50 protein-coding genes and 3 tRNA genes (1 of these 53 only partly in view) are annotated in these 57,671 nt (G+C 29.9%); 30 read left to right on the top strand and 23 right to left on the bottom strand.

Annotated elements, in window-relative coordinates; all coding sequences use genetic code 11:
- Positions 1-143 precede the first annotated feature (143 nt).
- The 5 genes from BLS00_RS04435 to BLS00_RS04415 all read left to right on the top strand — a co-directional run bounded on the left by BLS00_RS04435 (position 144) and on the right by BLS00_RS04415 (position 5,220).
- Positions 144-1,829 carry a methyl-accepting chemotaxis protein gene (locus BLS00_RS04435; RefSeq protein ID WP_167848917.1) on the top strand — a complete coding sequence of 562 codons (1,686 nt, stop codon included), beginning with the start codon at positions 144-146 and terminating at the stop codon, positions 1,827-1,829.
- Positions 1,830-1,947: 118 nt separating this feature from the next.
- The gene (locus BLS00_RS04430; protein WP_091403155.1) at positions 1,948-2,820 is read left to right on the top strand and encodes an ABC transporter ATP-binding protein; all 873 of its coding nucleotides are present in this window, start codon (positions 1,948-1,950) and stop codon (positions 2,818-2,820) included.
- Positions 2,817-3,623: an ABC transporter permease subunit gene (locus tag BLS00_RS04425; protein WP_091403153.1), complete on the top strand. Its 807-nt coding sequence runs from the start codon at positions 2,817-2,819 to the stop codon at positions 3,621-3,623. Before BLS00_RS04430 ends, BLS00_RS04425 begins: the two co-directional genes overlap by 4 nt.
- A gap of 126 nt (positions 3,624-3,749) precedes the next feature.
- Positions 3,750-4,334: a DNA-3-methyladenine glycosylase gene (locus tag BLS00_RS04420; protein ID WP_091403152.1), complete on the top strand. Its 585-nt coding sequence runs from the start codon at positions 3,750-3,752 to the stop codon at positions 4,332-4,334.
- A gap of 16 nt (positions 4,335-4,350) precedes the next feature.
- On the top strand, positions 4,351-5,220 hold the full coding sequence (locus BLS00_RS04415; protein WP_091403150.1) for a VIT1/CCC1 transporter family protein: 870 nt from the start codon (positions 4,351-4,353) through the stop codon (positions 5,218-5,220).
- Positions 5,221-5,255: 35 nt separating this feature from the next.
- Here the strand turns inward: BLS00_RS04415 and BLS00_RS04410 are convergent, their stop codons facing one another.
- The 3 genes from BLS00_RS04410 to BLS00_RS04400 all read right to left on the bottom strand — a co-directional run bounded on the left by BLS00_RS04410 (position 5,256) and on the right by BLS00_RS04400 (position 10,265).
- Entirely contained in the window at positions 5,256-7,214 is a 1,959-nt protein-coding gene (locus BLS00_RS04410) for a methyl-accepting chemotaxis protein (protein ID WP_091403149.1), read from the bottom strand.
- Positions 7,215-7,230: 16 nt separating this feature from the next.
- On the bottom strand, positions 7,231-8,844 hold the full coding sequence (locus BLS00_RS04405; protein ID WP_167848916.1) for a sensor domain-containing diguanylate cyclase: 1,614 nt from the start codon (positions 8,842-8,844) through the stop codon (positions 7,231-7,233).
- A gap of 131 nt (positions 8,845-8,975) precedes the next feature.
- Positions 8,976-10,265 carry an HD-GYP domain-containing protein gene (locus tag BLS00_RS04400; protein WP_218119791.1) on the bottom strand — a complete coding sequence of 430 codons (1,290 nt, stop codon included), beginning with the start codon at positions 10,263-10,265 and terminating at the stop codon, positions 8,976-8,978.
- A 180-nt stretch (positions 10,266-10,445) separates the two neighbouring features.
- On the opposite strand from BLS00_RS04400, the gene BLS00_RS04395 reads away from it, so the two are divergent.
- Complete coding sequence (locus BLS00_RS04395; protein ID WP_091403144.1) at positions 10,446-11,315, top strand: pyridoxamine kinase; 870 nt, start codon at positions 10,446-10,448, stop codon at positions 11,313-11,315.
- Between the two features lie 15 nt (positions 11,316-11,330).
- On the opposite strand, the gene BLS00_RS04390 is transcribed toward BLS00_RS04395, so the two are convergent.
- The 5 genes from BLS00_RS04390 to BLS00_RS04370 form a co-directional block, all read right to left on the bottom strand.
- Positions 11,331-11,663, bottom strand: a complete 333-nt coding sequence (locus tag BLS00_RS04390) for a hypothetical protein (RefSeq protein ID WP_091403143.1) — start codon at positions 11,661-11,663, stop codon at positions 11,331-11,333.
- A gap of 177 nt (positions 11,664-11,840) precedes the next feature.
- Positions 11,841-12,419 (bottom strand): hypothetical protein, encoded by a 579-nt coding sequence (locus tag BLS00_RS04385; RefSeq protein ID WP_091403142.1) that lies wholly within the window; start codon positions 12,417-12,419, stop codon positions 11,841-11,843.
- Between the two features lie 193 nt (positions 12,420-12,612).
- On the bottom strand, positions 12,613-14,052 hold the full coding sequence (locus BLS00_RS04380; protein WP_091403140.1) for a S41 family peptidase: 1,440 nt from the start codon (positions 14,050-14,052) through the stop codon (positions 12,613-12,615).
- Between the two features lie 21 nt (positions 14,053-14,073).
- Positions 14,074-14,859 (bottom strand): ECF transporter S component, encoded by a 786-nt coding sequence (locus BLS00_RS04375; protein WP_205742378.1) that lies wholly within the window; start codon positions 14,857-14,859, stop codon positions 14,074-14,076.
- Between the two features lie 6 nt (positions 14,860-14,865).
- Entirely contained in the window at positions 14,866-16,512 is a 1,647-nt protein-coding gene (locus tag BLS00_RS04370; protein WP_091403138.1) for a sensor domain-containing diguanylate cyclase, read from the bottom strand.
- Positions 16,513-16,642: 130 nt separating this feature from the next.
- On the opposite strand from BLS00_RS04370, the gene BLS00_RS04365 reads away from it, so the two are divergent.
- The 9 genes from BLS00_RS04365 to BLS00_RS04325 all read left to right on the top strand — a co-directional run bounded on the left by BLS00_RS04365 (position 16,643) and on the right by BLS00_RS04325 (position 25,036).
- Complete coding sequence (locus tag BLS00_RS04365) at positions 16,643-17,308, top strand: hypothetical protein (protein WP_091403137.1); 666 nt, start codon at positions 16,643-16,645, stop codon at positions 17,306-17,308.
- A 227-nt stretch (positions 17,309-17,535) separates the two neighbouring features.
- A complete protein-coding gene (locus BLS00_RS04360; RefSeq protein ID WP_091403136.1) occupies positions 17,536-18,267 on the top strand; it encodes an MBL fold metallo-hydrolase in 732 nt (243 codons plus the stop codon).
- A 14-nt stretch (positions 18,268-18,281) separates the two neighbouring features.
- On the top strand, positions 18,282-19,793 hold the full coding sequence (locus BLS00_RS04355; protein WP_091403134.1) for an ABC transporter substrate-binding protein: 1,512 nt from the start codon (positions 18,282-18,284) through the stop codon (positions 19,791-19,793).
- A 12-nt stretch (positions 19,794-19,805) separates the two neighbouring features.
- Entirely contained in the window at positions 19,806-20,747 is a 942-nt protein-coding gene (locus tag BLS00_RS04350; protein ID WP_091403132.1) for an ABC transporter permease, read from the top strand.
- Between the two features lie 12 nt (positions 20,748-20,759).
- Entirely contained in the window at positions 20,760-21,563 is an 804-nt protein-coding gene (locus tag BLS00_RS04345) for an ABC transporter permease (protein ID WP_091403130.1), read from the top strand.
- A 9-nt stretch (positions 21,564-21,572) separates the two neighbouring features.
- Positions 21,573-22,535 carry an ABC transporter ATP-binding protein gene (locus BLS00_RS04340; protein ID WP_091403129.1) on the top strand — a complete coding sequence of 321 codons (963 nt, stop codon included), beginning with the start codon at positions 21,573-21,575 and terminating at the stop codon, positions 22,533-22,535.
- A gap of 12 nt (positions 22,536-22,547) precedes the next feature.
- A complete protein-coding gene (locus tag BLS00_RS04335; RefSeq protein ID WP_091403128.1) occupies positions 22,548-23,528 on the top strand; it encodes an ABC transporter ATP-binding protein in 981 nt (326 codons plus the stop codon).
- The gene (locus BLS00_RS04330) at positions 23,525-24,331 is read left to right on the top strand and encodes a metallophosphoesterase (RefSeq protein ID WP_176759839.1); all 807 of its coding nucleotides are present in this window, start codon (positions 23,525-23,527) and stop codon (positions 24,329-24,331) included. The genes BLS00_RS04335 and BLS00_RS04330 overlap by 4 nt, the downstream gene beginning before the upstream one ends.
- Positions 24,332-24,397: 66 nt before the next feature.
- Positions 24,398-25,036: an HAD family hydrolase gene (locus BLS00_RS04325; protein WP_167848914.1), complete on the top strand. Its 639-nt coding sequence runs from the start codon at positions 24,398-24,400 to the stop codon at positions 25,034-25,036.
- Positions 25,037-25,123: 87 nt separating this feature from the next.
- Here the strand turns inward: BLS00_RS04325 and BLS00_RS04320 are convergent, their stop codons facing one another.
- The 4 genes from BLS00_RS04320 to BLS00_RS04305 form a co-directional block, all read right to left on the bottom strand.
- Positions 25,124-27,079: an alpha/beta hydrolase family protein gene (locus BLS00_RS04320; protein ID WP_091403123.1), complete on the bottom strand. Its 1,956-nt coding sequence runs from the start codon at positions 27,077-27,079 to the stop codon at positions 25,124-25,126.
- A gap of 133 nt (positions 27,080-27,212) precedes the next feature.
- Positions 27,213-27,289: transfer RNA gene (locus BLS00_RS04315), tRNA-Met, on the bottom strand.
- Between the two features lie 27 nt (positions 27,290-27,316).
- Positions 27,317-27,393, bottom strand: a tRNA-Met gene (locus tag BLS00_RS04310).
- A gap of 29 nt (positions 27,394-27,422) precedes the next feature.
- A tRNA-Leu gene (locus BLS00_RS04305) sits at positions 27,423-27,510 on the bottom strand.
- Between the two features lie 662 nt (positions 27,511-28,172).
- Here BLS00_RS04305 and BLS00_RS04300 point away from each other — a divergent pair.
- Positions 28,173-30,596: a TolB family protein gene (locus BLS00_RS04300; RefSeq protein WP_091403122.1), complete on the top strand. Its 2,424-nt coding sequence runs from the start codon at positions 28,173-28,175 to the stop codon at positions 30,594-30,596.
- Positions 30,597-30,619: 23 nt separating this feature from the next.
- Here the strand turns inward: BLS00_RS04300 and BLS00_RS04295 are convergent, their stop codons facing one another.
- Genes BLS00_RS04295 through BLS00_RS04275 form a run of 5 tightly spaced genes read right to left on the bottom strand, consistent with a single transcriptional unit; the run spans position 30,620 to position 35,668 of the window.
- The gene (locus BLS00_RS04295) at positions 30,620-33,034 is read right to left on the bottom strand and encodes an efflux RND transporter permease subunit (RefSeq protein ID WP_091403120.1); all 2,415 of its coding nucleotides are present in this window, start codon (positions 33,032-33,034) and stop codon (positions 30,620-30,622) included.
- Positions 33,031-33,426, bottom strand: coding sequence for a hypothetical protein (locus tag BLS00_RS04290; protein WP_091403118.1), 396 nt, complete (start codon positions 33,424-33,426; stop codon positions 33,031-33,033). The genes BLS00_RS04295 and BLS00_RS04290 overlap by 4 nt, the downstream gene beginning before the upstream one ends.
- A 1-nt stretch (position 33,427) precedes the next feature.
- Positions 33,428-34,075: a hypothetical protein gene (locus BLS00_RS04285; RefSeq protein ID WP_143012943.1), complete on the bottom strand. Its 648-nt coding sequence runs from the start codon at positions 34,073-34,075 to the stop codon at positions 33,428-33,430.
- Positions 34,076-34,113: 38 nt separating this feature from the next.
- The gene (locus BLS00_RS04280) at positions 34,114-35,394 is read right to left on the bottom strand and encodes a S41 family peptidase (protein ID WP_091403115.1); all 1,281 of its coding nucleotides are present in this window, start codon (positions 35,392-35,394) and stop codon (positions 34,114-34,116) included.
- Positions 35,395-35,410: 16 nt separating this feature from the next.
- Positions 35,411-35,668, bottom strand: a complete 258-nt coding sequence (locus BLS00_RS04275) for a metal-sensitive transcriptional regulator (RefSeq protein WP_091403114.1) — start codon at positions 35,666-35,668, stop codon at positions 35,411-35,413.
- A gap of 256 nt (positions 35,669-35,924) precedes the next feature.
- Here BLS00_RS04275 and ftsH point away from each other — a divergent pair, with 256 nt between their 5' ends.
- Positions 35,925-37,805 (top strand): ATP-dependent zinc metalloprotease FtsH, encoded by a 1,881-nt coding sequence (gene ftsH, locus BLS00_RS04270; RefSeq protein ID WP_091403112.1) that lies wholly within the window; start codon positions 35,925-35,927, stop codon positions 37,803-37,805.
- A gap of 53 nt (positions 37,806-37,858) precedes the next feature.
- Here ftsH and BLS00_RS04265 read toward each other — a convergent pair whose 3' ends face one another.
- Positions 37,859-38,272, bottom strand: coding sequence for a GNAT family N-acetyltransferase (locus BLS00_RS04265; protein WP_375338213.1), 414 nt, complete (start codon positions 38,270-38,272; stop codon positions 37,859-37,861).
- A gap of 600 nt (positions 38,273-38,872) precedes the next feature.
- On the opposite strand from BLS00_RS04265, the gene galE reads away from it, so the two are divergent.
- From galE to BLS00_RS04215, 10 genes are all read left to right on the top strand, one after another.
- The gene (gene galE, locus BLS00_RS04260) at positions 38,873-39,880 is read left to right on the top strand and encodes a UDP-glucose 4-epimerase GalE (protein ID WP_091403111.1); all 1,008 of its coding nucleotides are present in this window, start codon (positions 38,873-38,875) and stop codon (positions 39,878-39,880) included.
- 288 nt (positions 39,881-40,168) lie between these two features.
- The gene (locus BLS00_RS04255; protein ID WP_091403109.1) at positions 40,169-42,739 is read left to right on the top strand and encodes a hypothetical protein; all 2,571 of its coding nucleotides are present in this window, start codon (positions 40,169-40,171) and stop codon (positions 42,737-42,739) included.
- 18 nt (positions 42,740-42,757) lie between these two features.
- Entirely contained in the window at positions 42,758-45,139 is a 2,382-nt protein-coding gene (locus BLS00_RS04250; RefSeq protein WP_091403107.1) for a S8 family peptidase, read from the top strand.
- 67 nt (positions 45,140-45,206) lie between these two features.
- On the top strand, positions 45,207-45,764 hold the full coding sequence (locus BLS00_RS04245; protein ID WP_176759838.1) for a protease complex subunit PrcB family protein: 558 nt from the start codon (positions 45,207-45,209) through the stop codon (positions 45,762-45,764).
- A gap of 124 nt (positions 45,765-45,888) precedes the next feature.
- Positions 45,889-46,398 (top strand): MotA/TolQ/ExbB proton channel family protein, encoded by a 510-nt coding sequence (locus BLS00_RS04240; RefSeq protein ID WP_091403103.1) that lies wholly within the window; start codon positions 45,889-45,891, stop codon positions 46,396-46,398.
- A complete protein-coding gene (locus tag BLS00_RS04235) occupies positions 46,376-47,101 on the top strand; it encodes a hypothetical protein (protein ID WP_091403101.1) in 726 nt (241 codons plus the stop codon). The genes BLS00_RS04240 and BLS00_RS04235 overlap by 23 nt, the downstream gene beginning before the upstream one ends.
- A 67-nt stretch (positions 47,102-47,168) precedes the next feature.
- Positions 47,169-47,450 (top strand): hypothetical protein, encoded by a 282-nt coding sequence (locus BLS00_RS04230; protein WP_143012942.1) that lies wholly within the window; start codon positions 47,169-47,171, stop codon positions 47,448-47,450.
- Positions 47,451-47,538: 88 nt separating this feature from the next.
- Positions 47,539-47,907: a GntR family transcriptional regulator gene (locus BLS00_RS04225; protein ID WP_091403098.1), complete on the top strand. Its 369-nt coding sequence runs from the start codon at positions 47,539-47,541 to the stop codon at positions 47,905-47,907.
- A gap of 59 nt (positions 47,908-47,966) precedes the next feature.
- A complete protein-coding gene (locus BLS00_RS04220) occupies positions 47,967-48,716 on the top strand; it encodes an ABC transporter ATP-binding protein (protein ID WP_091403348.1) in 750 nt (249 codons plus the stop codon).
- Entirely contained in the window at positions 48,679-50,367 is a 1,689-nt protein-coding gene (locus tag BLS00_RS04215; protein WP_091403097.1) for a putative ABC transporter permease subunit, read from the top strand. The genes BLS00_RS04220 and BLS00_RS04215 overlap by 38 nt, the downstream gene beginning before the upstream one ends.
- A gap of 64 nt (positions 50,368-50,431) precedes the next feature.
- Here the strand turns inward: BLS00_RS04215 and pcp are convergent, their stop codons facing one another.
- Positions 50,432-51,073: a pyroglutamyl-peptidase I gene (gene pcp, locus BLS00_RS04210; protein ID WP_091403095.1), complete on the bottom strand. Its 642-nt coding sequence runs from the start codon at positions 51,071-51,073 to the stop codon at positions 50,432-50,434.
- Positions 51,074-51,242: 169 nt separating this feature from the next.
- Between pcp and BLS00_RS04205 the strand changes: the two genes are divergently transcribed.
- Positions 51,243-51,638, top strand: coding sequence for a hypothetical protein (locus tag BLS00_RS04205; protein WP_091403094.1), 396 nt, complete (start codon positions 51,243-51,245; stop codon positions 51,636-51,638).
- 36 nt (positions 51,639-51,674) lie between these two features.
- Here the strand turns inward: BLS00_RS04205 and BLS00_RS04200 are convergent, their stop codons facing one another.
- Genes BLS00_RS04200 through BLS00_RS04185 form a run of 4 tightly spaced genes read right to left on the bottom strand, consistent with a single transcriptional unit; the run spans position 51,675 to position 55,963 of the window.
- Entirely contained in the window at positions 51,675-52,469 is a 795-nt protein-coding gene (locus BLS00_RS04200; RefSeq protein WP_375338212.1) for a carbohydrate ABC transporter permease, read from the bottom strand.
- Between the two features lie 38 nt (positions 52,470-52,507).
- Entirely contained in the window at positions 52,508-53,437 is a 930-nt protein-coding gene (locus BLS00_RS04195) for a carbohydrate ABC transporter permease (protein WP_091403092.1), read from the bottom strand.
- 60 nt (positions 53,438-53,497) lie between these two features.
- Positions 53,498-54,742 carry an ABC transporter substrate-binding protein gene (locus BLS00_RS04190; RefSeq protein WP_091403091.1) on the bottom strand — a complete coding sequence of 415 codons (1,245 nt, stop codon included), beginning with the start codon at positions 54,740-54,742 and terminating at the stop codon, positions 53,498-53,500.
- Between the two features lie 33 nt (positions 54,743-54,775).
- Complete coding sequence (locus tag BLS00_RS04185) at positions 54,776-55,963, bottom strand: ROK family transcriptional regulator (RefSeq protein WP_091403089.1); 1,188 nt, start codon at positions 55,961-55,963, stop codon at positions 54,776-54,778.
- Between the two features lie 319 nt (positions 55,964-56,282).
- Between BLS00_RS04185 and BLS00_RS04180 the strand changes: the two genes are divergently transcribed.
- Positions 56,283-57,212, top strand: a complete 930-nt coding sequence (locus BLS00_RS04180; RefSeq protein ID WP_091403087.1) for an inorganic phosphate transporter — start codon at positions 56,283-56,285, stop codon at positions 57,210-57,212.
- On the top strand, positions 57,209-57,671 hold the 5' portion of the coding sequence (locus tag BLS00_RS04175) for a TIGR00153 family protein (RefSeq protein ID WP_091403086.1). It continues 182 nt past the right edge of the window; only the first 463 of its 645 coding nucleotides appear in the window; it begins with the start codon at positions 57,209-57,211; its stop codon lies off the right edge, out of view. Before BLS00_RS04180 ends, BLS00_RS04175 begins: the two co-directional genes overlap by 4 nt.

Genomic DNA, 57,671 nt, shown 5'->3' with positions numbered 1-57,671 from the left:
AAATCCCCCTTGATAAATTTTTTGTCAATATAATTATATCAATTTATAATCAAAAATAAAATAACCAGTTCAAAAAATTGACTTTTTCTTTCATATAATATATGATAAAGTTGAATATTATTATAAAATTAAGGGGGGACCATATGAATCTGAAAATAGGACAAAAACTTATACTTTTTTTTGTAGTTTTTTTGATAGCTTCTATAAGTATTGTTGTAGCCCTTTATAGTAACACTATATTGAATATAGCAACTGATTTGAGAGACGATAACCTTGAAAGTGTGTTTAAATTAACTACAGAAGTAATAGATCAAAAAATGCCTGGAGATTGGAACATCCAAGATGGTGAACTTTACAAAGGTGAAATAAAGATTTCTGGAAACCAACAAATAGTTAATAATTTGAAAAACATAACTAATGCAGATATCACTTTTTTTGTTGGAAATAAAAGAATTGCAACAACAATCAAAAATGAAAATGGCGATTTGGTACTCAACACTAATTTAAATAGAGATTTGTATAATAGAGTACAGAATGAGAGCGTAATTTATACTGATTCTGAACTTTTTGGAACTCTTTATAGATCAGTTTATTCAGAACTTACAAATAATGGAAGAACTGTTGGAGTATTCTTCATGGGATTTGATAACCAAGATATAGAGAACCAAGCAGTATCAACTATATGGACCTCTCTAATTATTTCTATAGTTATAGCAATCATAGGTTCAATTCTCTTCTTTTTTTATATAAACAGGGGAATAACTTCCCCATTAAAATATTTATCCTCCCAAGTAATAGATTTTGGAAAAGGAAATTTAAAAGTTAGATTTAAACAAAAGACTCAAGATTCTATTGGCAACATGGCTGGTGCTCTCAAGGATATGACAGAAAATCTGAGAGAATCTATAATTCATATTAAAGAACAGAGCGAATTTTTAAATAAATCTTCAAATGAAATGAAAGAAATAAGCAACCAATCCAGACAATACATAAGAAATGTATTGGATGACTTGAGTGATTTCAGTAATCAAACCGATGAAGTTTCAACTAATGTAAACGAAATAAATGCTGCTATAGAAGAAATAAGTTCAAGTTCCGAAAATATAGCAAAGGCTGCACAAGAACTATCCAAAAAATCAAATGAAACAGCGGAAATTGCAAACAATGGCACAGATATTGTTACTGCTTCTGGTAAAATTATTTTAGAAACTGTTGCGCAAGCTGAAGAAAACGAAAAAACTTCAACTGAAGTTTCAAATAGCGCAGAAGAAGTTGGAAGAATTTTAGAAACTATTAATTCTATTACTGAACAAACTAACTTACTCGCTTTGAATGCAGCTATTGAAGCATCTCGGGCTGGCGAAGCTGGTAGAGGGTTTTCCGTTGTTGCAGATGAGATAAGAAAACTGGCAGAAGAAAGTCAATCCGCAACGGAAGAAATCGCAAAGATATTGAACAATGTAAAAAGTGGCGCTAAAAAAGCTAAAAATGTTTCAAATAAAACCAAAGATATGATTGAAAAAGTTAATACAGATTTCCGAGAAATAGAAAATAAGTTTAAGAACATCAATTCTAATGTATTGCAGATGAACACTATGATAGAGGACTTAACTTCTTCAAGTGAAGAGCAATCAGCATCAACAGAAGAAATAAGTGGAACTATGAACTCCATTTCAGAAGCGATGGAAGAAATGAAAAACAAAATTGATGGTATTAACGAAGCTATGGGGCAACAGGTTAAAAATATTGAAAGTGTTGCTTCACATTCTGATGAATTAAAAGATTTGTCTGACAGTTTAAAAAAATCAATCAGTCAATACGATATATAATTTATTAATAATCAAAGGGGTGGATTTCCACTCCTTTTTATATTTTGGAAACATAAAATTGTTAAAATTCATAAGGATTATATATTTTTATTAACTCCAGAATAAGGAGGTTATTGGTTTGATCAAAGTAGAACATATAAAAAAATATTATGGAAAATACCTTGGTGTAGAGGACATTAGTTTTAAAATAAAAAAAGGTGAAATATATGGTCTGATAGGTCCTAACGGTGCCGGTAAAACAACTACTATCAGAGCTATGATGGGTATGATTTCCATTGATAAAGGTGAAATCACAATTGGAGGTAAAAAAATACCACACGACTTGAAAAAGATTAAAAATCAAATAGGTTATTTACCTGGAGAAGTCAACTTCTATGAAACTATGAAAGTTAAGGATTTTTTTGATTTCAACGACAGATTTTATAAAAATATAGATAAAGAATATGAAAATGAGCTAATAAAATTATTGGAACTTGAAACAAACAAAAAGTTCAAAGAGCTTTCTATGGGAAACAAAAAAAAGGTTGGTATAATCCAGGCTATTATACATAAGCCTGATTATATAATATTTGACGAGCCAACAAACGGTCTCGACCCTTTACTCCAACAAAAATTGTACGGCATTTTAAAAAGAGAAAAAGAAAGAGGTGCCACAATTCTTTTTTCATCTCATATACTCTCAGAAGTTGAAAAAATTTGTGATAGAGTTGGTATAGTAAAAAAAGGAAAGATAATCAAAGAAAACACTATAGATGAGTTATCAAAAATGTATAAAAAAGCCATATCAATCTATAAGCTTGATGACAAAAATAAATTTAAAGATTTTGAAATAAAGGAAGAAACAGATTCTTTTATAACTTATTTTGTAAAAAACCAAAATTTGAACAAATTTTTTGATATTTTATCCAGTTGCACATATGAAGACATAGAAATAAAAAGGCCTTCTCTTGAAGAAATATTCATTGATTATTACAGGAGTGATGAAGAATGAACTTCAACTTGTTGAAAAAAGAAATTAAATTCACATATAAAAGCTCGATATTATGGACATTATTGTTCGTTTTATTTACAAGTATGTATATACCTATTAGTAATCAACTTCTCTCTCAATCAGGAGATTTGTTAAAATTTATCAATAACATGCCAAGATTTCTTCTTGAATCTTTTAATTTCAACGAGCAAGTGTTTACAAAACCAGAAGGAATATTTGGCTCAGAAGGCATGAGTTTTGTGTACATATTGGGCGCAGTTTTCGCAACAATGCTAATAAGTAATGTTTTTGCCAGAGAATACGAGAAAGGGACCATAGAATATCTATGTGTAAAGCCAATTAGTAGGTCTACACTATACATAACAAAGTTCATTAACATAATTATAAATATTCTTTTTTTAAACATAATATTTACTATTTCAGTAGTTTCAATGTATGCGATTTTTATGGAATATGAATACAATCCAGAAATATTAATAGGGTTTGGGATATATTCTTTTACAGTTCAAATATTCTTCTCGTCACTATCAGTGATAATAAGTATTTTAACACAAAACAGTTCTTCAAACATGGGTTTTTCTTTTGCCATTCTAATCTTCATGTCTTTTGGAGATACGATGGCAAACATAATAGATGCGACAAGCTGGATAAAATATTTTAGTATATTTCATTATATTCCATTAACGGAAACTGTTTTAGAAGAAAAAATCTTTTGGATTAATTCAATAATAATCATACTTATCTCACTCGGTATATACTATTTTTCCTATTATTTGTTCAAAAACAAAGATATTAATATATAATAACAGCTTGCCTGAAAAGGTTGGTTGTTATTTTTTTGATGATTGTAAATATTTGTATTATTTTTATAACATATTGATAAATCTTATATAATTAAAAGATGTTAAAATATATAATAGGAGGAATTTATGAATAGATATTTTTTCAAGCAAGATGCAGTTACTTTAGCCAAAGATCTGCTTGGCAAGATGCTGGTAAGAAAAGTGGAAGGAAGAATAATTAACTCTTTGATAACAGAGACTGAGGCATATGTGGGACCTGAAGACAAAGGCTCTCATGCTTACAACAACAAAAGAACCAAAAGAACAGAAACTATGTTTAAAGAAGGTGGGCACGCATACATCTACCTAATCTATGGGATGTACAATTGCTTAAACATTGTTTGCTCTGAAAAAGATAAACCAGAAGCTGTTTTGATTAGAGCTGTAGAGCCTTTAAACGAAATCGAATATATTAGGATGAATAGAAAAATTAAATCAAATAAGGTCGAAGACCTCACAAACGGTCCTGGAAAATTATGTCAAGCACTTGATATCGATACATCCTTAGATGGTATAGACCTTTTAAATAATAGTGTTCTTTATATACAAGATAACTTATCAAATCACGAAATAGTTGCTTCAAAAAGAATAAACATAGATTATGCCGGAGAATACGCAAATAAATTATGGAGATTTTATATAAAAGGCAACAAATTTATATCGAAAAAATAGTGGAGGGGCAAAAAAAATGGAATTAACTAAAAGCGATTATAAAAAGATCCATCAATTCCAAAAAGATGAAATTACAGAATGCCGTATTTATGAAAAATTATCAAAAAGAGTAAAAGATGAAAATAATAAACAAGTTCTTTCTGATATCGCAGATGATGAAAAGAAACATTACGATTTTTGGGAGGATGTATCTGGTAAAAAAATTTCTCCTAATTATTTTAAAGTTTATTTATTTTATTTTATCAGTGTTGTTTTTGGTTTAGTCTTTGGAATTAAACTCTTAGAAAAGGGAGAAGAACAAGCACAAGATGTTTATGGAGACATAACAAACAAAATAGAAGGCGTAAAAGAGATTATTAGTGATGAATACGATCATGAAAGTAAACTTATAGCAATGATAGATGATGATAGATTAAATTATGTTGGCTCAGTTGTCTTGGGATTAAACGATGCATTAGTAGAATTAACAGGCACTTTAGCCGGTTTAACATTTGCATTGAGAAATACAAATTTAATAGCTATTTCTGGTCTAATCACTGGTATAGCTGCCTCTTTTTCAATGGCTGCTTCAGAATACTTAGCAAAAAAATCTGACGGTGATGAAGATGCTCTTAAATCTTCTTTATATACCGGATTAGCTTATATTGTGACAGTTACTCTCTTGGTGTTACCTTATTTGTTAATTAGTCAATACTTCATTTCTCTCATAGTAACCTTAGCTGTTGCAGTACTTGTAATTGTATTTTTTAATTTTTATATAGCAATTGCAAAAGATCTTTCTTTTAAAAAAAGATTCTTAGAAATGTTTGCAATAAGTATGGGGGTTGCAGTATTCTCATTCTTAGTTGGTTATCTTGTAAGAATCTTTTTTGGAGTAGATATTTAAAAAAACATCGGCCCAAAAATTTTGGGCCGCTTTTTTTATATTTTATAAATATCTGTGATATCCTTTAATTTTTTTGATATTTCCAATAACTTCGAGCTATCTTTATTGATTTTATATGAAAGATTTCTTTCATCTTTTGAAATTTCATGGATATTATCGATTTCTTTTTTTAGATAATCTGTTTCTTCGTATATCTTTTCGGAGATATTTTTCAATGATATGGATTTATCGTTTTGAGAAACTGATATATCTTTCATCTTAGATATCATATTATCCAAAAACTTGACTTCTGAAGATATTTCTTTAAAATGTCTTTGTGCTTTATCTAAATTGTCTGAAGAATGTTGTATAGCCTTTTGAGATTTTTGAGTGGCTATCTTTGAATCCTCTGAATAATTTTTTACATCTTTCAAGATATTCGAAATTTCTTCTGTAGCATTTTTACTTTGATCGGCGAGTTTTCTTATTTCACCGGCAACTACTGAAAATCCTTTTCCCGCTTCTCCAGCTCTGGCAGCTTCAATAGAAGCATTCAGTGATAACAAATTAGTTTGCTCGGTAATTGTATTTATAGTATTTAAGATTTTTTCAATTTCTAAAGCATGTTTTATTAACTCATTAACAGACTCAGAAGTTACCTTTATATCTTTTACAGCCTCTTGAGAGATACTGGCAGTTTCTTTTAAATTTAATTCTCCTTTATCCGATAGTTCTCCTACTTTTTCTGAATAATCTTTTAAATCTTTTGAAAAGCTCTGCAACTCATTAGAGGTTTTTAAAATATCGTAAGAATTTTCTTTTAATTCATCTATAGAAATCTTAAAATTTGATATTTTCCCACTTATATTCTCCGATTCTTCACTTATCGTAGAGGAATTTGATGTCAATGTCTTAGAAATATTGTGAAAATCACTCGAATTACCTTTTATCTCATTTGATATGGTTTTTATTTGTTTCATATTTTCTGATAAATTTCTCCCCATATCTTGTAATTCAACTGCAATTTTTCCAATTTCATCTTTTGATTTTACCAAAAAATTAGTTCTTAAATTACCATTTTTAAATTCATGGATACTTTTTGATATTGTTCTAAGGGGAGCAGAAATAACCCCACTAACTATAACGGAAATAAATATGAATAATATAATAGCAAAGAAAAATGTGTACATTAATATGTTGGTTAAATCATTTACACCTCTAAACAATATATTTTTATCCATAATAAGTATTAACTTCCAATTTGGTGTATTGTTTATACTTCCATGTATCAAAACTTTTTCTCCGGAATATGCTAAATCATAATCTGTTTTATAAATTTGATCCAGAGTTTTGGCATCAAAATCTATTGTCTCTTCCGATTCAGTGTACATCATTTCACCATTTTTATTTATTATTGTGCCAAAACCTTCTCCATCTATACTAATTTCTTTTAATATATTTTCTATAGGATCAAATTTAATAAAAACACCATAAGACCCCAACAATTTTTTTGTTCCCTCTTGAACATCATTTAAACTCAGTACAACGTAAAAACCTTCCTCGTTCCTCTCATTTTTTGTGAGATCACTAATATAAAAGTCTTTCCCCTGCTCAACGATACTCTTATAAAAAGGTTTATCAGAATAATCTTTTTCTCCATCAATTACTGACCAACCCTCTTTATCCTTTCCCGTAATGAAAACATCATAAAATCTTTCTTCGTTATTTTTCAATGTTTCTTCAAACTCGTATTCTATCATTCCCCAATCTTCTAAAATTGCTGCATCCTGCATCAACCAACTTGCATCAACATATTTTCTTAAATCTGTTTTTACTCCCTCAAGATAGGTTGATATTTGCTCAGATCTTGATTTAATAACTTCTTGACTAAGAGATTGTATCAAATTTGTGGCTATGCTCGTATTTTGAGAGTTTGTAATTACGAAAATAAATACAAAAAATATTACCAAAACTAAAGAAAAAATTATGGTGATCTTTTGACTGAGTTTTTTCAATGATAATCCTCCTAAATTAATTTTTCTTCATCTTTTTATTTTTATACATTTTTTCATCTGCACTACTTATAAAACTATCTATGTTTTTGTATAATTTATCTTTATATTCGCTTATTCCATAACTTATATTTATTGCAGGTTTATTCTCAGCTGATAATTCCCTGTTTTTAATTGATATATTATTTCTTATTTTTTTAAAAACAATATTTTCTGCATCTTCATACCCGCATGAAGGAAGAATAAGCATAAATTCGTCTCCTCCCATACGCACTGCATAATCGTTTTCTCTTATCGATGTTTTTAGAATCTCAGATATGGTTACAATATACGAATCACCAACATTGTGGCCATATTTATCATTTATCAATTTCAAATTATCTAAATCTATATAAGCAATAGAAATATGGTTATCAACAGAGTTTTCTTTTATTAATGTTTTCAAATAATCTATTCCAGAGTTTCTATTAAATAAACCAGTCATTTGATCTTTTGTTGCCTTTTCTTTCAATATTTTTTCATATTTTATTTGTTTTGTTGTATCCAATCCCGAATATATGATGTTATAAATTTTATCATTTGAATCATAAAGATATGATTTGTTTAAAGTGGTGTGCAATTCTTTTTTATTCTTTGTTATCCAAGAAACTTCTATTAATTTTTCCGAATTAGAATAAACTTTTTTACTGTTGAGACTGTACAAAAAGCGGTTGATATTTTTCCCGTAAACCTCTTCTTGAGTATATCCCACTATTTTTTCAAAAGCCTTGTTTACACTTTTTATATTATCTTTTTTATCCGTGATTAAAACTATACTCTCGATAGTGTCTAAAATCGTTTTTGAAAAAATGTATTCATTTTTCAATTTTTGCCTCACAACAAGGGCATTTTTAGTATTTTTATATATATTAAAAATCAAAATAATAAGAAATAAATTTATTATTATAAGAGAAAAAAACAAAATTTCTAAATAATTTTTATCACCTTCGACTATTTTTTCTTCGTAATTTTGATAAATTATATTCACACTATAATTACTGAATTTAACTTTTTTACCAAGCCCTATCATTGTGTCATACTTTGCTTTTTTAAACTTTTCAAATATGTACCCATCGTTGCCCATCACTTTTTTGTAGAATTCATCGTGTGTATCTACTGCTTTTATGAATTCTGTCAAATAATTTGGTCTTACTATGTATTTCCCATCTTCAGAAATTAATACTAATTCATCTTTATTGGAAACAAAATCAAGTAAAACATCCTCTTTGAATAATAGAGAAACAACAAATTCTTTTTCTTTATATTTTTTTAATTTTGAAAAAAATATATACCCTTCTTCTTCTTTTAAAAAAGATATCCTGGAAACATCTGTATTGTTTCTAAGGGTATTTTTAAAAAAATTGTATGTAGAATAACTTCTATCTATATAGTCTTTATCGTTGCTGCTAATAACTAAACCTTGTCTATCTATTATTAAAGAAGTAAAATTTGTATTTTGTAATCTTATAGTTTCTTCACCAGATAATAACTTTTCTATTTTTAATTCTTCTAATTTATTTAAAGTATCCTCGAAAAAAAACTCTAATTTATTTTCAAATACTTCAACATACATCGTGTATTCATCTTTCTTCATCTGTATTTTCTCATCTTTATAGTAATTATATGTATAGATAAAAAAAAGATTTATTATCAATAACACAATAAAACCATACACAATAATATATTTAGGTTTATTGAAATTATTTTTTCCCATTTAAACACTTCCTATAATATTCCCCATTTATTTTCTATTTCTTTTTCCACTTTTAAAAACGCTTCTAAAATTTCTGGTGAAAAGTGTGAGGTTTTTGTTCTATTATCGCCATTTGTAATAATTTTCATGGTTTTTTCATGGGAGAAACCATCTTTGTAAGGCCTTTTACTCCTTAACGCATCATAAACATCAATAATTGAAACAATTTGGGCTTCTATTGGGATTTCTTCTCCTTTTAGCCCAAAAGGATATCCACTCCCATCGTATTTTTCATGATGATACATTGCAATATTTTGAGCAGTTTTAAAATATTTTGAATCAAGAAGTTTTTTGGACATAATGGTATGTTTTTTCATCTCTTCAAACTCTTCTTCAGTTAATTTCCCAGGCTTTTTCAAGATTTCTGGGGGAACAAATATTTTCCCTATATCGTGAAGTGGTGCAAAAACCTCTATTTCTTCGATTTTTTCTTCTGGTATGTCCATATTTTTAGCCAAAAGTTTTGATAATTTACCAACTCTATATATATGAGTCCCCGTTATGTCGTCATATCCTTCGGCAATCATAGCTAACTTATTGGTGAACTTAATATATGCTCTTTTTAGTTTATCTCCTTCAAGTTTTTGATTTAAATACGAAGACGCCAAATTCAAAAAAGATTCCAATATTTTTTTTGAGTTATTATCAAAATTTTCTTTAGAAAAATACGGAATATCAATACTTATAGAAAGGTTTATTTCATCTTCTATATCTATTGACCCAATCAAAGAGCTCTTAATCGGTTTCGTACCAAATCCAAACTTCTTTTGTGTTTCTCGGTCCATGAATTTCCCCAGTCTATCAAGCAAATTATCATATATTTTAACTTCATTAGAAATTATTTTGTTACTTGCTTTCAAGTCTAATTTATTCAAGTATTCAATATCGTGCCCAACTGTTGATAAAAATCTCCATCCTTTTTCATCACTTATTGAAACACTTCCATATTTTGCTTCAGGAACTAAAAACAAAATAGTTTTTAGCAACTTATCATAATACTTATTCACAGACAAATTCTTGTTATTCAAATCTGAAAGGATGTTTATTAGAAGATATAGCTTTTCACTGAGTTGATTGTTTTCTTGGGAATACTCCTCCAAGTCCTTGTTCATTTCTTCCAGTTCTTCTTCGTGGCTTTTGATCTCTTTTATCTTATACCTCAAATCCCTCGCTTGTTTTTGTATTTTACTTCTTGATATAAACAAAAATATGGTTAAAATTAAAACTACTATAAAAAAAATAATTAAAATGAAATTTATCATAACAGCCTCCATACATAATCTATCTATATAATACTTCTGAAGTGTTTAGTATTTATATGAAAATATTTAGAAACATTAAGTTTTATTTTGAAATGGAGTTAACTCTATATTTTTCTTTTTAAATAAAATATTATATAATGTATTTGTTCAAAATATCGTTTTCAAAAGGAAGGTCTTAATATGAATAGAAAAATAAAAAGAGTAGCCGCTATACACGATTTATCAGGTTTTGGAAGGGCTTCTTTATCAGTTGTAACTCCAATTCTATCTACTATGGAAATTCAAGTTTGTGCTATTCCAACGGCAGTTTTATCAACTCACACAGAATATGATGGATACACGTTTGTGGATTTAACAGATTCCATGCCGGCTTACATAGAACACTGGAAAAAATTAAATTTGAAATTTGATTCTATTTATTCGGGATTTTTGGGTTCAGTAAAACAAATAGAAATAATAACAAAGTTTATTAAGGACTTTAAAGACGATGATACTTTGGTTGTTATTGACCCTGTTATGGCTGATAACGGCAAGCTTTATGATACGATGAACAAGAAAATGGTCGAAAGTATGAAAAGTTTTATAAAAAATGCAGATATAATAACCCCCAACTATACAGAAGCGAGTTACTTATTGGGAAAGGAATACAATCTTGAAATTACGAAAGAAGAGATCAAAAAGTGGTTAAAAGAACTATCTGATATGGGTCCAGATATTGTAGTTATGACAAGTGTTCCTGAAAAAGATGAAACAAAAGAAACTGCGGTAGTGGCTTACAATAAAAAAGATAATAAATATTGGAAAGTAAGCTGTGAGTATATACCTGCATTTTACCCCGGAACTGGTGATATGTTTACAAGTGTTTTAGTTGGTAGTTTGTTGAGCGGAGACTCTTTACCAATTGCTATAGACAGAGGGGTAAATTTCATCACAGCTGCAATTAGGCAAAGCTATGGACACGATTATCCTCAAATAGAAGGTGTTTTATTGGAGAAGGTTTTAAATCATTTGAAAATGCCTGTAATGATTTCATCATATGAATTAATGTGAGCTTTTTAAAAAAGCTCACTTTTTTAAAATTGTATACAAAAAACTTATAATTCCAGCTATCCATATTAACCATGTATAAGCAAATCCAAGGAAAAATAAATTAGCCCCTAAAATCATGATAATAAAAGTCAATCCAAAAAACAAAGGGTTGCTTTCTGCAGAACTAAGCATAGGGAGTCTTTCAGTAAAAAGCATAAAAAGTGCATAAAAAATTATGACTGAGCTGGAAATAAAAACAAAAGAAAAAAGAATCTGCCCAGCCATTATATTCAAAACACCTACAGCTAAAAATGCGGTTAAAACCAAAATTAAAACTGCTTTCCACATCTTGATTAATCCGTTCTCCATATAAAACTCTCCTTTATGATTTTAGTCGTATAAATTATAACAGAGGTAATTTAATAGTATTATAATTTAATGAAAAAATATTGGAGAATTTAATTTTGCTGGATAAAAGCGCTTGAGGATAATAATAAACACAATTTATAAACTTCACACTAAACAAATGAGGTAGCCAAGGCTACCTCATTTTATATCTTTTATCTTGATTGTTTTTCCTGTTCTATCTTTAATGCTTTTGCTCAACAGAAAAATATCGTCCTCAGTATTGGTAAACACTGCATAAACAAGATCTTCTTCAATATTTAGTTTTTTAAAATAGCTCTTACCGTATATTTTTTTCATTATAGTCAAAAAATCGTTTATATTTTGTGTTTCGGAGGGATAGGCATAGTTGGATATCTGTTCATCAAGCCAATTCATACTGTTTTTATCTGTTGCATATATAACTCTTTTTTCCATAGATGATTTTACGTTTTCTTTTGTTATAACTGTTGGAACAACCCTTTTAAAAGAGTATCTTATCTTACCTTCCACTTTATAAAAAAGCAAAACATTGTATAACATTTCATTCCCCAAATTTGCAAAATAAAGTGATTCTTTTGGAGGTGTATTTTCAGTTTCACTATAAAAAACTCTATCATAAAAGAACAAAGGGTATTTTGTTATACCTTTTTTAAAATTACTCAAAATCATCATAGATACAAAAAGAATTATAAGCAAAACAAAGAAAATACCAGTTAAAATGATTAATTCTAAATTCATTTTTATCCCTCCTCTACCTATTTTATCATGATTTTAAACAATTTTTTTATGTATATTTCCTAATAACTATATATAGGCTATTAGCTTGATTAAATTATTGAAAAAATAGTATTGAAAACATATAAAAATGAATTGTCTGAATTAACTCAAAAAGCATCTTAAACTAAAAAATCCTCCTTAAAGGAGGATTTTTTTACTCTATTAAGGTTAAAGCATAATTAAACGCTGTTTCTATATAAAAATCTTCACCTATGATTTGTGTATTAACAAAAGGAATTACAACATCTACTTCAAATTTTTCGCCTTCTATAAGTTTCTTATTTACATCATAGTATAGTAAATAAGGCATCAAAAAATTATAACCCCAAGGTGTTTCTATATTCATAGATTCAGAATCATGGAGTACAAAATTCTCGCCAATAAAATGGGTGTAATTCAGCTCCGAAAAATAAGAAATCATAAGATTTTTATGGTTGTTATGTGTTTCATCTACAATAAAGATCAGCTCTTTATTATATTTTTTTGTGCTGTTAAAAGTTTTCAAAGGGGTCAACCCCTCTCTTTCCTCCAGTGATTTATTAGAAATCACTGAAAGATGGTGGTTCACACTCTGTTCGGAATAAGCAAATATAGCATCATTTTCAAAATAGCTCAAAAAATATTTCACATTCGACATGTTTTCTCCAGTAATGTTCCTCATATCTACTATTAAAATTTTTGTTAAGGCTATCTTCTCCATTTCTTTGGATAAAGTTTCTTGGAAATTGGCAAAATCTAATGAATCTATTTTTAGATACCCTATATTTTCTCCAATTATCTTCGATTCTATTCCTTTTATATTCTTTCTTTCTTCTGTTATAAAATTCCCCATATTATAAATTTCATTGTATGGACTAAATTCTATATTTAGAGTGTATTCATTTACTGTATCGGTAAACGTTATTTCAGTAAACCCTTCTTTTTTTCTAAAATAGTTATAATAAGATGCAAAAAATATGTTTTCAAATTCTTGAGAATTCAAATTCTTATAAAAGGTCATATTTTTGACTTTTTCATATATCTCTAAAGCATCATCACCATCTATAGATTTTATTTTTAGCCCTTCTCTAATATCAAAAGCAGACGCATTTTCTAAAAAGTAACTTATGTTGAAAGAATTTACATACAAACCTTTATTTGTAAAATCAAAATTAATAGGAATTGTTTTTATATCTTTCATTATTCCGGTAACTCTTAGATTTGGATCGTTCAAAATAGACTGCATCTCAAACACTAAATAATCGAACTCCTCATTTGAATTAGATAGTGATACTTTGCTTTTGTAAAAGTTTTTCAATTCCTCAAAAGAAAAACCTTTTATATTTTCTTTTTCGTCTAAAAAAACATACGATTCTTCAATGGTATCAACAAAAAAGTTAAAAAAAGATAAGTTATCGTTTTTATAATTTTTATTGTATTCTTCAATTATTTTTTTATATTCTTTTTCTATATGATTTTCAATTGCAATTTTTTGATTACCTACATAAAATATATTTTCCCCAAAATGTTTAGTAACACCTATTAAATCAAAAGCAAATCCTAAAAAAATTATTATTAATAAAACTATAACTGAGAAAAAGAAAATTCTTTTCATTCCTAAAAATCCTCCAAATTATTATTGCGTATTTTCTTCATTTTTGAAAATTTTTAACCTTTTCAATGAAAAGATTATTATATACGCTATTACAAGCCCTCCACCAAATTGAACAATGTTCCATGGAATACCAAAAATAGGTAATATCACATTTCCATAAATCAATATTTCTGTAAAAAAGTAAGTTATAATCATCCATAACCCCGATAAAGTCATTCCAATTAAAGTGGAAAAAGAAAACAGGTATTTGTCTTTGTTTTTCAACAGTAAACTTAAAAATAAAATTATCAAAGGAATGATAATTGAAGCAACAATTATTGTTGTTTGTACATTTGATATCGTTGAAACTAAAGCATCTTGCGTAGTTACTTGCATCTGTTTCATTAATTCTGTAGCTCTTTCTTTGTCTTGAATATCAACTAATAAATTGTTAAGAGTATTACTAACCCAAATTCCAAAAATAGCCCAAATAGCCACTCCTGATAAGCTAATGTAGAATTTTTTTGATTTCTTTCTTTTCTCTGTCTTGTATCCAAAAAAACCCACAAGATACCCCATAAAAAATTTTATTATAAGAGTTGGAAGGGCCCAAATTGCATAACCACCAAACAAATCAGCCATTGCAGAACCTATTCCACCTGCCAAGCCTCCGATAAGTGGCCCAAATAAAATAGAGGCTAAAAAAATCATTGCATCGCCTGCATGAATGTATCCTTGAGTAAAAGGAATTGGAATTTTAATAACAAATGTAGCCACAAAAACAAGGGCTATCATCATACCAGCATAAATGATGCTCTTAACTCTCAAATGCTATCACTCCTCAGAAATTATTTTACCTTTACCATTATTTTTTGAAATATAAGCTTTTCTATCAGCACTCTTTAATAACTCACGAAAATCTTCGTAATCATTGGAACAAGATACTCCCGCACTAAAAGATAATGATTTATGTATTTGTTTTATGTAACTATAAAATCTTTTTATTATCTTCAAAGCGGAATCTTTGGAAATATTTCTAAATATAATTACAAATTCATCTCCTCCATACCTATAGACTAAGTCATCATCTCTAATGTGCATTAAAAAAACTTCTGCAACCTTTTTAAGTATCTTGTCACCACCAAAATGCCCCAATGAATCATTAATCTGCTTAAAATTATCTAAATCAAAAAACGCCAAGCAAAATTGCTCTTTTTGATTTTTAAAAGCTTCTAAATCAGCAAAAAGTTTTGAATGGTTGTATAAACCTGTTAGCCCATCTCTTTCAGCTATATTCTTGATTTCCGAAAACTTCTGCGAATGTTCAAGAGTAAGAGAGACCATTTGACCAAAAACAGACAAAATATTCAATTCTTCTTTAGACGGTCTCAAATTGTTTTCAGGTTCATCTACAGATATATATCCTATCAGATTATTTTTACCATCTCTTAAAGCAACTAATAATAAATCATTAGGATGCCATTTATTTATGTCTTCTTCTAAAGATGTAACTTCTACGTTATCCCTCAGTTGATAAAGATAATCAGAATTTAGTTTATCTGCCCTCGGGACAAAGTATGTTTCTCTATATCTATACTTTTCATTAAAAAACCTTGTTATAGATTTAATTGGTACATTTTGATTTTTTATTTTCTCATAGATATCTTCATTTATACCTTTTTGACCCACTCTTTTTATGATACCTTTACCAAAATCAAACAAACTAATCAAAACATGAGAATAACCCAGTTTTTTATGTATTATCTCTGAAGTTTCATCTAATATCTTTAAATTAGAACTTTTCAAAGAAAATTCTTTAATAATATTGCTCAATTCAACGGTTATTTCGTTGAATTTTTTTAACCGCTCACTTTTTAGAATTTCTCTATTTTTTTCATTGTTTGATTTGATTATGAAATAGTACAATATTAAAAAAACTATGTTGACTAAAACAAACATATACCTAAAAGGTGATTCGTTAAAGTATAAGAAAAGGTAGGTATATGGGATTAAAGTTAAAAAATAAAAATATTCAAAAGCAAATATTTTTAGTGAAAACCCTTTTACACCATCTACTATAATAGAGTTAATAATTTTCGATATGGTAATGAACAAAAATAAAGCAAGCAATGGAGAAAACCCATAAGAAACAAATGCCGCTAATGAATAGGTAGCTCCATAAACAAGAACTCTATAAGCCTTCCTTGTGAAAGACTTGTTTTTATTTTTGCTAAATATTATCACTAAAGTTGATAAAAGGATGTATTCAGGCCCTAAAGCAAAAGAAAATACAAAAGCAACTGTATTGCTGACGAGTCTTTTATTTTTCAACCAATATATTTTTAAATTGTCTGCAAAATAGGTTATAGAAATTACTAAAAACGCATCCATTGGATTTATACTCGAAAAATCCATATCAAGAAAATAAAAAGTTAATATTGAGATAATGAATAATATTATATTTTTTATCTTTAAATTCATAGTAATCCCCCATTATCATTCTTTTCTAAATTATAACATAGTTTAGATTTTAAATTTATTTTAACTATTAAATAATATATTTTGAAAAGATAACTTTTAATTATATAATTAGCTCGAGGGAGTGTTGGCTTTGAAAAATTCTATTTTAATAATAATATTAATGTTTTTAACTGTAATTACATATTCTACACCTTTTTTCAAACAAGGTATAGAAGAAATAAACTATAAAGAAAATTACGGAGAGTACGTGAACGATTCTAAATTAAAAATAATTAACTTTATACCTATGAAAGTTCAGTGGGAAAGTATAAACGATATTACAACAATTGAAACAGACAAAAGTTTAAAGACCATCAAAATGAATTATGAATCGGATAATACAAATCTAAATTTAATCAGAAAAGGGAATTTTATAGAGCTTTCTGGAACTTCCGAAGGGGAAGAAGTTCAAAAAAAATTAAAGATAGATGATGATCCATGGTACCAATTGTTCGTTTTTTCCTTCACTGATTTTATCTTTTCGGATGATAAAACAAGGCAATATTGGGTATTCAACCCATTTGACCTTTCGATGAGTAAGATGAAGGTTGAAAAAATATCAAAAGAAAAAATAACCATAAATGAAAAAACTTATGACACATTTCTTCTTAACACAAGGTTGACAGGGTTTATGTCCATTTTTTGGAAGGGTGAATATTGGTTTAATTCTGAAAACGGTATGTACCTTAAATACGATGGTTTGAATATTTTTCCAAAAATACAGAATGTAATAATAACAGCTCAAGACTGGAGGTAAAATATATCTTTAACGGGTTCATTGATTTAGCCACACTGTTGAAATACAAAAATTTTTAGATTAAATAACTATTAATTCATAATACCAAGGATTTTTATCCTTGGTATTTTTTAATATGAATCATCTCTCACTTTAATAAAAATATTCATTCATTAAAAGTCTTTAATAAATGTTAATGTTTAATTATTATTAATATTACATAATATATATAAGAGAAGGTGATTTAAGTGAATTTAAAAGTAATCGGTTATTGGGGTGCATACCCAGAACCTGATTCAGCAACTTCCTGCTATGTAATTTCTGATGAAGAATCGAAAATAGTCTTAGATATTGGCTCAGGAGCCCTTTCAAAATTAACAAAGTATGAAAACATAAACAAAATAAACGATATTATAATAAGTCACTTTCATTATGACCATTTTGTGGATATTTATCCTCTTCAGTTTAATTCAATGATCCAGCAAAATATTGGAAAAAGAAAAGAGCCTATAAACATATATACACCTTACGATCCTAATTATTCTGATACTATGGATTATAAGACGTTTACAAAAAATATTATGTACAATCAAGGGCCGATTTTTGATATAAACGGTTTTATAACCACTTTTTTGAAAACAAACCATGTTATAGATTCTTATGCCGTAAAAGTTAAAAAGATTGGTAAAAGTATAGTTTATACAGGAGATACCGCATGGTCGGACGAATTGGTAGACTTTTCTAAAAACGCAGATTTATTGATTTGTGAAGCAAGCCTTTTTGATGGAATGAAGGGAAAAGTAGAAGGCCATTTGACTGCTGGAGAAGCTGGTAAATTGGCCAATGAAGCAAACGTGAAGAAACTTCTTCTCACTCACTTTCCACATTTTGGGGTTATTGAACTGCTTAAAAAACAAGCATCCAAATATTTCAAAAAAGAAATTATTTTGGCAGAGGAAAATAAAACTATAAAACTCTGATTAGGAGGGTTAAAATGAAAAAAATCAAAACGATTCTCTTGTTTGGACTAATTATGATTTTAAGTATCAGCATCTTTTCAGCAAATGAACCAAAAGGTGAAGCAATATATGGAGGAGAGGTAGTTGTCGCTATTCCTCAAGACCCAGATTATTTAGATCCTCACAGGGCAGCTGCTTCAGGAACATATGAAATAATGTTCAATGTTTTTGAAGGTCTTTTAAAACCAGATTCAAACGGAGGAGCAAGACCAGCAGTAGCTAAAGGCTATGAAGTATCGGATGATGGGCTAACATATACTTTTGAAATTAGGGATGATGTTTACTTCCACAACGGGGAAAAAGTTACTTTAGAAGACATAAAATATTCCTACGAAAGACTTATGGGTGTAAATGGAGAAGCTCTTTCATCTGACTTTGAAGGTAGTGTAGAAAGTGTTAAAATTATACAACCAAATAAGATAAGATTTGAACTAAAAGAAACAGATACAACATTTTTATTCAATTTTACAGAGTCTATTTTACCAAAATCAAACGATGGGCAACACAATATAAATCCTATAGGAACTGGGCCTTTTAAATTTGTTGAATACTTACCAGGCCAGAGAATAGTAATAGAAAAATTTGATAAATATTGGGACGAAAAATTACCTTATTTAGATAAAGTAGAATTCAGAATAATAACTGATCCACAAGCTTCTTTGATAGCTTTTCAAGCTGGAGAAATAGACATGATCCCAAGACTTGGAGCTCAGTATATAAACCTAATAGGAAATAATGGCTATATAATAAGTGGAGAACAAAATTTGATACAAATATTGGCACTAAATTTAAATAGAGAACCTTTTGATGATGTCAGAGTGAGAAGGGCTATGAGTTATGCAATAGACAAAGACCTTTTAATCCAAGCTGTTGCAGATGGTTACGGTACTAAGTTAGGTTCTAACATGTCTCCTGTAATGGGAAAATATTTTAAAGAAGGTTTGGCTGACAAATATTCTGTAAACATTGAAAAAGCCGTTGAGTTGTTAGAAGAAGCAGGATATCCAAATGGATTTGAAACTACTATAACTGTTCCTTCAAACTACAAATTCCATGTTGATACTGCCCAAGTAATCGTAGAAATGTTAAAGCAAATTGGTATAAAAGCTAAAATAGAACAGATAGAATGGGGAGTTTGGTTAGATAGAGTTTATGCTGGAAGAGATTTTGACTCAACCATAATCGGTTTTACAGGTAAGCTTAGTGCATACGACATTTTGAAAAGGTACATAAGTGATTATTCAAGAAACTTCCTTAATTATAACAACCCTGAATACGATCGATTATTAAAAGCTGCTGTAAAAGAAACAGATACAGAAAAAAGTATAGAATTATACAAACAAGCCCAGGTTATATTATCCGAAGATTTACCAGCTATATTTTTAATGGATCCAAACTTCATAGTAGCATTACAAAACAATTTAGCAGGATACACTTTATATCCATTATACATTCAGGACATGGCAGTTATACATTATGTAAAATAAGGGTGATTCCATTTGTTATACTATATTAGAAGAACTTTCACCATGGTTGTAACAATTTTCATAGTAAGCCTTATAACATTTTTTGCTTTTCAAATTATACCTGGAGATCCTGTCCTTTCAAAATTAGGAGTGGATGCTGACCAGGCTCAAATAGATGCATTGACAAATGAATTAAATTTAGATCAACCAGTCATCAGGAGATATTTCTCCTGGTTGACTGGTATTTTTAAAGGTGACCTTGGCAATTCAATAAGATATGATAGAGATGTTGGAGAAATGATATTATCGAGATTACCGGTTACTTTTTCTTTGTCAATAATCTCCATGTTATTGGTAATTATATTTGGCATTCCTATAGGAATTCTTTCAGCAAAATACGATAAAAAGGCTTCTGGTTTTTTTATAAACTTTTTAACTCAAGTTAGTATGGCTATACCTTCTTTTTGGACTGGAATATTGCTCATGTATCTATTTGGGCTAATACTAAATTGGATCACTCCAGGAGCTTATACTCCTTGGTCTGAAAATGCTTTTGAAGCTTTTAAATCTCTGATTTTACCCAGTTTAGCCATAGCAATACCTAATATAGCGGTAATTGTGAGGTATCTTAGAAACACCATTTTAGAACAAAAAAATCAAGATTATACCCGAACTGCTTTATCAAAAGGAGCTAAACCTGGTTATGTTTTGACCAGACATATCTTGAGAAATGCCCTTATACCAGTCGTGACTGTTTTTGGTATGATTGCTGCAAAAATATTAGCAGGAAGCATTATAATAGAGCAGGTATTTAGTTTACCTGGCCTTGGAAGGCTGTTAATCAACGCAATTTCTACAAGAGACCTTCCATTAGTTCAAGGCATGATACTCTACTTTTCAGTATTGATTGTTATAATAAATTTCTTGATAGACATTATATACAAACTCATAGATCCAAGAATTAAATATACTTAAGGGGATTTTTACATGAAAAAAAGCATAAATTTTAGAATAGGTTTTTTCATAGTTTTATTCTTGTTTATATTAATGTTAATAAGTCTTGTGTACACTCCATATGAAGTTACACAAATGGATATTTTAAACAAATTAAAAGGTCCTTCTTTGCAACACATTATGGGAACAGACAACTTTGGGAGAGACATATTCAGCAGAATTATGACTGGCTCTCAAACTGCTTTTTTTGTTGGTGGACTTTCTGTGGGAATTGGGCTATTTTTTGGTGTTATGTTGGGCGCCGTATCAGGTTATTTCGGAGGTATTGTTGACGAGATAATAATGAGAATTATGGATGCCATGATAGCTTTTCCAGGAATTCTTTTTGCCTTGATGTTCGTTGCTATTTTTGGAGTTGGTATTACCAACACTATAATAGCCATAGGAATCATGGCTATTCCAAATTTTGCAAGAATTGTAAGAGGTAGTTTCATGCAGCATAAACAGTTTGATTACGTTAAAACAGGAATAGTCGCAGGCGCTTCATCTTCAAGAATAATATTTTTTCATATTTTACCAAATGTTTTATCTCCCATTATTGTTGCTTCTTCTTTGGGGTTTGCGACAGCTGTTCTTTCTGAAGCAGCTTTAAGCTATTTGGGATTGGGTGTACAACCTCCATATCCAAGCTGGGGAAGGATGTTAAACGAATCTCAGGTTTATTTAACTACAGCTCCGTGGTATGCTCTGGCGCCTGGAATTATGATTACTTTAACTGTTTTGGGTTTCAATTTTCTCGGAGATGGTCTTAGAGAATTTTCAGACAATAGGAATTGAGGGATATAAATGTCAAATAGTTTATTTTCTATCGAAAATCTTACAATTAGTTTTGAAAATGAAAAGAAAAAAATTATCGCAGTTAACGATGTTTCTTTTGATATAGGTAAAAGTGAAATCGTGGGCTTAGTTGGTGAATCTGGATGTGGTAAAACAGTAACTTCTTTAGGTATAATAGGTCTTTTGCCTAATAGTGCCAACATAAATTCTGGAAAAATTCATTACAATGGAAAAGACATTTTAAATATAAAAGAGGATGAAAAAAGAAAAATTAGGGGAAAGGAAATTTCTATGATTTTCCAAGAACCTATGACATCTTTAAATCCCTTATGGAAATGCGGAAATCAAATAGGCGAAGCAATAAAGCTCCACAATAAAATAGACAAAAAAGATCTTAAAAGTAGAGTTTTGAAAATAATTAAAAATGTAGGATTGCCAAATCCAGAAACAATATATAGTAAATACCCTCACGAACTTTCTGGTGGTCAAAGGCAAAGAGTGATGATAGGTATTGCAATAGCAAATCATCCAGATCTTATCATCGCTGATGAACCGACAACAGCACTGGATGTGACTATACAATCTCAAATCTTGGAACTCCTAAAAAAAATAAACGAAGAGGAAAAATCTTCCATTTTATTTATATCTCATGATCTTGGCGTGATTAACGATATTGCAGACAGGGTTATAGTAATGTATGCTGGATTTATTGTGGAAATTGCTTCAAGGGGTGATCTGTATTCAGAACCAAAACATCCTTACACTTTGAAATTGCTTCAATCCATCCCTCTTCCTGAAAAAAAAGGTAAAGAATTAGAATCAATTCCCGGTATTGTTCCGAGAATAGAATCACATATAGATTATTGTCCTTTTGTAGATAGATGCTCTATCGCAAAAGAAATTTGCAGAGAAAAATTACCACTTTTAGAAGAAAAAAGTGATAAACATTTTGCAAGATGTCATCTTACTTGAGAGGTAGATAATATGTCAGAATACATATACGAAGTAGAAAATTTAAAAAAATTTTTTAAATCCCCTAAGAAAAGTTTATTCAAAAAAAGAGATGTTTTAAAGGCAGTAAACGGAATTAACTTTAAAATCAAAAAAGGAGAAACATTTGGTTTAGTTGGGGAGTCAGGCTGTGGAAAAACAACTACAGGCTATAGCCTTATCAAACTATATGAACCAGATGAAGGGAAACTCATATTCAAAGGCAAAGATGTTACAAACATTAAAGGCGATGAATTAAAAAAATTTAGAAGCAATGTTCAAATTGTTTTTCAAGATCCTTATAGTTCTTTAAATCCAAAGAAAAAAATAGGCTGGATATTGGAAGAACCTTTAAAAGCTCACGGATATAAAGATAAAAAAGAGAGGTATGAAAAAGTTTTAGCAATGTTAAAAGAAGTAGGGTTTAACGAAGAATATTACAAAAGATATCCACATGAATTATCTGGTGGTCAAAGACAGCGTATAATGATAATTCATGCTTTGATGCTTAATCCAGATTTTATAATTTTAGATGAAGCAGTTTCTGCATTAGACGTTTCAGTACAATCTCAAATTTTGAACCTTTTAAATAAATTACAAAAAGAATTTGACCTCACATATTTATTCATTTCTCATAATTTAAACGTGGTTCACTATATAAGTGATAGAATTGCTGTAATGTATATGGGTGAAATCGTTGAACTTGCAACAGCCGACGAAATATACCATTCACCAAAACACCCCTATACAAAGGCTCTTTTTTCTGCTATTCCAAAAATAACCAAAGAAGGTACAAAAAGAATAATTCTTTCTGGAGAAATGCCAGACCCTTCGAACCCTCCAAAAGGTTGCAAATTCCATACAAGGTGTAATTTCGTAAAAGATAAATGTAAAAATGAAGTTCCAGGGGATTATGAAATAAACAAAGGACATGAAGTTAAATGTTTTTTATATTTGGATGGAGAAGAAGAATGAAAATCTCCATTTTATCGGATATACACGTAGACAAACAATTTGTTGAATCTGATCCTATCGAAGATGCCCTTATAAAAGTTTTGAACGAAGAAAAGCCAGATTACCTGATAATAGCTGGAGACATAGCAGACGATTATAGAAAAAGTTTAGAAATATTATATTTTCTTGAAAAGAACACAAAAACAAAGATATTATTTGTGCCAGGGAATCATGATTTATGGAGTAAAGAAAATGGCATTGAAAATACAAATGAAATATATTTGAAGATGAAAGAGTTTAAAGGAAACTTATCCAATGGTCCTGTAATAATAGGAAATTGGGCAATCGTCGGAGATGTTGGTTGGTATGATTACTCTTTTGCTCATGAAAAATATAGTTTAGAACAACTATCTGCGGGAAATGATTTCAACAGACATTGGCAAGATAAAAAATACGTAAACTGGCAAAAAGACGATATTTCTGTGACAAATGAATTCAAAGAAAAATTAAACCAACAAATAGATGATTTAAAAGACAAGAATATTATATTGGTAACTCATGTTGTGACTCATGAGAAATTTACAGTGAAAAACCGAGATATGTGGGAATATTTTAACGCCTATTTGGGAACCAAAAATTATGATGATTTATATAAAAAAGAAAATGTTAAGTACGTTATCATGGGGCATGTTCATTACAGAAAAAAAATAAAGGAAGATGGAACTATTTTTATCTGCAACTGTTTGAATTATAGAAACCAATGGTTTTATTCAAAAGATGCATATACAGAAATTAAAAAAGCTCTAAAAACAATAAAAATATGATTTCCCCCACTCTCTCAATTTAATGTTATAATATAATCAAGCGTAGAATTTTAAGGAGTGAGTTTTTTGATTAAAAATATAGTCTTCGATTTAGATGGCACAATATTGGATACCGAATCTTTCATTATTGACGGGATAAATTATTCACTTAGAAATATGGACCTACCAGAAAAAGGGGAAGATGAAATAAGAGAAAAAATAGGGCTTCAATCTGATGCCTTTTATAATGAACTGTTATACGAATACGAGGAAGACGAAGTAAAAGATATTAAAAAAGAAATATACTCACACAAAGATAGATTCATAAAAGAACAGGGAAAATTATACGACAAAATGGAAGATGTGATCAAAAGTCTTCACGAAAAAGGCTATAAGCTTAGCATTTGTTCCCATGGGAAAATCGATTATATTGAAACTATATTAGAACATTTCCATCTAAAAAAATATTTTTCATCAGTAAAAGGATATGAGAAAGATAAAACAAAAGAAGACCATTTAAAAGAAATAATGAAAGATGAAAATGCAGATAGATTGGTTTTTGTTGGTGATAGATATATTGATTTTGAGGCAGCTAAAAACACTGGGAACATCTCAATTGGAGTAACTCATGGTTTTGGAAAAGAAGAACTCATAAAAGCTGATTATGTAGTGGATAACCCCTGCGAAATTTTACAAATAATTGAAAAATTAAATGAAGAAATGTGAGGCTTTTTAATTATTATTTTAAAGCGCTTAAAAATAATCCCAAAATAAAAAAAGATGCAGATTTGAATATCTGCATCTTTTTTTATTTTATTTTAAATATTTATCCATCCATTGAGTTATTTCTTTCAACCTTCTAATTCTATGTTTTGGCTTACCACTTCTGCTTAATTCATGATTTTCTCCATCAAATAATACAAACCTTGCTTCAACTCCAAACAACTTTAAAGCTGTAAACATTTGATAACCTTCGGCTTTATAACATCTGTAATCTTCGTCACTATGAATGAAAAGAGTTGGGGTTTTTGCTTTATTAGCATATTTCAATGGTGATTGTTCCCAAAGGCCTTCAGGATCAGTCCATGCATTACCTGCCTGTTGATCTTGAACAAAATAATAACCAATATCTGTAACCATAGATTTTGATATCCAGTTTGATATACTTCTTTGAGAAGCAGCTGCCTTGAATCTATTGGTATTTCCGATTATCCAGTTAGTCATAAAACCCCCATAAGATCCACCAGTTACTCCCATTTTATCTTCGTTAATAAATTTATATTTTTCAACAGCCTGGTCGACAAATTCCATAATGTCTCTAAAATCTTCTTTTCCAAATTTGCCTCTTATATCTGCAAATTCATTATCTTTTCCGTCACTACCACGAGGGTTACAAAATATAACAGCATAACCTTCATTTGCCCAATATTGCATTTCATGGTAATAGATATCTCCATAAGCAGTTTTAGGGCCACCGTGAATATCTAAAATTGTAGGATATTTTTTACCTTTTTCATAATTAACAGGTTTCATAACCCAACCGTCTATTTCAACTCCATCAGAATTTTCAAAAGAAAAATGTTCAGGTTTTGACAAATCTCTTTCTTCTACTAACCAATCGTTAAATGATGTGATTTTTTCTTCTGTTCCGTTTATATAAGAATAAACTTCGGGTATTCTTAATCCTCTGAATCCTATGAAGTAAATCCCATTTTTAGAGATATCAAACACATCAACAGTTCCATCATTTTTAATAACTTCTTCGATATTTCCATATTCATCGATACTGTGTAAAAAACTATCTTTAATTCTAGTTGAAGTAAAATATAGTTTACCGTCAAAAACTTCTTGACCTTTTCCTCCACCAAATCTTGCATCAGAACCAACAGAATTCCATAAAGAATATTCAAAATTTGGTGTAATACATTTGTAGGATTTATCTTTTAATTTAAGTGTATAGAATTTTCTATTTTCATTTAATCCATATTTTTTCATGTCAGAACCTGTAAATATAAGTTTTTCATCATTTAAAAAATGCATTGAAGGAATACTCAATTTTTCTGATTCATCGATTAAAGTTTCAACCTTTTTACCTTTTACATCATATTTCAAAATAGAATCATAGTGTTCCATCATATCTTTGTAGGTGTTTGCTATAAAATAAATAGTGTCATCTTTAATTTTGATGTTTCTCACATTTGTTAGCTCGTTTACAACGGGTTCTGTTTTTTTATCCACGGTATTGTATATATACAATCTATTTCTCACTTTAGAAGTGAATCCCTGTCCATTTGACCAAAAAGGTATTTCGTCAAAAACATGGTAATCCTTCTCTTCTTCTCTTTCTTCTTCTGGTATCTTTTCAAGATAACCATCGTATTTAATAGTCATAGCAAATTTGGTTTTATCTATCATTTCAAAAGAAGTAACAGTTTCTTCAATATCAAACTTTTTCTGTGCTTCTCCACCATTAATATTTATTATATAGAATGTAGTTTTAGGTTTTTTGTCTTCTTCTTTTTTTTCTTCTCTGTTGGAAATGAAAAGAATGTTTCCATCATCATACCAAATATAACTTCCATCTTTCCCACTATTTGTTAACTTGTAAGTCTTTTTCGTTTTCAAATTGTGGATCCATAAAAATTTTTGATAATTGTTGTTCTCTAAATCTGCTTCTGTTTGTACAAAACATATTTTGTCCCCATCAGGTGAAAATTTCAAATCTGAAGGATACTTAAAATCAATAAAATCTTCTAATTTTAATTTCATTCTGTTCCCTCCTAAAAGATTAGTCTTACTAACTATTATAACATAAAAATAATCTATATAAATATTTGATTACTTATACGACAAAAAGGACAATAAATAAAACGGAATGCATAAATGCATTCCGTTTTATTTATGGTAGCGAGGAAGGGATTCGAACCCCCGACACTGCGGGTATGAACCGCATGCTCTAGCCAACTGAGCTACCTCGCCAAATATAATAAATTAACATAAAAAAAATGGTAGCGGGGGTAGGATTTGAACCTACGGCCTTCGGGTTATGAGCCCGACGAGCTACCGGACTGCTCCACCCCGCACCAAGTAATGGTACTAAAAAAGGAATTAATGGTGCCGAGGGTCGGACTCGAACCGACACGAGCATAATGCCCAATGGATTTTAAGTCCACAGCGTCTACCAATTCCGCCACCCCGGCAGGCACTCATTCATTCCGTAAAGAATTCTATCATAAATACAAAAGGTTGTCAAGACTTTTATGTTAATTTAAGATATCCTTTTGATGAAAAGAGAGTTTTAGAAATTGTTGTATTTATTTTGTTGTTTGTTGATAGTTGTTAAGATTTTTCTTTCAGAAAAATCGTTGTTGGTAAAAGTTAATTAAATCCCCTCTTAATATGTAAGAGGGGAAGTGCAAAGCACAGGGGTGTTTAGGCACTTGGTTTTAGATTCTTCAACTCCAAAAATCGTCGTTCAGAATGACATTATAAAAATTGTTTCACAATTTTTGTTGTTAGTTGCTGGATGAAGGTTGTTGGTTTTTGTCTGTTTTAGATGTTTATCAATGTTTTTTTCTTCCAACTTCCAACCATAAACCTTCAACAGAAATTATGTAATAATTTCTACTATATGAGCTTCTTTGAATTTTTATATTTCGAAATTGTCTTTTTACTTTTAATGATTTTGATTTTTCAGTAAAAATAATTCATTGCATCTATTTATTATTTAAAATAAAAGTTCTAACCCCCCTATTCTTCGCGTGACCTTTTGCTCCAACAACCAACAACAATCAACTAACAACAAAAATGCAAAGCATTTTTCTGTGTTATAATTTATTAAAAAAAGATTTGGAGGTTTTTTATGAAAAAATTTATTTTAATAACAACTTTTATTTTTATTGCAATTACTTTTTTGTCTGGACCAATTTACCAACCACCTAAAGATTTAAAAGAATATTCCAACAAACATTTTACTTTTATATACGAGGAAGATTTATCCTATCTAATAAATCAACTGGATAATTTTTCTATAAGATTATATGAAGATTATTCTGAGTTCTATGAAACTGAAATAGACAATATACAAGTTTTTATTTTGGATGATGTGGATTATGTCAACGGTTTTTCTTTGAACATGACAAACCAAATCAGACTTTACATTAACAGACCTCTGGATTATTTAGGTCTTGGCGGTTCTCCAAATGATTGGATCAGGTTTGTTTTTTCTCACGAACTAAACCATATTTTTTATGGTAACACTGTTACAGACCCTATTTTATCCTGGATACCTTCAGAAACTATTAAGAAATCTTTGAACATGGTTAATCAACCGAGTCTTTTGCACGAAGGATTGTCTATATTCATGGAAAGTAAGTATTTCGAGGGTCGATTTTCTGATGATTTGTTCAACACCTATCTTTTTGCAGAAATTCTTTCTGATAAGTATCCAAGATATAAACTTGGTGGAGGAGCGCCTACTAACGTTTGGAGTCCCGCTGGGTTCAACTATATGTATGGTACTTTAATTATTAAAAAAATTGAAGAATACTACGGTTATGAAACTCTTAAAAACTTTATTTTTGAAATTAATTCTTCTTTTTTTGACGATATATCAGATTCATTTTTGAAAAGTACAGGAGTAAAATTTTCTACATTTTTGGATAGAATCGAAAATGAATATAGTAAAGAAAAAGAGAACCTTCTAAACGAAGGCTTTTCAAATGATTTCAACAAAATTGATAATTCTTTTCATAATTCTGGAAACTTAAAAACTGATGGGAAAAATTTGTATTATTACAAAGAAAGCCCAGATCAAAATTATGGCATATACAAAAACAACGAACTTATCAAAGAAGGCATTTCAAAGTTTGATGTTAATTCCAACGGAGAAATTATTTACAGAGTTTCGGAAAATAATAACAACGAGCAAAATTATAGTTTATATCATATTTGTGCGTGTGATTTTAAAGACACCTTAATTGATGAAAGAGTGGTAGAATTTTCTTTCGTAGATAAAAATACTGTTGTCTATTCTAAAATTAAAGATGGACTTACTGGTTTATTTTTATACAACTTTAAAAATAATTCGAGAAAAAAATTGGTTGACTACAATAACATGACTATTTCCTCTATAGAAGGGCATAACAGCAAGTTTTATTTTACAATGAATACAAACAATCAATCGGATATTTATTCTTACAATATAAACAGTGGAGAAATATACCAATTAACGAATGACAAATTCATTGAAAGGGATTTATTTTACAATGACGGGTATTTGTTCTTCTCAGCAAACTATAATCATATATACAACATTCACTATTTAAACTTGGATAACAAACAAATCACCCAAATAACCAAAAAGATACCAGGAACTTTTAATCCCGTAATTTTAAACAACGAACTTTATTATTTTTATTATGATCATAATGGGTATCATCTTACTTCAGACGAGTTGGATAATATAGACTATTTTACTGCTATAAATACAAAAAAATATGACTTTGACCCTGTTGACTATAAAAATGTAGAGCTTAACTCTAAAAATTATTTTGAAAAACCAACGATTATTCCGCTTGTCAACTTGGCAATCAACAACGATCAAATATATTTTGGACCAGATATTTTGGTTATCGGAGAAGCTGTCAATTATACTGGTGAATTCGGGTTTTATCATAATTTTGTAGATGATTTTATAATAAATTCGTATTTCCAATTTGATTATATTTTTAGTAATGAGATTTTTTTCAACTATAAAAATAACAATTTTAACTATGGATATGGTTTTAATTCAAACAACCAATTCAATTTGAAAGATAAAAACACTTTTAACTACAATGCCCAAATATCTTTTAAAAACCTTTCTTTTGATGAATTTAGAATAGGTGGGATTTTAGGCAATACCCCAATAAAAAACAATTACAATAGTGGATATAAAAATATTTTTCAGGCAGAATATGTACAGCAAAAAGAAAACTTTGGTTTTCTTATCGGTTATTCAAAAGATATTATCCACAAAAAATTAAAGCTAACTCCTGGAATAAATTATTATAAGACCTCTTTATATGAAGTAAACCCCAATTTAAAGTTTGAATACGATTTATGGAAACCTCACTATGCTTTAAAAGATGGAAAGTACAGATTTGATGGAATTGATATAGGAGCTGAAATAAACTATTATTTCATGCAAAGCAAATTTGATTACAAAGTATCAATTGAAATGGAAATGGCTTTATTCTACTGGTTACCTGTTAACATTCCTTTAGAATATCCTTTGAACAAATAAAATAAAACGCAGATTGAAAAAATTCAATCTGCGTCTTTTTTATTTAACTTTTTATTCCAATTTCCAATTAGAATTTTTCCCCTAAACGCTGGAATCATCAATACGGTAAACACCCAGACCAGCCCAATGGAAATGATCATGTTCAAAGAAAACTCTTTTAAAAGATCTCCTCTGGATATTTGAAAACTTGCAAAAGTTAGTATAGACGTTAAAAAAGATAAGGTTACCGACTTTAAAGTATGCCAGTAATGTGTTATATCTTCATCTATGGCATGGAAAATATGAATATAACCATCAACTCCGATACCAAAGATCAAAGGAAAAGTCAACATAGTCACAAAAGTTGCATCTATACCTAAAAAGTATCCAACTCCAAACGCTGCTGCTGATGAGGTGAAAAGTCCAATAAAGGCCTCTAAAGCTTCAAATATATTTCTTCTTGAAACAAAAGTCAACAAGAAAATTATACTAAAAGAAATAACCATAGGAAGTACAAACCTCTGTCTTACAACTTCCATAATTTTATACATAGCTTTTGGATATCCAGCTATTCTATCTGACTTGTCTCCAAGAGCATCAAAGAAAATTTTTATTCCATTATCACTCCAAATATCAATGGATGAATTTATCTCTAAAACCATATATTTCTTGTTATCTTTTTCAAAAAAGAAGTTACTTTTTAAGTTATCAGGGAGAACTTCTAATAAATTTAAAGAAAACTGATATAAATCATTAGATTTTGAGGCAATATCAACTATCTTTATACTTTCTGAATATAGGTTGTGTTTTTTCAACAAGGAAACTACAATAGGGTTTTTTATGGTTTCTGATAAACCACCAATCTTTGTTTTTAAATCACTAAAATTTCCTATTTGTTTTTCTATTATTTCAGGTAGACTTTCAACACTATCTATAACTCCAAGGGAGAGTAATTCAGCTGCGATTGCATCTGGATCTTCATCTATTCTTATTATATATTTCATGGAATTGAAAGTTTCTGTACCAAAATACTCAGAAATATCTTGGCCTACTTGAACACTTTTTGAGTTTTCTGAAATCATTCCGGGTGGAGTATACGAAAAATGTAAGACATTTATTATTCCAAAAACAACAAATAATATTGAAAAAGGTATAATTATCCACTTTATGACTGTTCCATTTTTAGGGATTAAATAACCTAATTTCTTAAACAATCTATTTACATAAACAACAAGGTTGCCAATCTTTATTTTTTTTCTTACGAGATACATAAAAGCTGGAATAAAAATAATCATAACTAAGAAAAATATAACCAAACCAAAAGAGCTCATAATAGCCATCTCTGTAAAAGCTGGAAGCCTCATTAAAATCAAAGTCAAAAAAACTATTATTGTTGTCATAACGCCAAACAAAAGAGGCATAAAACTCGTTTCGTAGGTTATGGTAAGAGCTTCTTTAAAATCGTTTTTCTCTTTATATTCCGTTACTAAATGTGTTACTATATGAATACCATAGTCAATACCTAACCCAAGGGTAATAGCCGCTACAAAAGAAGTTATTATATTTAGTTCTCCAAAAACCACTTGGGATACCCCTAAAGTCAAGACCATAGATATTATTAACCCTGAAAATACTATTCCGCTTGTAGTAACTCCTCCAAAGGCTATAATAAAAACTAAAATTATCAAAAATACAGATATAATTGTTGTAACAAAAAAATCTTCTGAAACTGTTTGGTTAGCTTCATACTGAGAGATATAATCATTAGTTAAACCTGTTCTAATACCAAATTCATTTGTTATTTCATCAGTAATTTTTCTTACCTTAGGGATCAAATCATTAACATAATCTATATTCGTCGGAGGCTCTTCAAAAAAAGAGCCCATTATCATAATTTCTCCATTTGGAGAAAGTGCATAATAAGATTTTAGCATATTGGCATTTTGATCATTAGACAACTCATCTTCCAATGAATAAATTTGTTTTAAAGTATCATTTATATAGTCAATAGTTTTAAAATCATATGGATTAGCTGTTTTTATAACGTTTAAAAGGCCTTCTACACTCTGAGAAATGGAGTTAATAACATCTGTGTTACTTATAGAAACAAAACCAAATGACAACAAAAAGGATAAATCTGTTTCAGTAAAACCGCTGAAAGAATCTATTTTATTCATTTCAGTATAAAATTTTTGGGCTATTTCATTTGGGTTTGAATCTTCCTCCAAATAAAAAGCAGTAATTAAAATATCGTTTCCTTGTAATATTTTGTTTTCTTCATTCAAAACCTGAATAATGTCAGAATCTTGTGGAGCTATCTTCAAGATATCAGAGTCTATTCCTAATTTTGTGGCTAAAAAACCAAAAACCGCTGTTAAAATAGCGGTTAGAATAATTATTATTTTAGAATTTTTTATCACAAAATTCGCAAGAAATTTGTATATATTAAATCTACTCACAAATACCACCAAATAATCAACATATCAAACGCTGCCCCTAAAATAAAAGAATAAAAATTCTTGTTTTTTATCTCATAATAACTCTTTAGCCCAACACTCCAAAAAGCCGATACTATAAATGTATATTCATTTATAATTCCAAAAATAAGAGGAGATGAAGCTGACAGTAAAATATAAGATATGTCTTTTTTTGAAAAAATAAACCTCAATCCATTACTCATATATGTAAAAGTAATTATAAAAAAAACAAAATTAAACCCCAATTCCACATTTGGACTTAAAAAGTAAAGCAACATAATAATGAAGGGAATAAAAAAAGAAGACCTAATTCCGTTATTTACTTTTTCAGGAGAAAAAATAGAGTTAAACATTTGAACCAACATTTTTCCCATATCAATCTTCCTTAAAATTTATAATTTTAAACTCTGTTTCAGTAATTATTCCATTTTCTGATAAGTTTTCAAAAAGAAGCCTAACATTATCTTTTTCTAATAATTTTTCGTCAATCAAGACCGAACCGTACAAGTCCAGATTATCCAAAATATCTTTATTAAAGCTCCAAGATCTGTATTCTTCTTCAGTCAACAAAAAATATCTGTTATTTATAAAATCAACAAGATCTTCATCATATTCTTCCAAATTTAAAAGATAAATTTTAGGCTTTAAAAGCATATAAATGGATGGGGTTTTAAGTTGTTTTATAGGCAATTTCAAACCAAAAAATTCTATATAGTCAACTTCTTCTTTGTAATTATTATCAATTGAAACTATCAAATTCTTATAATCATCATACATATTAGGTGTTAATGGTTCTATATTTATCTCATTTGATTCCAAATTGACATCTATATTACCCACAAAATACTCAAAATCCATCATACCAGAAGAAAAATAAGATAAATTTCTGGTGTTCTCTAATCTCCTTGAATATCTGTCAATATCAATATTAACCCCCAAATCAAAAATGGGGGTTTTTTCTATTGTATATTTATCAATTTCTCTTTGACCAAACCCAAAAAACATTATAAGGCTAACGGTCATTAACACGCCAAAAAAAATCATAGCCCAAGCATGAATCCTCAATTTATTATTCCCAATTCCTTTTTAATAAACTCAACAGCTTTCATTAGCTGAGCATCAGTTTCCAAGTCTATACTTGCTTGAGTGGTAGTTTCGTTTTTCGCTTTTTCTTGTTCTTCTTCTGTTATTTCTGTCATATCTTGTAATTTTCTTTCAGGCATTTCAACAATTATGTCTGGTTCTATACCTTTTAAATGAATGTCATTACCGGATGGGGTTAAATAATGAGCCATAGGAATCCAAGCTTCTCCACCGTTCCCCAATGAAACTGGTCTTTGAACAGCAGCTTTTCCATAAGTTGTTGTCCCTATTATAGTTGCAAGTGCTTTATCTTTCATAGCTCCTGTAAAAATTTCAGAAGCAGAAGCCGAAGCACCATTTACTAAAACAGTAATTGGAATATTATCTAAAAAATAAAAATACTTACCAGGAATCGTGCTTATAATTTCTCTTTGACCATTGTAATAGTCTAAAGAAACTATTTCACCTTTTTTTATAAACATAGAAGACACGTCTATTGCAGTACTCAAAAGTCCTCCTGGATTATTTCTCAAATCAAATATAAGCCCATTTACCTTTTCATTTTTCATTTCTGTTAAGGCTTCTTCCATTTCTGAAGCACTTTTTTCAGCAAAGTTAGTCAATCTTATGTATCCAATTTTTTCTTCTTGGTTTATTGTAGTGTATTTAACAGTTTTTGTTTCAATAAGTGCCCTAACTAACTTAACTTCTTTCGGTTCTTCCCAACCTTCTCTAAAGATTTCTAAAATGATTGGTTCTCCTGGTTTTCCCCTCATGTTGTTAACAGATTCCATATACCCCATATCAGAAACTGGTGTACCATCCACTGTTATAATGTAGTCGTTAGCTTGAAGTCCAGCTTTGTCAGCCGGGGTTCCTGACATAGGACTTACTATAACAATAGCTTCCATCTCTTGATCCCATCTTACAGTTATACCAAGACCTCCATACTCACCTTGTTCGTCAATCTGGTTTTCTTGAGTTTGTTGTGCATCAAAATACCATGCAAACGGATCATTCAAACCCTTTATAAGCCCTGCTAAAGTGGAATCCAATATTTTGTCATAATCAATTTTATCTTGTTCATAATAAATAGTATCAATATAATAAAGAAGATCGTAAATTGGTTGTTGGAATTTCTCAAAATATATTTCTTCTACCGATTTAGTCTCTTGATTAGTCGCACCAAAAACCAATGCTGTTAACAAAAGAGCCGCTACCATCAAAACTATCGTAATTTTTTTAAATTTTCTGCTCATAATTATAAACTCCTTCCTAAAGATTTTTAAACTTAGATAAATTTGCTATTAAATCTTCTAACAAAGTTTCATCACCTGATTTATCATATTCCATAATACAGGTTTTTGTATAACTTCTTACTATTTCTTCTCCAGTTTTGTGAAGTGCTCCTGTTATAGCTGACATTTGAGTTAGTATATCATTACACTCTCTTTCTTCTTCTATCATTTTCTGAAGTCCTCTGACTTGTCCTTCTATTCTTCTAAGTCTATTCAATAATTTCTTTTTATCCATCGTATCTTCTCCTTGTCTTTTAGTTATAATTTATTATAATTAATTATAACACATATACCCCCCTCTGTTTTTGAAAAATATCCTATTCTAATTTAAATTTAAGATTTACAAAATAAAATTATATTTGTTATTATAAAAAAACTATATAAATTATACAATTTTGAGTCTAAAAATTATTAAATATTTGAAAAATCTTTTTACATTTTAATCTAATAATGTATAATAATAGTAAATGTACTTTTGAGAGGAGGAAACCATGAGTAGAAATGTTCGAAAAATAAATTTAGGACCTTTGATAATATACCTTTTACTGGCTATTTTAATATTTACAAGTATTTCAAGACTAAATAGTTCAAATACTATGGAAATAACTTACACTGAATTGGTGAATATGCTGGACAAAGGACAAATTATTAGTTTAGAAATCGCAGATTCAGGTAATGTAACTGCAAAAGCAGCCAACGGAACCTTATACACAGCTTACGCCCCTACATTAGTAGTTGATGAAGCTTATACAAGATCACTAGTAAAAGACGGAGTAAGAATACAGTATATTGAAAGTTCTGGTTCGAGTTGGTGGATGAGTATATTAATATATTTAGCCCCTATTGCAATTATGATCGTATTCTGGCTATGGATCTTTAGAAGCATGGGAAATAGAAGCGGTGGTGGTGGACCAGGCATGAGATTCACCAAATCACCAGCAAAAAAATACGATCCACAAAAAGATAAAATAACTTTTAAAAATGTAGCTGGAATAGAAGAGGCCAAAGAAGAGTTGCAAGATATAGTTTCGTTTTTAAAAGACCCTAAAAGTTTTAACAATTTAGGTGCAAGGATGCCAAAAGGCGTATTACTTGTGGGACAACCAGGAACTGGTAAAACTTTAGCTGCAAGAGCCGTAGCCGGAGAAGCGCAAGTACCTTTCTTTTACATCAGTGGTTCTGATTTTGTAGAATTGTTTGTAGGTGTTGGTGCATCAAGAGTTAGAGAATTGTTTACCCAGGCAAAGGCTGAAAGCCCAGCTATAATATTTATAGATGAAATCGATGCTGTTGGTAGACAAAGAGGAGCCGGACTTGGTGGAGGTCATGACGAAAGAGAACAGACACTTAACTCACTTTTGGTTGAAATGGATGGTTTTGATCCAAGTGCAGGAATTATAGTTATGGCAGCTACAAACAGGCCCGATATTTTGGATAAAGCTCTTTTAAGACCAGGAAGATTCGATAAAAAAATAACTATAGATGTTCCAGACCTAAAAGGAAGAGAAGAAATACTTAAAATTCATTTTAGAGGTAAAAAAATCGCAAAAGATTTAGACTTAGAAGTTTTAGCGAGATCTACACCTGGTTTTGTTGGTGCAGACCTCGAAAATCTTGTGAACGAAGCTGCTTTGTTAGCCGCAAGAGACAATAGAGAGTTCATTACAATGGATGATTGCCAAGAGGCTATAGAAAGAGTTATAGCTGGTCCAGCAAGAAAATCGAGAAAGCTATCCGAAAAAGAGAAAAAAATTGTCACTTATCATGAATTAGGGCATGCCATACTTGGGTATTTGCTTCCAAATTCCGATCCCGTACATAAAATAACAATAGTTCCAAGAGGTAATGCCGCTTTAGGATATACTCTTCAGCTTCCTTTAAAAGAAAAATACCTAATGAGCGAAGACGAACTAAGGGACAGAATAGTTACTTTACTCGGAGGTAGAGCTGCAGAAGAAATTATTTTTGATGAAATAACTTCTGGAGCAGGAAATGATCTTAAACAATCTACAGAACTAGCCAAAAAAATGATCATGCAACTCGGAATGTCAAAGAAAATAGGCCCGATTTCCTGGGGAGAAGAAGAAGGAGAAGTATTCTTGGGAAGGGAACTAACTAAGATGAAAAATTACTCTCAAGAAACTGCAAAAGAAATAGATTCTGAAATAAAAAGTTTCATTTTAAGCAGTTACGAAAAAGCAAAAAAAATTCTAACCGAGAATAAAGAAAGGCTAAAACTACTTGCTATATATCTATATAATATTGAAACATTAGACGGGAAAGAATTCAAAGAACTTATGAAGAAAGATATCGAAGACTTGAAAAACTTTGTTTTAAATAACGATGATGTTGAAATTAAAGAATTAGTCTAAAATAAAAAAAAGAGTTGAAGTTTAAAACTTCAACTCTTTTTTCTATATAATCTTTAATTTTTTAATCTCATTTCAGCGTATTTTGATTCAAAACCCTTTCTCTCGTAAAGCCTTTTTGCAGGATTATCATACTCAACATGAAGAGCTACTTCACCATCAGCCTTTTTAATCGCTTCATCAATCAATTTCCCACCGATACCTTTTCCTCTGTATTCTTTATTTACAGCGATATATACCAATATGTTTTCAGGGATATATCCTTTCATTCCAGTATTGTTCATAACAACAGCACCTAAAATATTATCTTCATTATGAAGAACCAAAATGAAACCACCTCTATATTTTCCATCTGCTAAAGCGTAATCCATAGAATCTATTATCTCATCCAGAGGATCCCCAAATCTGCCTAAATGCTCTTCAAGGAACTCTGCAATTTCAATCTTTGTAAAATCAAAATCATCATCCATAAAATTTTCCCTATTCTCAATCACCTTGAGTTGTACGTTTTCTACACCTTCTAAATTTTTTATTTTAAACATTCTTACAAAACCACCTCCTAAAAATATAAAAACACAAAAAAACATGGGAGATCAATATCCCCATAAAAAATACACACATTTTCACAACTAAATCTGCTAAAAAATAAAATAAGGCAGACAACATGAAGTTTTCAACAAAGAAGTTCAAATGAAGTCATTTAGAAGCGATTAGCCACTAAATTATTTATCATACTCATTATACCAAAAATATTAACTTTGGTCAACCAAATATTAACTTTTTTATGAAAAAGATTAGAAACAATATTTTATAATAATCCTTGAAAATTCTTTACGAATGGTTAAAATTAATGATTTTGTAAAAGAACGTTGTTGTAATATTGATATTCAAAATTTAACTTTATACAAATTTTTATTAACAAAAATTTGCTGATTAGTATTTAGCTTTGGACATACAATAAAATTACATATTTCACTACTCAATGAGTCGACAAATTTTACTCTATTTTGTTTTTTATAATTAAATGATAAAATTAATATAGAATATATTAATAATAAGGAGTTGATGATATGTCTGTTTTGATAACAGGGGGAACTGGATATATTGGTAGTCATACAGTAGTAGAATTTCTGAATAATGATTATGATGTAATAATAATGGATAATCTAAGTAATTCTAAAAAAGAAGCCTTGAATAGGATAGAAAAAATAACAGGTAAAATGCCAAAATTCTATGAAATTGACTTGTTAGATAAAGAAGGCATGAAAGAGATTTTTGAAGAAAACAAAATCGATTCAGTAATTCATTTTGCAGGGCTCAAAGCTGTTGGAGAATCTGTCGAAAAACCTCTTTTATACTACAAAAACAATATATCTGGAACTATTAACCTTCTTGAAGTAATGAAAGAATATGACGTAAAAAAAATCGTTTTTAGTTCTTCAGCTACAGTTTACGGGTATTCAACCGATGTTCCTTTTAACGAAAATACTCCGCTATCTGCAACAAACCCATACGGAAAAACAAAATTGATGATAGAAGAAATTTTAAGAGATATTTATGTTTCAGATAACTCTTGGGGAATTGCTTTGTTGAGATATTTTAACCCAATTGGTGCTCACGAAAGTGGTTTAATAGGAGAAGATCCAAACGGTAAACCTAACAACCTAATGCCTTATATCACTCAAGTAGCAATAGGCAAGAGAGATAAACTGAGTGTTTTTGGAGATGATTATGATACACCAGACGGAACAGGAGTCAGAGACTACATACATGTAGTTGATTTGGCAAAAGGTCATTTAAAAGCACTTGAAAAAATAATGAAAGAAAATATCGCTGAAGCATATAACCTTGGAACTGGAAAAGGATACAGTGTACTGGATCTCGTAAAAACTTTTCAAAAAGTTAATGAGGTAGAAATTCCATACGAGATAACAGGCAGAAGACCTGGCGATATAGCGATTTGTTATGCTGATCCAACAAAAGCGAAAAAAGAATTAAATTGGGAAGCAGAAAAAGGGATCGAAGAAATGTGTAGAGATTCATGGAATTGGCAAAAAAACAACCCAAATGGTTTATGAATAAAATTAAAATTTATCCAGCTATTAATTTAGCTGGATTTTTTATTAAAAATGTAACATTTAAAGATATTATTATTTCAATTACTAAAAAGTACTTTGAAAAAGGTCTATAAATTAATCAAGTGATAAATTAATTATCTAAAAATTAAAATAGTATTATTTTTTTAATTTTCTTAAAATAAAAAATTATAAAATATGTTATAATATTTAATACGATTGTTTGTTTTGGTAATTTTGGGGTAATATAGCGTAATAATGTTGATCACATTTTAATAAAGGGGGATTTTTATGAGAAAGATACTGTTTGTTGTTACTTTGTTGTTAGTAACCTTTTTATTCATATCTTGTACACCTAAAGATTCTTTATCTGTAGTATTCACAAGAGATACTACAGAAAACCTGGAAACCGTTGTTGGCGAGGATTTAGAAATTAGTTATGGAATTACTAATTTATCTGATGACCCCGCTACAACCAAAGTTACTTTAACTAAACCAGATAATTCTACAAAAGTTATTTCAGGTAGTGCTACAAAAGCAACTATACCAGGCGAAGAACTTTCTGTTATAGGTATGTATACTGTAAAAGTCACTACTACTGTTGAAGATATTTCAAAATCGACACCAGAGCTACCTATAAAGGTAACTTCTTCCATAAACGAAGTTTACTTTGAAGAAGTGCCAGAAGACCAACTATTGTCTTTAAAAGTTTCTACTTCAAAAACTTTCAATTGGAATGTAAGTAAAAAGTTAGAAGGAAGAACTTATACTTATGACGTAGAACTAAAATTTAATGACGGAAATTTTAATGTTTTAGCTGAAAAAATAACAGAAAAATCATACACATTAACAGCTACTGATTTAGAAAACCCAGGAGTTTATCAAATAAGAATTACTCCTTATGAACTATCTGATTCAGTTGCAGGACCTTCAGCAACTTATGAATTCCAAGTAGCAAATGAAGCTGGATTAGAAGGTTCATTTTCACCCGCTAATGGTACCAAAGGTTTAGAAGGCGAAGTTATAGTTAGCTGGGGAGGTCTGGATATAGGTCAAGACACCAATGTTAAATATAACTTATTTATTGGAAAAGGCCCCACAAACTTAGCTAAAGTTTTATCAGAAACCACCAAAACCAATTATTCAGTTTTTACTAAACTGAACGAAAAATATTATTGGCAAGTTGAAGCTACAAACGGAGAAACTTCTGTAAAAAGTGATGTTTTTGAATTCTGGACAAAAGGTTTAGAAATATATGTTTCTAAATATAATTCAGGTCCTATTGTTCAAAATGCAAAAATTCAATTACTTGATGGAAATACCGTTATCGAAGAAGTATTGACAAATGCAAATGGCTATGCTGATATAAACTATCCATTGATGCCAAAATATGTTGATATTAAAATTTCAAAAGATGGACATGCGTTAACTAAAATTATAGATGTTAAACCTGAGTATTTTATCGGTAACAAAATAATAGAAACTCAGTTGAGAGAAGCTAGTATAAGAACTTCTGATGAATACGACGGTGACTATGTATTGAATGATGTTTCTATTAATTATTACAAAAATGACGATTCTCCTGTTGATATAACTTTACCAGCTACAGAAGATTTTTATTCTGTTATAGAAATTAAACAAAACACAGAACATCAATATATAGCTTATGGTTCTAACTGGGATAGAATCCCTGGTTCAAGCACTATGACATCTGATAGAATGGGAAGTTTCAGTCAAGAAGCCACAAAAATGACTTCTATAATTACTTTGGATGGATTAGAAAATGGTATGCACGATTTGAACACTGTAATTTTTGATCACAATGATAATTTGGTCCAAAAAATAGACTATTTTAACGTTCAAAGAGCTGTAGTTACAGCTCCTGCTAATCCTTATAAAATTATGAAAGCTAATGAATTTGAACCAACATACGACAACTTGACTTCATGGACGAAAAGAAGAGGAGTTGGTTATTATAACAACCCTGTAATTGGGAAAAGTGGAAATCCTAAAGACTTAGATAGCCATACAAGCGATTCTAATTTATATATTGAATTATATTGGGTTGATTGGGATACATATTCAGTATTGATAGACCCTAATGAATATTCAAAACCCGAAGGCTACAATATTTATAGATCTTTTAACGGAGAAAACTTTGAAAAAATAGCTATGGTTAGATCTGATTATGTGAAATATAGAGTAGCTCAAGCATCTCCTATGGCTAACTATATAGATAAATCACCTGAACTTACACCAGAAGAAGAAGTATGGTATAAGGTTTCACCAGTATACAACAATTATGAAGGTGAAAAAGTTCTTCTTGGTTCTGTTGTCCCAATGAAAGAATTTAATGTTGAATTAAAATCACCAGAACACAATTCTTCAAATGTTAGTGTTAACCCTACTTTTACTTGGGGGCCTGATAAAGCTTTGACTTCTGACTCAACAGTCGTGTATGAATATCAAATATTTGTTTATGACTGGAATCAATCAGACAACGGACTCATGATTCCTTTTGATACAGTTAACATTGATACTAACTCACAAATTGGAAAGTTCTTTACTACTGAAGGGAAAAAAGATGTTAGTGTTCAGTTTACTGGTAATAACGGAGATATAATTTGGAATACTTTTAATCCTTATTCTTTAGATAGTTTCCTTTATCCAGAAGGGAATTTAGAGCATGGAAAATCATATAATTGGGGAGTAAATGTTGCATACGCTTACTCTTTTGATGAAGATAGTTCATCTTATTCATTAAGCGCTGATTTTAGATACAGAGATGCTGGCTGGTGGTTCGAAGCCTATGGTATTGAACCAGATTTACATGCTGATTTCACTACAGAGACAGAACAATAAAAGGGGGGCTGATTTAATATGAAAAAATTATATATAGTATTTTTAATAGTTATTTCTTTGTTACTCGTAAGTTGTTCTACTTTTACTTCTAATGAAGAAAATAAAATAAAAAATGAACCAATTAAAAATCCAACAGAAGTAACTTTGGTAAATGATCTTATTGCAAATCGGATGAAAGAATTAGATAATTTTGATTATTTTGAAAATCAAATAAACATAGGTTATATTGATCAAGAAAGTTTAGATGAATTATTAGAGACATTAAAAGTTTCAAGAAGAAATGTTCGAACAATAGAAAAATTAAAAATAGCTAATATCAAATTAGATATATCCACAAAAGAGGCTTTAGAAAAAATTCAAAAGTTAAATCCAAAAGGCATCAAGTTTGCAGAACCAAATTTTAAAAGAGAATTGGATGAACCTACAATTTCAAAAAATGAAATGGATACAAGAGCTGCTGGAATTGGTGATGACTTAACAGATTACCAATGGGCTATAAACAATAAACATCTTAGAGCTGAAGAAGCTTGGAAAATAGCTACTGGTAAAGGCGTTATCGTTTCTATTATGGACGGTGGTTCTGATTCAAGTCACCCAGATTTAAGCGGACAATATGCTGATGGGTTTGATTCTTATCATGCTACATTAATCCCGGCAAACACATCTGTTCCATATGGTGATCATGGAACTCATGTTTCAGGAATAGTAGCTGCAAAAAATGATGGTAAAGGTATAACTGGATTATCACCAGAAGCATCATTAATGGTTGCTCCTGTATTTGTACCAGGTTTTGTAGGTGACTTTTATGTTGCTAATAATGTAATTTGGTCGGTAGATAATGGAGCCAAAATTCTTCAAAACAGTTGGGGTGGGCCAGGTTACTCAGATACATTGAAAGTTGGCTTTGACTACGCACTTATGAATGATGCAATAGTAGTTGTTTCAACAGGAAATACTCATATTAATGAAAACTGGGGTTCTCCAAATTCATTACCAGGAATAATTGGTGTTGGGGCTAGTGATGTAAATGGAAAAGTTTCAAAATTCTCTTCAAGAGGAGATAGTGTGTCTGTTGTAGCACCTGGAGTTCAAATATTATCTACTATCCCTGTAGGTAGCCCAGATGTTTCTACACTTTATGGCCCATATGCTTATTGGGACGGAACATCTATGGCATCCCCTTATGTTTCTGCTTTAGCAGCATTGTTATTTGAAAAACATCCTGATGCTACAGCATACCAAATAAGGAAATTAATCGAATCAACCGCTGATGATAAAGGTAATCCAGGCTGGGATGAAGATTATGGATATGGAGTTATAAATCCAGTTGCTGCATTGAATGCACCATTACCATCTAAAAAAGGTTCTAATTATATTATAACTGTTACAGATAGTACAGGATCAGTCCCACTTAGTGGTGTTTATGTTACTTTAAAAAGAGTCGATGGACCATCATATTATGCTAGAACAGATTCAACTGGGAAAGTTGGATTTTATCAAATAGATCCAGATACATACGATGTTATAATTGGTGGACCTGATTTATTAGCCTCATCAACTTTGATATTAAGAGGAGAAGAACAAAACTCAATGACTTTAGAAGATAAAGTAATTTCAGATGGATTAACAAACGAATCTATTAAATTTAAATCTACAATAGAAATCAAGTTAAATCCACCTACTGCAACAGGTAACTATTCTATAGATATTCTTAATTCAAATTTTGGGCGTATTTTAACTAAAGGTTTTGATTCAACAACTAACATTACAGAAAAAGATATTATAACACCGGTATTCTATATAGGAGTTTCTTCAGATAATATGCCATCTTTACCAGCACCATTTATGACAGATGATTTTGAAACAGAGGATTTTTCTGGTTTTGATTGGGTTACTCAAGGTGATGGCATACCCACTGTTATAGAAGATCCAAATGATCCAACAAATCATATAGTTTCATTCCCTGATTTAGATAATGAACAGGAATCATCTATTGCTACAGTAGTTACTCTTGATCCAGCCACATTTGGTTATAAAATGAGTTTTGATTATAAAGTTTCTAGCGAACAAGATTGGGACTTTTTTATAGTAGAAGTTAATGGAACAACCGTATTTAGAGACTCCGGATTAGTTAATTGGACAACTCAAACTATCAATTTGCTTGCAGGTGAAAATACAATAGAATTTGTTTACAAAAAAGATCAAATGGTTTCATCATATGAAGACACCGCATGGTTAGATAATGTTTCAATATCAAAAATACCTGACGATTACGGTGATTATGCTGTTACAGGTGATATCATTATAAATGGAAAAACTATACCAATAAACCATTCTCTATATAATGGACCTATTATTGACGAATTTGATGGAATTGACGCACCTTACACAATTTATTAATATAAACAATTTAAGCGGGGATTTATTTCCCCGCTTTTTTGATATAATATCACTGGAGGTGGGGTATATGGATTTTAAATGGTGGATTTTGATTGGAGCAGCAATTGTCGCTGTTGGAGGTTCTTTGTTTTTCTTAATGCCAGAAGAAAGAAGCTTCGAAACTCGTATTGAGGAAAAAGTTGAAAGAAATGCCGAAGATAAAATGATGGAGAAGGTTATGCCCATGAATAGATTTACTCTTTCTGATATTCCAGATGATTTTGATGAGGAAGATATTTTAGATTTTAAAGTTTTAGATGAATCTTTTAGAGTAAAATTCAGAACCATTGAAATACAGAATATGGAAGAAAACTTAAAGGTTATGATTTCTGCAGGTGAAAAAAAAACTGGTGGATATAGCATAGATATTGAAAATGTATTTTTGTATGAAAGAAATATTATAGTACATGCATTTTTAAACATCCCAAAAGGTCCTACAACTCAAGCATTCACATATCCTTCAAAAGTAATTGCAATTGATAAATCACAAATAGAACCAGGTGAATGGAACTTGGTAGTTGTTCTAGAAGATGACCAAAAAACGGAAGAAGTACTTATGAAGACAATCGTTATAACAAATCCATAACGAAATATAACTACAAAAAGTTTTTTAATAATGTCTCATATAGACTATAGATTGTAAGTGACGTTTATAAGCGTCACTTTTTTATATGTTATAATTAAAATGACTTTATAACGGGGGTTTTATTATGGAAAATATTTTAAGTTCTTTTTGGGTGAATTGGTTAATAATTTTTCTTGGAATTGGAAACTTTGTTTTATTCTTTATAATTTTCTCTAAATCAAAAAACCTTTCTTCAAAATTAAGGCCAAACAGGGCAGAACATTTAGAACTTTATGAATTTTTCAGAAATATGCATAAAAACTACAGCGCAAAAAACAACTTTGGTTATATTGAAGGTGAAAATAATTCTATTAACAAGTATTTCTCCATTTATGGTTCTTTGACGAGTATTTTCCCTCTTTTGGGTATTTTAGGTACAGTTACATCATTTTTGAACCTTTCAGAACTTACTTCTGAAATTATAACTCAAAACTTTGTAAATGCTTTATCTTCTACATTTTTAGGGCTTGCATTTGCAATAGTTTTTAAACTATTAGAAGGTATACTTGCCTATAAAATAGAGGATAACAATTATATAATAGATATCATGCTCAAGAATGCGAGTGATACAAATGAAAAAAAGAACGATAATTGAACTCACTGCATTTGTAGACATCCTTTTGATACTTCTTTTTGCTTTTTTATTTAATATATCTGAAACTAATAAAGAAGCTGATATTGCTACAAATAAGAGTACAGAGTTAGCTCAAGAAAATTTGGAGCTAAAAAATGACTTAGAAAATATTTCTAAAGCTTTTCAAGAACTGTCCAATAAAAACGAAAAATTAGAAAAACAAAACAACTTTTATAAAAATTATTACAAAGAACTGTCCAATAAAATTGAAAAAGCTTTTAACGATTTAAAATTACCTGAGGATATAAGTGAAGAAGAATTAGAAAAAATAAAAGAACTATTAGATAATAGAGATATAAATTTAGATTATATTATTAAAAATCAAGGTTTAATGGAAAATTTCTTTGTGGTAGATATACTTATACAAGGAGAAGAACCAGAGATATTTTTAAATGATCAGAAAATTGATTTTTCAATAACTTATGAACAGTATATTTCTGAAAACAGCAGAAACAGCAAGCTAAGGAGCCTTACTGATAAAATAGAAAACTCTTTGAAAAAAAACGGAATTCCTCAAATGGTTTATATAACAATAAAACAGAGTGATGAAGAAGTTTTTCTTTATTCATATAATTTGTTGTTAGAAGCAGTTAGAAGAATTCAAAATAAATACGGTGCTGATAGAATCTATTACACAGAAATACCATTTTTATTCAATTATTAGGGGTGATATTATTAAAAAACTGATTTTTGTACTTATAGCTATAATCATAGCTTTAGTATTATTTTTAGTGTTTGCATTTGAAGGATTTGGACTTGGCGGAGAAACTCAAGGTACCAAAGCAACAGGAATTCAGATTGAAGAAGGAAAAATACCATTAATTACTATTGAATCTGACAAAATATATGTTAATGGAGAATTAGTGAGCAAAGATAATTTAAGATCTACTTTTGAAAACCTTTTTAAGAAAATAGAAAGAGTAGAAATAGATTATAGCAAGGCAAAGAGAACGACTTATTTGGTAGTTGAGGATATTTTAAAAAAATTGAATTTGACTATAATTGAAAAATAATCTGTCTTATAGACGGATTATTTTTTTTGATAATAATCACTTGACAAAGCAAGAACTGTCATATTATAATATTACAGAGGTGATAAAATTGTGGTTTTCGATTGACTTTAATTCCCATACTCCTGTTTATCAACAAATAAAGGACAAAATAAAAGAAAATATAATAACCGAAAACATAAAAGAAGATGAGTTCCTTCCATCCATTCGTAATTTGGCGAAAGATTTGGGGGTAAATTTGAATACAGTATCACGTGCTTACAGAGAGCTGGTATCAGAAGAGGTTTTAAAAGTTGAAAGAGGAAGAGGGTACAAACCAAAAAGTGTTGACGAAGATTTATTTTTCAAAGAAAAAATAGAGAAATTCAAAAAGTCTGTTGAAATGTGTAAGTCTTCTGGTATCAAAAAGTCAAAACTGTCTTCTATTTTGGAAAATATATACAAGAATGAAGAAAAATAATTTTATCTCGCATGATATTTTTAAAAAGAGATTATTAATAGGGGTGAAGGTATATGAGTATGATTAAAATAGAAAATGTTACTAAGAAATTTGGTAACCACACTGCTGTGGATGATATTTCGTTTGAAGTAAAAAAAGGCGAAGTATTTGGCTTTTTAGGGCCAAATGGAGCTGGGAAAACAACTACCATAAAAATGATTACAGGATTTTTCAAACCAACAAAAGGGAACATTCATGTAAACGGTTTTGATGTGCTAAAAAATCCTTTATCTGTGAAAAAATCTTTAGGTTATGTAGCAGACGAACCCTTGATTATGGAAAAGGTAACTGGGGCTGAATATATAAATTTCATAGCAGATGTTTTCGAAGTACCTCCAGAAACAAGGATAAAAAGAGCTGAAAAATTGATAGAGCATTTTAAACTGAAAGATTTCATTGAAAATCCTATATCCACATATTCTCACGGTATGAAACAAAAAGTATCTTTAATTTCTGCTTTGATTCACAATCCTGATTTATGGATATTAGACGAGCCTATTGTAGGATTAGATCCTGAATCAGCGTTTATACTCAAAAAGATGATGAGAAATCACGCCAACGAAGGTAAAACAGTTTTTTTCTCAACTCATATAATGGAAATCGCAGAAAAAATGTGTGACAGAATAGCAATTATTGGAAATGGTAAAATTGTATTTATTGGTACAGTTGATGAATTAAGAGAAGCAAGAGGTAATGAAACTCTTGAACAAATCTTCTTGGAGGTGACAGGAAGTGAAAGTGAAAAAATTGATTTCTCTTATCTCGATTGAGCTAAATCAGCATTTCAAAATTTCAAAAACTAAATATGATTTAAAAAATAAAAAAAGTGATGCTATTACTATGATTGTTGTTGTAGTAGCTCTTGGGTTTGCTGCTGTTACTATGTTACCCCTGTACATTGAGTTTATGAGAAATTCTTTAATGTCTTATGCTTCTCTTAATTTAAAAGAATTATTCATATCTAATGCAGTTATGATAAGTGGATTTTTTGGTTTGTTTTTAGGTCTTTTTATATTAATAGCAGAATTCTTTTTTTCAAAAGATATGAGAGTCTTAGTTTCTTTACCATTAAAACCACAAGAAGTTATTTTTTCAAAACTATTTTTAATCATTTTCGATCAAATGATAATATCTTTAGTTATACTGCTACCTGCATTAATTTATTATGGTGTAAGTACAGGTGCATCTTGGGTTTATTATATATATGCTTTTATAATATTTTTATTTTCTCAAGTATTTGCATTAACTTTATTAACTATATTCATATTACCTATTTCAAGAATATTTAAATCACAAAAAAATAAAGACTTTATGATATTTTTTGCAAGCATATTATTCATGGCATTAGCCCTTTTATTTGTTTACTTTATGAATAGTAATATTATTAGCTTTTCTGAAAACCCGCAAGATTTCTATAATCAAATAGCTGGAAATCAAAACTTTATGAATAGAATCGCAGCAGCTTTTCCACCTGCTTTGGTCGCATTGAAATCTATATCTACCTCAGGAATAATAAGTTTTTTATGGATACTTTTATATATAGGGATGAATATAGGGTTATTTATAATAGCTTTGTTCATGGGCAAAAAGTTTTATTATGATACTTACTCAGAATTACAACAAAATGCTTCTAATAAAAAAATTTATACAAAAGATTCTTTTGAAAAAATATTTTCTAAACAAAATACACCTTTAAAAGCTTTTGAAAAAAGAGAATGGAGATATTTTTTAAGGATACCAGCGTTTTCTATCAACGGTTTTATGAATGTAATTATATTTCCAATTATAATAGTTATTTCAAGTAGTTTTACTGCTCTTGCTAATGATCCTGAATTAAAATTTTTATTGGATATAATAAATAATTTCAAGGAATACTTAGTTCCAATTGGGATTTTAGCGTCGGTTTTAGGCGGAGGAATAAATGGCCTTTCTTATTCTTTATTTTCAAGAGAAGGTAGCAATATAAAAGAGTTAAAAATACTTCCGATTTCTGCAAAAGAAATATTAAACGTAAAATTTAAGCAAATAATGCTGTTAAGTTTAATTGGAGTAGTAGCCATGAATGCAGTTATAGCCTATATTGGAGAATTCAGTCTAATTCAAATTATCATACAATTTTTAGCTTCTGTATTGACTATTACTTTTATAAACCTTGCTCAAATGGTTATTGATACTAAAAAACCCGTACTTGAATGGGATAACCCACAAAAAGCCATGAAACAAAATATAAACGGCTTATTGGGAATATTAATTGTATTTGGATACATCGCAGGATTAGGCTTTTTAGGCTATTTGTTAAATGATGTATTACCTACATGGTCAATGACTTTAATTCTCGTGTTAATTTCTGGAATAGGATCGATAATTTTATACAAAGAAGTTGTAAAATCAACTGAAAAATTGTTGTCTAAAGACCTATAGAGCTAATTTCATTGAAATTAGCTCTGTTGGAATATGGAAGCAAAAAATCACTTTGTGATTTTTATCAACGTGTTTTTCCATCAGAAATGGCTATGTCGCTATCATATCTAAAAACAGTTTCAATTATAATTTCAAAAGCCTTTTTAATAGTTTCAAGATCCATAGATGGATTGTTAGGTTTGTCAACAACTTGTTCATGTATATAAGGAATATGAACAAATCCACCTTTTAAATTCTCGTAATTTTTATCTATATAATATAAAAGCCCGTACATAATATTATTACAAACAAAAGTACCAGCAGAATTACTTACAGTGGCGGGTATATTCTTTTCTTTTAATTCTTTTACAATTGCTTTTATCGGAAGAGATGAAAAATAAGCATTTTCTCCATCTTCAAATATTTTCTTGTCTATTGGTGTGTTGCCTTCATTATCTGGAATTCTGGCATCGTTAACATTTATTGCAACTCTTTCGGGAGTAATTGCTGTTCTACCTCCTGCTTGGCCCGTGCATATTACAACATCAGGGTTATACCTCTGAATTTCTTCTTCTAAAAAATAAATAGCTTTATTAAATACTGTTGGGATTTCTGATTTAAAAACTTTTATATCTCCATAATTATCTTTCATTCTTTTTATCGCTTCCCAAGAAGGATTGATCTTTTCCCCGCCAAAAGGCGTAAATCCTGTTATCAAAACTCTCATATTTTTCCTCCTATTTATATAAAATGCATTGCATTTTGTTGTTGGTTTCTTCTCTTCCAACTCCCAACTTCATTCAGTCCTCCAACAAAAAAAGCTCTTTACTTCTTATTATATCAAACTATAAAGGAATTAATTAATCAACCGATATATTAATTAGCAGAGGTGATTTATGAGTAAAGACCTATTATTATTTTATAAACTCAAATATTCAGATTTTGTTTTTAAGTTAAAGAACGAGTTAGAAGATAATTTCAATAAGACTTTGAGCTTAGAAGTCTATGATAGTTATTTATCTATAGATACTTTGGATGACTTATTCAAAGGCTATAAGTTCATTTTATTCATAATCGACGAAGAAGAACAAGACAAAGTTTATGAAAAGTTCAACAATTACAAAAACTATTCTGAAAGAATACTTTTTTTGGATAATGACCTTAAGAAACTTCAAGAAGGAGAAAAAAATTTTAATAACATTTGTCAATCAATAGACATGAAGCTAAAAGAATTGGAAATTCCTCAAAACGAATACGAATATTTGATTGATCAATATAAAAAAAATCATTAAAAATGCCATGATTATAATCATGGCATTTTTTGTTTCTTATCCTTTAACAGAACCTGCTAAAAGACCTCTTATAAAATATCTACCCAGGATGATATAAACAATTAATGTAGGAAGTGCTGCTACCAAGGCTCCTGCCATTTGAACATTCCATTCAACAACCTGACTTCCCGCTAAATTAACAAGGGCAACTGTTATCGGCTGTTTTGCAGGATTACTTGTTACAGTTACAGCGAATAAAAACTCGTTCCATATGTTTGTGAACTGCCATATTGCAGTTACAACAAACCCAGGTATTGAAATTGGTAGAATAATTTTAGTGTACATCTGAAAAAAGTTTGCTCCGTCAATGGATGCAACTTCTATCAAAGAATCTGGTATTTCCTCGTAATAGTTTTTAAACATCAAAGTTGTTATTGGAATTCCGTATATGACATGAATTATTATCAAAGCTGGAATAGTTCCATATAAACCTATACTTTGAAAAAACTGAATCAATGGGAACAGTACACTCTGATAAGGTATGAACATTCCAAATAAAATTATTGCAAACAAAATATTTGAGTATTTGAATTTCAACTTTGCAAAAGCCAACCCATTCAAAGATCCTATAAATGAAGAAATTATTGTAGCCGGTATAGTGAGATACAAACTATTCAATAAATTAGGTGACAACTTTTTAAAAGCTTCAGCAAATCCATACCAAGAAAAACTGGTTGGAAAATCCCACATCTGAGATATAGAAATATTTTCAATTGATTTAAAACTTGTTATAACCGCAACATAAAAAGGAGCTATAAAGATCAAAGCCATAATGAGCAAAACTAACATCATTAAAATTCTTTTTGTTGAGATACCTTTAGAATTATTCATCATGCTTCACTACCTTTTCTAAAAGAGCTCCAAAGATAAGGGATTATTACTACTGCCACAAAAAGAAGCATGATAATTGAAATTGCTGACCCCATAGCGTATCTGTTTGATCTAAATGTAAGTTCAAACATATATACAGCTGGCATATCGGTTACATTATTTGGTCCACTACCTGTCATAGCGTATATAAGGTCAAATATTTTAAGAGATATATGACCCAAAACTATCATCGCCGATAAAGTTATAGGTTGTAGTAAAGGCATTTTTATTTTCCAAAATATTTTTGCATCACTTGCACCATCAACCTTAGATGCCTCAATTATGTCATTTGGAATAGCCCTCATACCCGCCAAATACATTGCCATGATATATCCAGAAAATTGCCAAACAGCAGCTAATATTACAGGAATTAAAGCCAAATTAAAATTCATAACTGACTCTGTGCTTGTATACCACTGCCATTGCAAGAAATCTAACCCCAATTTTTCAAACAAAATATTCAACCCTTGTGGGCTGCCTGGAATTCTTCCTGGAGCAAAAATCCAACTCATAACAGTACCTGTTACTACAAAAGATATTGCCATTGGAAATAAAAATATATTTTGAAACAATTTAGACCCTTTTAGTCCCTTATCTAAAATGTTAGCAAGAAACAACCCAATAGTTATGCACGCAATAATAAAAAATGCTGTGAAAAATAGAGTATTCCATAAATCAGACTGGAATCGAGGATCCATAAATAACCTTTGAAAGTTTCTCAATCCAACAAACTTATATTCCCCCATTGCCAACGAAGAAAAACTATTCCAATTAGAAACAGATGTTCTAAGTGTCAAAAATATGAAATAGTAGACAAATATTCCTATTAATATTAATGAAGGTAAAATAATCGTAAAACCCAATCTGGATTTTTTCTTGTGAACAGACATAAGAATTCCTCCCGTTTTGGTAAAAAGCCCGGTAAAAACTACCGGGCTATGAGAATTTTATTAATAAGCCATTAAACCTGCATCTTCAGCAGCCCAAAGAATTGATCTTTTGGCATTACTTGTATTTCCTGTGGTCAACAAAATATTTATTGCGTCATTCATTGAAGTAATAAAGCTTTCATCTGCTGCTGATCCATGAGCAATTGATGGAGTAATTATTTTAGTTGAGAAATCTTCAATTGTACTTGTTAAATATGCATCGTATTTTGACATATCTGCATCAGTTCTTGCAGGGATTGAACCTTTTATTGGGTTAAATGTGTCTTGTGCTTCTCTTGTAGACAAAAATTCTAACCATTTAATTGCATTTTCTCTATTTGGAGCACCTTTTGGCAATCCAAAAGTATCTGAGATCAACATAAATGAATTTTGTGTTCCTGGTAATTCAAACCATCCAAAGTCTTCACCTGGAATCCAACCTAATGTTTTCATGTAACCTTCTGCCCAGTCACCCATAAGGTTAAATACAGCTTCATTATCATATAATAATCTTGTTGCATCCTGCCAAGTAAGAGCTGCGTGGTCTTTGTTGAAATAATTTGTTAGTTCATAAATTTTATCTAAAGCTCTATCTAAAGCAACTTGATCAAAAGGAGCCTCGCCTCTGAACAATTTGTTATATTCTTCTGCACCATATTCAGCAACCATAATTGCTTCAAACAATTGACCAGCAGGCCATTTATTTTTGTCTCCCATTGCTAAAGGAACATATCCGGCTTCTTGTACTGTGTTCAAAGCTGTTATAAATTCAGCCCAATTAGTTGGTTCTTTTAAACCTAATTCATCGAAAATTTCTTTGTTGTAGAAAACTATATTTCCTCTGTGAACATTAACAGGAACTGAATAAATATCACCTTTATAACTAACGATATCTAATAAACCTTGTGGAAATTTATCTTTTACTCCCCATTCGTCAAAATAATCAGTCAAAGGTTCCATCATACCCGTTACAACATAAGTTGTAGTTAACTCCATACCAGCATGAATTTGGAATGAATCTGGTGGGTTCCCTCCGAGCATTCTTGTTTTAAGAACTGCTTTTGCATTAGTTCCAGCGCCACCAGCTACTGCAGCGTTTATTATTTCAACATCTGGGTTATCTTCTTTAAAAAGTTCGAATAAAGCTAAAAGACCTTCTTCTTCTCCACCACCGGTCCACCAACTAAAAATCTCGAGTTCGCCTGCTGCAAATGCAGACGAAAAAACAAACAAAATTGCCAAAAAACTCACTAAAAGTTTCTTCATAACAAATACCTCCCCTTTTTAAGATAATTATCGTTAATGCATCAAAATAAAACTATATGGATCTGAAATAACCCTTTCTAATACTAAAGCTGCCGAACCTTTTAAAACCATATCTTCTTTTTTGTTACTAAAAAGTATTCGGCTTCTTTTTGGGCCAAAAAGATTTTCATCTAATATGTTATTTATTTCTTTATAAGCTATCTCAGAAATATTTTTTAAATTCCCTCCAATAATCACTGCTTGAGGATCTAAAATAGAAATTAAATTCATTATGGCCATACCAGCATGCCTTGAAATTTCTTTAGCATACTCTACAAATTCTTTGTCTTTTTCAACATTTATTTTGTTTAAAATGTATTCTATATTACAATTTTCATTTCTTTCTTTCAAAATATTTATAATATATTTAAACCCAGATTTGTTTTCCATATAGTCCTTTTTAGTTTTATACCCCAAAATTGTATGACCAACTTCTCCAGCCATGGAAAAATCTCCCCTGTGAAGTTTACCATTTAAAACTATTCCTGAACCAAAACCAATATCTGAAACAACAAAAACATAATCTTTGTAATTTTTTCCTTGCCCAAACCATTTTTCTCCTAAAGCACCAACATTGGCGTCATTGTCTATCCATGTTTTTATACCATATTTTTTTTCTAAACTTTCCTTTAAATTAACATTCTTCCATGCTTCGAAATACGCCGGAGTAGCTATTATCTCACCAGAGGAAAAATCTATTGGAGCTGGAATGCCAACCCCTATACCATTTATTTCTTCAATAGAAATTTCAGCACTCTCTATTACACTGTCAATTATATTAGTCAGATCTTTAACAGGATTTTTCTTTGGAATATCACTCGAAAATTCTTTAGACGATGAATACAATAAATTAGCCTCTGTATCATACAAACCAACTTTAATACTACTTCTTGAAATGTTTATCCCAATAATTTTAAAAGCATCTTTCCTTATTTTTAACAAGGTTTTTTTTCTTCCGCTTTTAGTGGATTTACTCCCAACCTCTTCAATAAAATCTACATTTATTAATTCATTAATAATATTTGTCACTGTTGTTCTGGTTAATCCAGATAAATTTGCTATATCAGCTCTTGATATAGGTGCTAAAGAATGCAAAATTTCTAACACAGTAGTTCTGTTATTTTTTTTGACTTCTATAAAATTCAATCCAGAATTTTTTCTGTAATTATCTGCATTTTTCATATTAACACCTCTATTAATTAGTAAATCAATTTGATTAAATCACTTTTAACATATTTTTCAAAACGTAATTTTTTTTAATTTAAGGCAATTATTACCATTTATGGGCAATAATTAACTAATATTTTTAATATATTAATAATAAAAACTTTTTATTAATTTAAAATTTAATTATTTAAATCACTTAGATTATTTTGTTTTTCAAGTGATTTTTGCATATTATATTTGTCTATTGTTAATTAACTTTTGTTTACTCCACTTTAAAAAAACATTCGTTAATGATATAATAGAATTCACACAAATTTTTAGTTGGTGATAGAATATGTTTTTATTATTTTTACCTTCAATATTTTTAGGATGGTCTTTGGGCTCTAACGATGCAGCAAATATATTTGGCCCACCTGTTTCAAGTGGAGTTATTAAGTATAAAAATGCCATAATAACTGCTTCAATATTCGTCATAATAGGTGCTGTTGTGGGAGGCAGCGCTGGATTACACAACATTGGTAATTTGTCCCAAATATCTCTTGAACAATCCTCTTTAGCACTATTAATAGCAGCTATAACTGTTACAGTTATGACGTCTATTGGCTTACCAGTTTCAACAACACAGGCAGTAGTTGGCGCTATAGTAGGGTTTGGTATCTTTGGAGGTTCTGTTGACTTTTCAATTTTAAATAAAATATGGCTGTCTTGGATAGGAACTCCAATAGGCGCAGGTATTTTTTCTTTTATTTTTTACAAGTTATTTTCATTTGTTTTTGAAAAGATAAAATCTATTCAATCACAAGACCGTTTTATCCTTGTATTAACTTGGATAGTTGGAATATATGGGTCTTATTCTTTAGGTGCCAATAACGTTGCAAACGTTACGGGTGTTTTCAACGGTATTATATTAAATACTCAATTATTGGCTCTTATTGGTGGGGTTTCTATAGCATTAGGTATTTTAACTTACAGTAGAAAAGTTATGTATACAGTTGGAAGTAAAATTGTAAATTTGGACCATTTCTCTGCTATGATAGTAATGTTAGGAGCCGCTATCACTGTCTGGGTATATTCTTTAATAGGAGTACCTGTTAGCAGCTCACAAGCTATTGTTGGTGCAGTAATTGGTATTGGTTTATCAACAGGTACGAAAACATTTAATAAACAGATGATTTTGAAAATCATTTTTGGTTGGATAGGAACACCTTTTATTTCTGGAATAATATCATTTTCTGTATTAAAAATAATGGAGGTTTTCATATGAAATTATTTTTTGGTAAAAAAGAAAACAATATCATTACTATGTTCAGAAAACATTTAGATAAAGTCGAAGAAGGTATAGAACTTTTAGATGATGTGATAAAAGACTATATGAAATCTAACAATTATAGGGAGCTTTGTGAAAAAATAGATTCAATTGAAAATCAGGCAGATGTTTTGAGAAGAGGGATTGAGAAAGAAATGTATAAAGGGGGGTTCTTACCAAATTTTAGAGGGGATCTTCTTGGAATAATAGAAAGCGTTGACAAGGTTATGAATAAAACGGAGAGCGTTTCTGATATTTTTTACTACGAAACTCCTTATATCCCAGAAGAATTGAAGGATGAATTTATAAAGTTGTCTGAAGAAGTAATCACCACCTATAAACACCTTAAAACAGCTATAGAATCTATTTTTGATAACATAGACGACGCTTCGGAAATAATCAAAGAAGTTGAAAAGT

It is taken from the genome of Geotoga petraea (assembly GCF_900102615.1).
Taxonomy (GTDB): domain Bacteria; phylum Thermotogota; class Thermotogae; order Petrotogales; family Petrotogaceae; genus Geotoga; species Geotoga petraea.
This window is presented reverse-complemented; position numbering and strand designations above follow the sequence as displayed.

What these genes read in the sequence shown, in the direction of transcription:
- BLS00_RS04405 (WP_167848916.1), bottom strand. Translation starts at nt 8,844, where the DNA reads ATGAAGAAAGATGAATACACGATGTATGTTGAAGTATTTGAAAATAAA.
- BLS00_RS04335 (WP_091403128.1), top strand. Translation starts at nt 22,548, where the DNA reads ATGTCAGAATACATATACGAAGTAGAAAATTTAAAAAAATTTTTTAAA.
- BLS00_RS04250 (WP_091403107.1), top strand. Translation starts at nt 42,758, where the DNA reads ATGAAAAAATTATATATAGTATTTTTAATAGTTATTTCTTTGTTACTC.
- BLS00_RS04275 (WP_091403114.1), bottom strand. Translation starts at nt 35,668, where the DNA reads ATGGATAAAAAGAAATTATTGAATAGACTTAGAAGAATAGAAGGACAA.
- BLS00_RS04220 (WP_091403348.1), top strand. Translation starts at nt 47,967, where the DNA reads ATGATTAAAATAGAAAATGTTACTAAGAAATTTGGTAACCACACTGCT.
- BLS00_RS04435 (WP_167848917.1), top strand. Translation starts at nt 144, where the DNA reads ATGAATCTGAAAATAGGACAAAAACTTATACTTTTTTTTGTAGTTTTT.
- BLS00_RS04255 (WP_091403109.1), top strand. Translation starts at nt 40,169, where the DNA reads ATGAGAAAGATACTGTTTGTTGTTACTTTGTTGTTAGTAACCTTTTTA.
- BLS00_RS04205 (WP_091403094.1), top strand. Translation starts at nt 51,243, where the DNA reads ATGAGTAAAGACCTATTATTATTTTATAAACTCAAATATTCAGATTTT.
- BLS00_RS04185 (WP_091403089.1), bottom strand. Translation starts at nt 55,963, where the DNA reads ATGAAAAATGCAGATAATTACAGAAAAAATTCTGGATTGAATTTTATA.
- BLS00_RS04340 (WP_091403129.1), top strand. Translation starts at nt 21,573, where the DNA reads ATGTCAAATAGTTTATTTTCTATCGAAAATCTTACAATTAGTTTTGAA.
- BLS00_RS04195 (WP_091403092.1), bottom strand. Translation starts at nt 53,437, where the DNA reads ATGTCTGTTCACAAGAAAAAATCCAGATTGGGTTTTACGATTATTTTA.
- BLS00_RS04385 (WP_091403142.1), bottom strand. Translation starts at nt 12,419, where the DNA reads ATGAATTTAGAATTAATCATTTTAACTGGTATTTTCTTTGTTTTGCTT.
- BLS00_RS04355 (WP_091403134.1), top strand. Translation starts at nt 18,282, where the DNA reads ATGAAAAAAATCAAAACGATTCTCTTGTTTGGACTAATTATGATTTTA.
- BLS00_RS04200 (WP_375338212.1), bottom strand. Translation starts at nt 52,469, where the DNA reads ATGATGTTAGTTTTGCTCATTATGGCTTTGATCTTTATAGCTCCTTTT.
- ftsH (WP_091403112.1), top strand. Translation starts at nt 35,925, where the DNA reads ATGAGTAGAAATGTTCGAAAAATAAATTTAGGACCTTTGATAATATAC.
- BLS00_RS04240 (WP_091403103.1), top strand. Translation starts at nt 45,889, where the DNA reads ATGGAAAATATTTTAAGTTCTTTTTGGGTGAATTGGTTAATAATTTTT.
- BLS00_RS04370 (WP_091403138.1), bottom strand. Translation starts at nt 16,512, where the DNA reads ATGAATTTAAAGATAAAAAATATAATATTATTCATTATCTCAATATTA.
- BLS00_RS04265 (WP_375338213.1), bottom strand. Translation starts at nt 38,272, where the DNA reads ATGGATGATGATTTTGATTTTACAAAGATTGAAATTGCAGAGTTCCTT.
- BLS00_RS04320 (WP_091403123.1), bottom strand. Translation starts at nt 27,079, where the DNA reads ATGAAATTAAAATTAGAAGATTTTATTGATTTTAAGTATCCTTCAGAT.
- BLS00_RS04395 (WP_091403144.1), top strand. Translation starts at nt 10,446, where the DNA reads ATGAATAGAAAAATAAAAAGAGTAGCCGCTATACACGATTTATCAGGT.
- BLS00_RS04400 (WP_218119791.1), bottom strand. Translation starts at nt 10,265, where the DNA reads ATGATAAATTTCATTTTAATTATTTTTTTTATAGTAGTTTTAATTTTA.
- BLS00_RS04380 (WP_091403140.1), bottom strand. Translation starts at nt 14,052, where the DNA reads ATGAAAAGAATTTTCTTTTTCTCAGTTATAGTTTTATTAATAATAATT.
- pcp (WP_091403095.1), bottom strand. Translation starts at nt 51,073, where the DNA reads ATGAGAGTTTTGATAACAGGATTTACGCCTTTTGGCGGGGAAAAGATC.
- BLS00_RS04330 (WP_176759839.1), top strand. Translation starts at nt 23,525, where the DNA reads ATGAAAATCTCCATTTTATCGGATATACACGTAGACAAACAATTTGTT.
- BLS00_RS04245 (WP_176759838.1), top strand. Translation starts at nt 45,207, where the DNA reads ATGGATTTTAAATGGTGGATTTTGATTGGAGCAGCAATTGTCGCTGTT.
- BLS00_RS04280 (WP_091403115.1), bottom strand. Translation starts at nt 35,394, where the DNA reads ATGAGCAGAAAATTTAAAAAAATTACGATAGTTTTGATGGTAGCGGCT.
- BLS00_RS04190 (WP_091403091.1), bottom strand. Translation starts at nt 54,742, where the DNA reads ATGAAGAAACTTTTAGTGAGTTTTTTGGCAATTTTGTTTGTTTTTTCG.
- BLS00_RS04290 (WP_091403118.1), bottom strand. Translation starts at nt 33,426, where the DNA reads ATGGGAAAAATGTTGGTTCAAATGTTTAACTCTATTTTTTCTCCTGAA.
- BLS00_RS04345 (WP_091403130.1), top strand. Translation starts at nt 20,760, where the DNA reads ATGAAAAAAAGCATAAATTTTAGAATAGGTTTTTTCATAGTTTTATTC.
- BLS00_RS04300 (WP_091403122.1), top strand. Translation starts at nt 28,173, where the DNA reads ATGAAAAAATTTATTTTAATAACAACTTTTATTTTTATTGCAATTACT.
- BLS00_RS04390 (WP_091403143.1), bottom strand. Translation starts at nt 11,663, where the DNA reads ATGGAGAACGGATTAATCAAGATGTGGAAAGCAGTTTTAATTTTGGTT.
- BLS00_RS04420 (WP_091403152.1), top strand. Translation starts at nt 3,750, where the DNA reads ATGAATAGATATTTTTTCAAGCAAGATGCAGTTACTTTAGCCAAAGAT.
- BLS00_RS04425 (WP_091403153.1), top strand. Translation starts at nt 2,817, where the DNA reads ATGAACTTCAACTTGTTGAAAAAAGAAATTAAATTCACATATAAAAGC.
- BLS00_RS04235 (WP_091403101.1), top strand. Translation starts at nt 46,376, where the DNA reads ATGAAAAAAAGAACGATAATTGAACTCACTGCATTTGTAGACATCCTT.
- galE (WP_091403111.1), top strand. Translation starts at nt 38,873, where the DNA reads ATGTCTGTTTTGATAACAGGGGGAACTGGATATATTGGTAGTCATACA.
- BLS00_RS04180 (WP_091403087.1), top strand. Translation starts at nt 56,283, where the DNA reads ATGTTTTTATTATTTTTACCTTCAATATTTTTAGGATGGTCTTTGGGC.
- BLS00_RS04285 (WP_143012943.1), bottom strand. Translation starts at nt 34,075, where the DNA reads ATGACCGTTAGCCTTATAATGTTTTTTGGGTTTGGTCAAAGAGAAATT.
- BLS00_RS04415 (WP_091403150.1), top strand. Translation starts at nt 4,351, where the DNA reads ATGGAATTAACTAAAAGCGATTATAAAAAGATCCATCAATTCCAAAAA.